52 protein-coding genes, 1 tRNA gene and 1 pseudogene (1 of these 54 running past the window's edge) are annotated in these 49,054 nt (G+C 64.4%); 29 read left to right on the forward strand and 25 right to left on the reverse strand.

Going from position 1 to position 49,054, the window contains the following annotated elements; translation table 11 throughout:
- Positions 1–326, reverse strand: partial view of a LemA family protein gene (locus tag YU3_RS0126930; RefSeq protein ID WP_027169122.1) — the 5' portion only. Its footprint begins 319 nt before the window's first position; the window shows 326 of its 645 coding nt (coding positions 1–326); its start codon is at positions 324–326; its stop codon lies beyond the left edge, outside the window.
- A 242-nt stretch (positions 327–568) separates the two neighbouring features.
- On the opposite strand from YU3_RS0126930, the gene YU3_RS0126935 reads away from it, so the two are divergent.
- The 6 genes from YU3_RS0126935 (at position 569) to YU3_RS0126960 (ending at position 5,915) form a co-directional block, all read left to right on the forward strand.
- Positions 569–814, forward strand: a complete 246-nt coding sequence (locus YU3_RS0126935) for a hypothetical protein (protein ID WP_027169123.1) — start codon at positions 569–571, stop codon at positions 812–814.
- 12 nt (positions 815–826) lie between these two features.
- Entirely contained in the window at positions 827–1,711 is an 885-nt protein-coding gene (gene pdxY, locus YU3_RS0126940) for a pyridoxal kinase PdxY (protein WP_027169124.1), read from the forward strand.
- Between the two features lie 87 nt (positions 1,712–1,798).
- On the forward strand, positions 1,799–2,575 hold the full coding sequence (locus YU3_RS0126945) for a DUF429 domain-containing protein (protein ID WP_027169125.1): 777 nt from the start codon (positions 1,799–1,801) through the stop codon (positions 2,573–2,575).
- 131 nt (positions 2,576–2,706) lie between these two features.
- Entirely contained in the window at positions 2,707–3,348 is a 642-nt protein-coding gene (locus tag YU3_RS0126950) for a carbonic anhydrase (protein WP_027169126.1), read from the forward strand.
- Positions 3,349–3,358: 10 nt separating this feature from the next.
- Positions 3,359–3,775 (forward strand): hypothetical protein, encoded by a 417-nt coding sequence (locus YU3_RS0126955; RefSeq protein WP_027169127.1) that lies wholly within the window; start codon positions 3,359–3,361, stop codon positions 3,773–3,775.
- A gap of 85 nt (positions 3,776–3,860) precedes the next feature.
- A complete protein-coding gene (locus YU3_RS0126960) occupies positions 3,861–5,915 on the forward strand; it encodes a M3 family metallopeptidase (RefSeq protein ID WP_027169128.1) in 2,055 nt (684 codons plus the stop codon).
- 117 nt (positions 5,916–6,032) lie between these two features.
- Here YU3_RS0126960 and YU3_RS0126965 read toward each other — a convergent pair whose 3' ends face one another.
- From YU3_RS0126965 to YU3_RS0126985, 4 genes are all read right to left on the reverse strand, one after another.
- A complete protein-coding gene (locus tag YU3_RS0126965; protein WP_027169129.1) occupies positions 6,033–7,577 on the reverse strand; it encodes a M81 family metallopeptidase in 1,545 nt (514 codons plus the stop codon).
- An 81-nt stretch (positions 7,578–7,658) separates the two neighbouring features.
- The gene (locus tag YU3_RS0126970; RefSeq protein ID WP_027169130.1) at positions 7,659–8,483 is read right to left on the reverse strand and encodes a carbohydrate ABC transporter permease; all 825 of its coding nucleotides are present in this window, start codon (positions 8,481–8,483) and stop codon (positions 7,659–7,661) included.
- On the reverse strand, positions 8,480–9,349 hold the full coding sequence (locus YU3_RS0126975; RefSeq protein WP_027169131.1) for a sugar ABC transporter permease: 870 nt from the start codon (positions 9,347–9,349) through the stop codon (positions 8,480–8,482). The genes YU3_RS0126970 and YU3_RS0126975 overlap by 4 nt, the downstream gene beginning before the upstream one ends.
- A 684-nt stretch (positions 9,350–10,033) precedes the next feature.
- Positions 10,034–11,266 (reverse strand): sugar ABC transporter substrate-binding protein, encoded by a 1,233-nt coding sequence (locus YU3_RS0126985; RefSeq protein WP_027169132.1) that lies wholly within the window; start codon positions 11,264–11,266, stop codon positions 10,034–10,036.
- A 171-nt stretch (positions 11,267–11,437) separates the two neighbouring features.
- On the opposite strand from YU3_RS0126985, the gene YU3_RS0126990 reads away from it, so the two are divergent.
- The 3 genes from YU3_RS0126990 to YU3_RS0127000 are packed head-to-tail and all read left to right on the forward strand — an operon-like array spanning position 11,438 to position 14,169.
- On the forward strand, positions 11,438–12,208 hold the full coding sequence (locus YU3_RS0126990) for an SDR family oxidoreductase (protein ID WP_027169133.1): 771 nt from the start codon (positions 11,438–11,440) through the stop codon (positions 12,206–12,208).
- 2 nt (positions 12,209–12,210) lie between these two features.
- Positions 12,211–13,278, forward strand: a complete 1,068-nt coding sequence (ugpC, locus tag YU3_RS0126995) for a sn-glycerol-3-phosphate ABC transporter ATP-binding protein UgpC (protein ID WP_027169134.1) — start codon at positions 12,211–12,213, stop codon at positions 13,276–13,278.
- Between the two features lie 9 nt (positions 13,279–13,287).
- A complete protein-coding gene (locus YU3_RS0127000) occupies positions 13,288–14,169 on the forward strand; it encodes a MurR/RpiR family transcriptional regulator (protein WP_027169135.1) in 882 nt (293 codons plus the stop codon).
- 269 nt (positions 14,170–14,438) lie between these two features.
- Here YU3_RS0127000 and YU3_RS0127005 read toward each other — a convergent pair whose 3' ends face one another.
- Positions 14,439–14,753 carry a DUF167 family protein gene (locus YU3_RS0127005; RefSeq protein WP_027169136.1) on the reverse strand — a complete coding sequence of 105 codons (315 nt, stop codon included), beginning with the start codon at positions 14,751–14,753 and terminating at the stop codon, positions 14,439–14,441.
- Complete coding sequence (locus YU3_RS0127010; protein ID WP_027169137.1) at positions 14,753–15,052, reverse strand: YggT family protein; 300 nt, start codon at positions 15,050–15,052, stop codon at positions 14,753–14,755. The genes YU3_RS0127005 and YU3_RS0127010 overlap by 1 nt, the downstream gene beginning before the upstream one ends.
- Positions 15,053–15,192: 140 nt before the next feature.
- Here YU3_RS0127010 and YU3_RS0127015 point away from each other — a divergent pair.
- Together YU3_RS0127015 and YU3_RS0127020 are read left to right on the forward strand one after the other, a co-directional pair.
- A tRNA-Ala gene (locus YU3_RS0127015) sits at positions 15,193–15,268 on the forward strand.
- A gap of 268 nt (positions 15,269–15,536) precedes the next feature.
- On the forward strand, positions 15,537–15,977 hold the full coding sequence (locus tag YU3_RS0127020; protein ID WP_027169138.1) for a hypothetical protein: 441 nt from the start codon (positions 15,537–15,539) through the stop codon (positions 15,975–15,977).
- A 10-nt stretch (positions 15,978–15,987) separates the two neighbouring features.
- Here the strand turns inward: YU3_RS0127020 and YU3_RS0127025 are convergent, their stop codons facing one another.
- Positions 15,988–16,857: an NmrA/HSCARG family protein gene (locus YU3_RS0127025; RefSeq protein ID WP_027169139.1), complete on the reverse strand. Its 870-nt coding sequence runs from the start codon at positions 16,855–16,857 to the stop codon at positions 15,988–15,990.
- A gap of 103 nt (positions 16,858–16,960) precedes the next feature.
- Between YU3_RS0127025 and YU3_RS0127030 the strand changes: the two genes are divergently transcribed.
- Positions 16,961–17,851 carry a LysR family transcriptional regulator gene (locus YU3_RS0127030; RefSeq protein ID WP_027169140.1) on the forward strand — a complete coding sequence of 297 codons (891 nt, stop codon included), beginning with the start codon at positions 16,961–16,963 and terminating at the stop codon, positions 17,849–17,851.
- A gap of 15 nt (positions 17,852–17,866) precedes the next feature.
- On the opposite strand, the gene YU3_RS0127035 is transcribed toward YU3_RS0127030, so the two are convergent.
- The 12 genes from YU3_RS0127035 to YU3_RS0127090 all read right to left on the reverse strand — a co-directional run bounded on the left by YU3_RS0127035 (position 17,867) and on the right by YU3_RS0127090 (position 30,745).
- Complete coding sequence (locus tag YU3_RS0127035) at positions 17,867–18,358, reverse strand: hypothetical protein (protein WP_027169141.1); 492 nt, start codon at positions 18,356–18,358, stop codon at positions 17,867–17,869.
- Positions 18,359–18,456: 98 nt separating this feature from the next.
- Positions 18,457–19,851 (reverse strand): multicopper oxidase family protein, encoded by a 1,395-nt coding sequence (locus tag YU3_RS0127040; protein WP_027169142.1) that lies wholly within the window; start codon positions 19,849–19,851, stop codon positions 18,457–18,459.
- An 88-nt stretch (positions 19,852–19,939) separates the two neighbouring features.
- Positions 19,940–21,724, reverse strand: coding sequence for an ABC transporter ATP-binding protein (locus YU3_RS0127045; RefSeq protein ID WP_027169143.1), 1,785 nt, complete (start codon positions 21,722–21,724; stop codon positions 19,940–19,942).
- Between the two features lie 211 nt (positions 21,725–21,935).
- On the reverse strand, positions 21,936–22,880 hold the full coding sequence (locus YU3_RS0127050) for an acetamidase/formamidase family protein (RefSeq protein WP_027169144.1): 945 nt from the start codon (positions 22,878–22,880) through the stop codon (positions 21,936–21,938).
- Positions 22,870–24,513 carry an ABC transporter substrate-binding protein gene (locus YU3_RS0127055; RefSeq protein WP_027169145.1) on the reverse strand — a complete coding sequence of 548 codons (1,644 nt, stop codon included), beginning with the start codon at positions 24,511–24,513 and terminating at the stop codon, positions 22,870–22,872. Before YU3_RS0127055 ends, YU3_RS0127050 begins: the two co-directional genes overlap by 11 nt.
- Before the next feature lie 49 nt (positions 24,514–24,562).
- Complete coding sequence (locus YU3_RS0127060) at positions 24,563–25,483, reverse strand: ABC transporter permease (RefSeq protein ID WP_027169146.1); 921 nt, start codon at positions 25,481–25,483, stop codon at positions 24,563–24,565.
- A 13-nt stretch (positions 25,484–25,496) separates the two neighbouring features.
- Complete coding sequence (locus tag YU3_RS0127065) at positions 25,497–26,363, reverse strand: ABC transporter permease (protein ID WP_198021725.1); 867 nt, start codon at positions 26,361–26,363, stop codon at positions 25,497–25,499.
- Positions 26,364–26,382: 19 nt separating this feature from the next.
- Positions 26,383–26,985, reverse strand: a complete 603-nt coding sequence (locus tag YU3_RS0127070) for an ANTAR domain-containing protein (protein WP_027169148.1) — start codon at positions 26,983–26,985, stop codon at positions 26,383–26,385.
- The gene (locus YU3_RS0127075) at positions 26,982–28,076 is read right to left on the reverse strand and encodes a transporter substrate-binding protein (protein ID WP_027169149.1); all 1,095 of its coding nucleotides are present in this window, start codon (positions 28,074–28,076) and stop codon (positions 26,982–26,984) included. Before YU3_RS0127075 ends, YU3_RS0127070 begins: the two co-directional genes overlap by 4 nt.
- Before the next feature lie 219 nt (positions 28,077–28,295).
- A complete protein-coding gene (zapE, locus tag YU3_RS0127080; protein ID WP_027169150.1) occupies positions 28,296–29,486 on the reverse strand; it encodes a cell division protein ZapE in 1,191 nt (396 codons plus the stop codon).
- Between the two features lie 73 nt (positions 29,487–29,559).
- Positions 29,560–30,117 carry a protease inhibitor Inh/omp19 family protein gene (locus YU3_RS0127085; RefSeq protein WP_245273674.1) on the reverse strand — a complete coding sequence of 186 codons (558 nt, stop codon included), beginning with the start codon at positions 30,115–30,117 and terminating at the stop codon, positions 29,560–29,562.
- A 196-nt stretch (positions 30,118–30,313) separates the two neighbouring features.
- Positions 30,314–30,745, reverse strand: a complete 432-nt coding sequence (locus YU3_RS0127090; protein ID WP_036259663.1) for a hypothetical protein — start codon at positions 30,743–30,745, stop codon at positions 30,314–30,316.
- A gap of 133 nt (positions 30,746–30,878) precedes the next feature.
- Here YU3_RS0127090 and YU3_RS0127095 point away from each other — a divergent pair, with 133 nt between their 5' ends.
- The 9 genes from YU3_RS0127095 to YU3_RS0127135 all read left to right on the forward strand — a co-directional run bounded on the left by YU3_RS0127095 (position 30,879) and on the right by YU3_RS0127135 (position 39,225).
- Positions 30,879–31,886: an MBL fold metallo-hydrolase gene (locus tag YU3_RS0127095; RefSeq protein WP_027169153.1), complete on the forward strand. Its 1,008-nt coding sequence runs from the start codon at positions 30,879–30,881 to the stop codon at positions 31,884–31,886.
- A 71-nt stretch (positions 31,887–31,957) separates the two neighbouring features.
- Positions 31,958–32,119, forward strand: coding sequence for a DUF1328 family protein (locus YU3_RS39770; RefSeq protein WP_027169154.1), 162 nt, complete (start codon positions 31,958–31,960; stop codon positions 32,117–32,119).
- 165 nt (positions 32,120–32,284) lie between these two features.
- Entirely contained in the window at positions 32,285–33,169 is an 885-nt protein-coding gene (gene dapF / locus YU3_RS0127105) for a diaminopimelate epimerase (RefSeq protein ID WP_027169155.1), read from the forward strand.
- Positions 33,169–34,497 carry a tRNA (N(6)-L-threonylcarbamoyladenosine(37)-C(2))-methylthiotransferase MtaB gene (gene mtaB, locus YU3_RS0127110; protein ID WP_051334102.1) on the forward strand — a complete coding sequence of 443 codons (1,329 nt, stop codon included), beginning with the start codon at positions 33,169–33,171 and terminating at the stop codon, positions 34,495–34,497. Before dapF ends, mtaB begins: the two co-directional genes overlap by 1 nt.
- 15 nt (positions 34,498–34,512) lie before the next feature.
- Positions 34,513–36,216, forward strand: coding sequence for a signal recognition particle-docking protein FtsY (gene ftsY / locus YU3_RS0127115; protein WP_027169157.1), 1,704 nt, complete (start codon positions 34,513–34,515; stop codon positions 36,214–36,216).
- Positions 36,217–36,279: 63 nt separating this feature from the next.
- Positions 36,280–36,936 (forward strand): septation protein A, encoded by a 657-nt coding sequence (locus YU3_RS0127120; RefSeq protein WP_027169158.1) that lies wholly within the window; start codon positions 36,280–36,282, stop codon positions 36,934–36,936.
- A gap of 90 nt (positions 36,937–37,026) precedes the next feature.
- Positions 37,027–37,647 carry a pyridoxamine 5'-phosphate oxidase family protein gene (locus tag YU3_RS0127125; protein ID WP_027169159.1) on the forward strand — a complete coding sequence of 207 codons (621 nt, stop codon included), beginning with the start codon at positions 37,027–37,029 and terminating at the stop codon, positions 37,645–37,647.
- Between the two features lie 41 nt (positions 37,648–37,688).
- Positions 37,689–38,216 carry an NADPH-dependent FMN reductase gene (locus YU3_RS0127130; RefSeq protein ID WP_036259664.1) on the forward strand — a complete coding sequence of 176 codons (528 nt, stop codon included), beginning with the start codon at positions 37,689–37,691 and terminating at the stop codon, positions 38,214–38,216.
- Positions 38,217–38,367: 151 nt separating this feature from the next.
- Positions 38,368–39,225 (forward strand): hypothetical protein, encoded by an 858-nt coding sequence (locus YU3_RS0127135; protein ID WP_156913613.1) that lies wholly within the window; start codon positions 38,368–38,370, stop codon positions 39,223–39,225.
- A 101-nt stretch (positions 39,226–39,326) separates the two neighbouring features.
- Here YU3_RS0127135 and YU3_RS0127140 read toward each other — a convergent pair whose 3' ends face one another.
- The 4 genes from YU3_RS0127140 to YU3_RS0127155 all read right to left on the reverse strand — a co-directional run bounded on the left by YU3_RS0127140 (position 39,327) and on the right by YU3_RS0127155 (position 41,142).
- Positions 39,327–39,818 carry an SRPBCC domain-containing protein gene (locus tag YU3_RS0127140; RefSeq protein ID WP_245273675.1) on the reverse strand — a complete coding sequence of 164 codons (492 nt, stop codon included), beginning with the start codon at positions 39,816–39,818 and terminating at the stop codon, positions 39,327–39,329.
- A 39-nt stretch (positions 39,819–39,857) separates the two neighbouring features.
- The gene (locus tag YU3_RS0127145; RefSeq protein WP_027169163.1) at positions 39,858–40,307 is read right to left on the reverse strand and encodes an SRPBCC family protein; all 450 of its coding nucleotides are present in this window, start codon (positions 40,305–40,307) and stop codon (positions 39,858–39,860) included.
- Entirely contained in the window at positions 40,304–40,618 is a 315-nt protein-coding gene (locus tag YU3_RS0127150) for a metalloregulator ArsR/SmtB family transcription factor (RefSeq protein ID WP_027169164.1), read from the reverse strand. Before YU3_RS0127150 ends, YU3_RS0127145 begins: the two co-directional genes overlap by 4 nt.
- A 98-nt stretch (positions 40,619–40,716) precedes the next feature.
- Positions 40,717–41,142 (reverse strand): GNAT family N-acetyltransferase, encoded by a 426-nt coding sequence (locus YU3_RS0127155; protein WP_027169165.1) that lies wholly within the window; start codon positions 41,140–41,142, stop codon positions 40,717–40,719.
- A gap of 162 nt (positions 41,143–41,304) precedes the next feature.
- Here YU3_RS0127155 and leuD point away from each other — a divergent pair, with 162 nt between their 5' ends.
- The 6 genes from leuD (at position 41,305) to YU3_RS0127185 (ending at position 45,874) form a co-directional block, all read left to right on the forward strand.
- Positions 41,305–41,910 carry a 3-isopropylmalate dehydratase small subunit gene (gene leuD, locus YU3_RS0127160; protein ID WP_027169166.1) on the forward strand — a complete coding sequence of 202 codons (606 nt, stop codon included), beginning with the start codon at positions 41,305–41,307 and terminating at the stop codon, positions 41,908–41,910.
- Between the two features lie 69 nt (positions 41,911–41,979).
- Entirely contained in the window at positions 41,980–42,915 is a 936-nt protein-coding gene (locus tag YU3_RS0127165) for a hypothetical protein (RefSeq protein ID WP_027169167.1), read from the forward strand.
- 278 nt (positions 42,916–43,193) lie between these two features.
- Complete coding sequence (locus tag YU3_RS0127170) at positions 43,194–43,577, forward strand: RidA family protein (protein WP_027169168.1); 384 nt, start codon at positions 43,194–43,196, stop codon at positions 43,575–43,577.
- Between the two features lie 67 nt (positions 43,578–43,644).
- Positions 43,645–43,995, forward strand: a complete 351-nt coding sequence (locus tag YU3_RS0127175; protein WP_027169169.1) for a VOC family protein — start codon at positions 43,645–43,647, stop codon at positions 43,993–43,995.
- A gap of 285 nt (positions 43,996–44,280) precedes the next feature.
- Positions 44,281–45,384: a 3-isopropylmalate dehydrogenase gene (gene leuB, locus YU3_RS0127180; RefSeq protein ID WP_027169170.1), complete on the forward strand. Its 1,104-nt coding sequence runs from the start codon at positions 44,281–44,283 to the stop codon at positions 45,382–45,384.
- Between the two features lie 4 nt (positions 45,385–45,388).
- Positions 45,389–45,874, forward strand: coding sequence for a GNAT family N-acetyltransferase (locus YU3_RS0127185; RefSeq protein WP_027169171.1), 486 nt, complete (start codon positions 45,389–45,391; stop codon positions 45,872–45,874).
- On the opposite strand, the gene YU3_RS0127190 is transcribed toward YU3_RS0127185, so the two are convergent.
- Positions 45,871–47,739: a DEAD/DEAH box helicase gene (locus YU3_RS0127190; protein WP_027169172.1), complete on the reverse strand. Its 1,869-nt coding sequence runs from the start codon at positions 47,737–47,739 to the stop codon at positions 45,871–45,873. The two genes, YU3_RS0127185 and YU3_RS0127190, sit on opposite strands and share 4 nt — an antisense overlap.
- A gap of 601 nt (positions 47,740–48,340) precedes the next feature.
- On the opposite strand from YU3_RS0127190, the gene YU3_RS0127195 reads away from it, so the two are divergent.
- Both YU3_RS0127195 and YU3_RS37630 read left to right on the forward strand, forming a co-directional pair.
- Positions 48,341–48,727: a DUF2794 domain-containing protein gene (locus tag YU3_RS0127195; protein WP_027169173.1), complete on the forward strand. Its 387-nt coding sequence runs from the start codon at positions 48,341–48,343 to the stop codon at positions 48,725–48,727.
- A gap of 135 nt (positions 48,728–48,862) precedes the next feature.
- Positions 48,863–49,054 (forward strand): annotated as a pseudogene (locus YU3_RS37630) (IS4 family transposase); the annotation flags it as partial.

Genomic DNA, 49,054 nt, shown 5'->3' on the forward strand with positions numbered 1-49,054 from the left:
TGGAACTTCTTCAGCGCCTCCGGGTCCTTCAGCGTATCGGGCGTCACCGTGATCTGCGTTGCCTTGGCGCGCGCCTGGACGACCGCGTCGAGCGTATCCTTCTCATGCGAGGCATAGCCCTTGACCGTCTCGACCAGGTTCGGAATCAGGTCGGCGCGGCGCTGATACTGGTTGAGCACCTCGCTCCAGGCCGCCCTGGCGTTCTCCTCCGCCGTCGGAATGGTGTTGTAGCCGCAACCGGCAAGCAGCGGCAGCACGAAAGCCATCATCAGGAAGGCGGGCAGGGTGCGGAAGGAGGAGCGTGGTGAGAGGCGCTCGGCAATCATGATTGGTCCCTCGACAGTAAGTTGCAGGCGAAGCATTACCACAATCCGCGTGTAAGAAAATGTCTGGCTCATGACGCTGGTTCTGGTTCAGCCGTGAGCCACTGTGAATAGCCGTCCAGACAGGATTCCATCTTTTTGTTTGACGCAATTCCGGTCGGAAGGTTACGGCGAAGACGCCGAACTTAACCGCTCACACTTTTCCTGGAATTGCTCTAAGGTTCGGGCCGGAAAGGGCAATTGCCATGGCGGAGCGCCGCGACGACGAGACCGAATCGCGCCGTATCCTCGAACGCGTGGAGCGCGAGACGGCGCCGGGCGGCGCGTCGTTCATCGCCCGCACGGCGAAGGACGCACACTACCATGCAACCGCCGCAGACCGCGCCGATCCTATCGAATATTGGGGAACCCGCATTGGCCGAACGCTCGGCTTCTTCATCGCCATTGGGCTATTGGTCTGGCTGGTGTATGCCGTCACGCGTGGCGGCTAGGATTCGAATCTCATGAGCGCAGAAAAACCCGACGCGCCGGGCGCGGTCATCGTCATCTCCAGCCATGTCGCCCGTGGCTCGGTCGGCAACCGCGCCGCCGTCTTCGCGCTGGAGACGCTGGGCTTCCCGGTATGGGCGGTGCCGACCGTCATCCTGCCTTGGCATCCGGGCCACAGCCGGGCCACGCGCATCGTGCCGCCGCTCGATCAGTTCAAGGCGCTGATGGCCGATCTCGAGCGCGCGCCGTGGCTGGGCGAGGTGCGGGCCGTGCTTTCAGGCTATCTCGGCGAGGCCGGCCAGGCCGAGGCGGTCGCCTCGCTGGTTGCCGCCGTCAAGGATAAGACGCCGAATGCGCTTTACGTCTGCGATCCGGTGATGGGCGATTCCGGCGGGCTCTACGTGCCGGAGCCGACAGCCGCCGCCATGCGCGACAAATTGATGCCGATCGCCGATATCGCGACGCCCAACCGCTATGAGCTGGAATGGATGGCGGGCGCGCCGTTGCCCGACATCAAGGCGGTGACGGCGGCGGCGCTTCATGCCGGCCCGTCCACCATGCTGGTAACTTCGGCGCCCGCGATGATGGCGGGCGGCACCGGCAATTTCCTGCTCGACGGCAGTCAGGCGCTGCTTGCCGAGCATCGTGTGATCGAGAAGCCGCCGAACGGGCTCGGCGACCTGACGGCCGCCGTCTATCTGGCGCGCGTGCTTGCCGGCCAGCCGCCGATCAAGGCGCTGCAATCGACCACGGCCGCCGTCTACGAGATCCTCGCCCGCACCGCCAAGCGCGGCGGCGACGAGCTGCAGCTCGAAACCGACGCCCAGAGCCTGTCGCATCCCATGGCCATGGTGCAGCTGCGCCATCTGCTGCATCCCGGGCGGGACAAGCGGGCGTGACGCCAGGCGGCGCGCCAGAGCATTTTGCAGCCAGGTGGAATCACTTGGCGTCGCAGAAAATGCGTCTAAACAAACAGACAGAGCGGGATGCCAACTTCTACTAATCTGCATCCCGCTCTGGCCGGCGTCGACGGCTGCAAGGCCGGCTGGATCGCCGTCCATCGCGCCTTGGACACGCCGCCATCGGTCTCGGTCTTCCCGAGCTTCCAAGCGCTGCTCGACGCCCTGCCGGATGCCACAATCGCGGTCGACATGCCGATCGGCCTGCCGGATTTTTCGCAAAGAGGCGGCCGCGGACCGGAAGCGCTGGTGCGGCCGCTGCTCGGGGCGCGGCAATCGAGCGTTTTCGCCATTCCTTCGCGAGCGGCGCTCTACGCCGACACCAGTGACTTCACCACCATCGAGGCCTGGTATGCGGCGCATCGGCTGGCAAGCGCGGTGGCGATCGAGACCTCCGACCCACCGCGCGGCGTTTCCATTCAGGCCTTCGGCATTTTTTCGAAGATCCGCGAGATCGATTCCCTGCTGATCGCGCGGCCGGAATTGCGTCGCCGCGTCTTCGAATCGCATCCGGAAGTGGCGTTCTGCCGGCTGAATGGCGGCACGGCGATGGCGCTGCCGAAGAAGATCAAGGGTTCGGCCAATCCGGCCGGCATGGAGGAGCGCAAGGCGCTGCTGTGCCGGCATGGTTACGAGAAAGCCTTCCTCGACCAGGCGCCGCCACGAGGCGCGGCGAGCGACGACTTCCTCGACGCGGCGGCAATGATGCTGATCGCCGGACGTATCGCCGGCGGCGAGGCGCGGCCTTCGCCCGATCCGCCGCTGACCGACCGCTTCGGCATTCCAATCGCTATCTGGGCATAGTCGAGCGCGCATCGCGATTGCGACCGGGCGGTCCGCGATTCGGCATTGCCCGCAACCGGCTTTTGCCGTTAGAGCCTTTCCGAACGCAACGAGCTGCCGCCTCCAACCCCCCGGAAAGGCTTTAGCCGCCCATGCCCCACCTCCCCGAACATCTGCTGAACGGCTATCGCAACTTCATGAACGGCCGCTATCTCTCCGAAAGCGGACGCTACCGGTCGTTGGCGCGGGAGGGCCAAGCGCCGGAAACGATGATCGTTGCCTGCTGCGACTCCCGTTCGGCCCCGGAGGCGATCTTCGATGCCGGACCGGGCGAGCTCTTCGTGCTGCGCAATGTCGGCAATCTGGTGCCGCCCTATGCGCCGGACGGCGAGTATCACTCAACTTCGGCCGCGCTCGAATTCGCCGTGCAGAGCCTGAAGGTCAAGAATATCGTGGTCATGGGCCATGGCCGCTGCGGCGGCATCCGCGCCGCGCTCGACACCAATTTTGCGCCGCTGTCGCCCGGCGATTTCATCGGCAAATGGATGAGCCTGATCGCGCCCGCCGCCGAGACCGTGTCGTCCAGCACCTTCATGACGGCGACCGAGCGCCAGACGGCGCTGGAGCGAATTTCCGTCCGCTACTCGATCGCCAATCTGAGGACCTTCCCTTGTGTCTCCATCCTCGAAGGCAAGGGGCGGCTCTCACTCCACGGCGCCTGGTTCGACATCTCGACCGGCGAGCTTTGGGTGATGAACAAGGAGACCGGCGATTTCGAGCGGCCCGAGCTGTAATGGAGGGGCGATGAACCGGAGCTGGTGGAGGTTCATTCTCGCGGCGACGCTGCTTTTGTCCTTGATCGTCCGCGCCAGTGCCGATGACGGCGCCGTCATCGACCGCTGGTATTCGGCACTGCTGGTCGCCGACCGCACCGAGCTTGCCGAACTGCTTTCCGACGACGTGCGCTTGAAGCTCGACGACATCGGCGTCGTCCAGACCAAGCAGGACTTCATGGCCTCGATCGACGAATGGCAGGGCGCGGTCGCCGGCGCCGCGATCCGGCATCGCATCGAAATGAGCGAGGGCGGCCAGACCACCGTGCTCGCCTGCTACGATTTCCCCAACAACGACACGCTGATGCGCGAGACGTTCACCGTCGCCGGCGGGCGCATCACGGCCAGCACCCAGACCGCCGTCGCGCAGGACTGCAGCGGCTACTAAGCACGCAAACAGTTTGTTGCGCGATGTGCGGCATCGCCCTACATCCGGGGCAGCCCGTCTCCAAATCAGCCCACCGGAAGAGCCCATGCCATCCTCGAAAACCGTCGACCTCGCCGCCCATCCGCTGACGTTCTGGCAAGGGCCGCTCGGCCTGCCGGATTTCTCGCGCATCGGCGACAATGATTTCGGCCCGGTCTTCGATGCGGCTCTCGAGGCGCACCAGGCCGAGATCGACGCGATCGCCGGCAACAGCGAGGCGCCGACCGTCGAGAACACACTGGCCGCGCTCGAGCTTGCGGGTGAAGCGCTCGACCATGTCTCGTCGATCTTCTGGTGCCGCGCCGGGGCCCACACCAACGACACGATCCAGGCCATGGAGCGCGAGGTTTCGCCAAAGATGTCGCGGCATTTCTCGGCGATCTCGATGAACGAGAAGCTGTTTGCCCGCCTCGACGACCTCTACCAGCGCCGCGACAGCCTGAAGCTCGATGCCGAAACGCTGCGCGTGCTGGAAAAGACCTGGAAAGGCTTTGTCCGGTCGGGCGCGAAACTGGACGCCGAAGGCAAGAAGCGGCTTGCGACAATCAATGAGGAGCTTTCCTCGCTCGGCACCAAATTCGGCCAGAACGTGCTGGCCGACGAGCGCGACTGGGCGCTGTTCCTCGACGCAGCCGACCTCGTCGGCCTGCCGGACTTCCTGAAGAGCGCCATGGCCGAGGCGGCCGAGATGCGCGGCCAGAAGGGCCGCTACGCGGTGACGCTGTCGCGCTCGATCTACGAGCCGTTCTCGACCTTCTCGGAACGCCGCGACCTGCGCGAGACCGCTTTTCGCGCCTTCACCATGCGCGGCCAGAATGGCGGCGCCACGGATAACACTGACGTTGTGCGCGACATGCTGAAGCTGCGCGCCGAAAAGGCCAAGCTGCTCGGCTACGGCTCCTTCGCGGCGCTGAAGCTCGACGACACGATGGCGAAGACGCCGAAGGCGGTGCACGGCCTGCTCGATCCGGTCTGGGAAAAGGCACTGGAAAAGGCCGCAGCCGACCAGAAGCAGCTGGAGCGGCTGGCCGCGGAAGCTGGCAGCAACGAGAAATTCGCGGCCTGGGACTGGCGCTTCTACCAGGAGAAGCTGCGCGCCGAGAAATTCGCCTTCGACGAGGCCGAGCTGAAGCCATACCTGCAGCTCGAACGTGTCATCGAGGCCTGCTTCGATGTCGCCACGCGCCTGTTCGGCATCGGTTTCGAGGAGAAGAAGGGCATCGCCGCCTGGCATCCTGATGCCCGCGCATTCGTGGTCAAGAATGCCGATGGCAGCGAGCGCGGCCTGTTCCTGGCCGATTATTTCGCGCGGCCTTCAAAACGCTCCGGCGCCTGGATGAGCGCGCTGCGGTCCGGCTACAAGTTGGGCAACGGCGCCAAGCCGGTCATCTACAACATCATGAACTTCGCCAAGCCGCCGGCCGGCGAGGCAGCGCTTCTGTCGGTCGACGAGGCGAAGACGCTGTTCCACGAGTTCGGCCACGCACTGCACGGCATGCTGACCGACGTCACCTGGCCGTCGGTCTCGGGCACCTCGGTCAGTCGCGATTTCGTCGAACTGCCGTCACAGCTCTACGAGCACTGGCTGACGGTGCCGGCGGTGCTGGAAAAGCACGCGCTGCACGTCAAGACCGGCAAGCCGATGCCGAAAGCGCTGCTCGACAAGATGCTCGCCGCCCGCACCTTCGGCGCCGGCTTCGCCACGGTCGAGTTCACCGCCTCGGCGCTGATCGACATGGCCTATCACGCAAGGCCGGATGCACCGGCGGAGCCGCTTCGTTTCGAAGCCGAAACGCTCGAAAAGCTGCATATGCCCGACACCATCGCGATGCGTCACCGCACTCCGCATTTCGGCCATGTCTTCGCCGGCGACGGTTATTCAGCCGGCTATTATTCCTACATGTGGTCGGAAGTGCTCGACGCCGACGCCTTCGCCGCTTTCGAAGAAACGGGCGATGCCTTCAATCCTGAACTCGCTGAACGGCTGCGAAAGAACATCTACGCCGCCGGCGGCTCGAAGGACCCGGAAGAGCTTTACACGGCGTTCCGCGGCAAGATGCCGTCGCCCGAAGCGATGATGGTGAAGCGAGGGCTGGTGTGATTGGCTAATCTCCCCCCTTGTGGGGGAGATGGCCGGCAGGCCAGAGGGGGGCGCTGTCCCGCTGACGTCTCAGTCCATCATAGTCCCGCCGACACCGTTGGCTGGCCTTTTCCCAAGCTAAGCGAGGTCGCGATCCTTCGCGCCCCCCTCTGCCCTGCCGGGCATCTCCCCCACGAGGGGGGAGATTGGCAGTTTCCACGGATCCTTCACCCTCGGCCACACCGGCCGCGTCAGCTTCTTGTAATCGGTCACCGCCGGATTGCTCGGATAGGAACTCGGCGCCGCGACATAGATGATCTCGGCGGCGATCGGCGCGAAGCCGGCGTAGAAATGGTTGGTCGACTTGATCAGCAGGATCTCTTTCGACATCGGATCGATGCCGATGTTGGAAAAAATATCCGGCTCGAAGGTCTGGGTGCGGTTGGTGTTCAAGATGACGTCGACCTCCGTGCCCTCGATGCGCACCACCGCCGATGGCCCCAGCGTCACCCGGCTCGGCCCGAAGCTCTGCCAGCCTTCGCTGACCGCCTTCAGCACCGTGACGCGCGCGTCGATGGGCTCGCCGGCCTGCGGCCCGGCCTTGCCGCCGAAGCGCAGGTCGATGACAGCGCCTTCGCCAGCCGCATGGCAGAACGTCACGGCGATCGGATCCCAGATCGTCGCCACGCCGACCTTGTTCACGCCACGCTTAAGCAGCTCGCGCAGCACGGTGGTGCCGTCGCCCGGCACGCCGCCGCCTGGGTTGTCCCAGATGTCGGCGATCACCGCCGGCTTGTCCTTGCGCTCGGCGCGCACGGCAAGCGCCTGCTCTATGCCTGCCGAGGTGGACAGCATCGTCATCGCCGTCTTTTCGCGCAGCGCGTAGAGCTCGCGTCCCAGCTCCTGCGCAAGCTTGTCGCCTTTCGCCTTGTCGTTGTCGGTGACGACCAGGATGCGCGTGCCCATCTCCGGCACGTCGGCAGCCATGAAGCCATGGATGACCGAGACCGACAGCACGCCGTCCTTGCCATGCAGCGCCTTGATCTTGTCGACGAAGGAACGCATCGGCTCGCGGCTCGTCGGCAGCACCTGGATCATGCGGCAATCGAAGGTGGAAATCACCGGCTTGATCTCGCCGCGCGCCGCGGCGAGGCCGAGCTCGACGACGTGTTCGCCGCGCTCGTAGAAATCGGTGTGCGGGAATTCGAGGAAATAGGCCATGATATCGCAAGCTGCCACGCGCTTCGGCGTCAGGTGGCTGTGCGGATCGAATTCCGAGGCGATCACCACTTTCGGACCGACGATGGCGCGCACATGCTCCAACAGATCGCCTTCGCAATCGTCATAGCCCTGCGCCACCATGGCGCCGTGCAGGCCTAGGATGACGGCATCGACCGGCAGCGCTTCCCTCAGTTGGCCAAGAATCTCGTCGCGCAGCGCCTCATAGGTCTGCCGCTGCACGAGCCCGCCAGGCTCCGCCCAGGTGGCGGTGCCCTCGATGACTGTGAGCCCCTCCTTGGCCGCGCGCTTGCGCAGCGCCACGATCGGCGAGGAGCAGAGCGTCGGCGTCTCCGGATGTTTTCCCGGACCGGCATAGAAGGCCATCTCGAACGAGGCCCGGTCGGTCGGCACCGGCGAGAAGGTGTTGGTTTCCGTCGCCAGCGAGGCGGTGAAGATGCGCATGAACGCTCCGTAGTGGACTTTTGTTTTCGCAATTCCGGACGGCAACCCGCTGCACACTTTGCCTGGAATTGCTGGGGATTGCTATTTGACGGCCCCGAGCGCAAGGCCCCTGACAAGGTAGCGCTGCAGCCAGATGAACAGGATCGCCACGGGCAGGGTCGCCAGCAGCGTGGCCGCCATGACATGGTGCCATTCGATCGTATAGCGGCCGGCGACCAGCGAGAAAACCTGGATCGGCAGCGTATAGCTTTCCTGGCTGCGCAGCATGGTGAGCGCCACGACGAACTCGTTCCAGGCGTTGATGAAGGTGAAGATCGCCGTCACCGAAATCGCCGGCAGGCAGAGCGGCAGGAACACTTTGCGCAAAGTCAGCCAGCGGCCGGCGCCTTCCATCCAGGCGGCCTCCTCGAGGTCGCGCGGGATGGTGTCGAAATAGCTCTGCAGCATCCAGACCGTGAAGGCGACGTTGAAGGCCATGTAGATGAAGCCAAGCGCGGTCGTGCTCTCGACCAGCCCCCAGGCGGCCATCAGCCGAAATAATCCGAGCACCAGCACGATCGGCGAGATCATCTGCGAGATCAAAAGGAACTGGCGGAAGGCGCCATAGCCGGCAAAACGGAAGCGCGACATGGCGTAGGCCGCCGGCACCGAGATCAGGATCGCGCCGATGGTCGCCAGCGCCGAGACATAGAGCGAGTTGAGCAGCGCCTGGCCGAAGCCGGTCGCCACCCACATGTCGGCGAAATTCGACCAGCGGAATTCGCTCGGCCACCAGGTCGGGGTCAGCACTTCGGTGCGCGGCTTGACGGCGGTGAGGAGCATCACCGCAAAGGGGAAGATCGTCACCAAGATCAGCGGGGCAAGCAGCAGCCAGGCGATAATGGTGCGTTTCAGCTTGCCGTTCATGCCCGTTGCTCCCGCATGGCGAGGCGTACATAGATCATGGTGAAGACGAGCAGGATCGCGAACATCACCAGCGACACGGCGGACGCCTCGCCCAGCTTGCCGATGCGGAAGGCGAGCTTGTACAGATGCGTAACCAGTATGTCGGTCGAGTTCGCCGGCCCCCCTTGCGTCATCACCCAGATGATCGGGAAGGAGTTGAAGACATAGATGGTGTTGAGCACGATCGCGATGTTGATGAAGGGTTTCAGGAGCGGAAAGGTGATCTCGCGGAACTGCTGTAACGGCGTGGCGCCTTCGAGTGCTGCCGCCTCGTAAAGATCGTCGGGGATCGAGGACAGGCCGCCGAGGAAGATCGTGGTGGTGAAAGGCACCGTCACCAGGATGCCGATCAGCACCTGCATCGGGAAAGCGGTCTCGGCGCTCGCCAGCCACTGGATGTTCTGGCTGATCAGGCCGAGCTTCATCAGCGCCGAATTCAGCATGCCGCTCTCGCCGTTGAGCGCCCAGCGCCAGACCACCGCCGTCATGGTGAGCGACACCGCCCAGGGCAGCATGATGATGACGCGCGCAATTCCGCGGCCGTAGAAGTCGGTATTGAGGATGATTGCCACCGGGATCGACAAGAGCAGCGCGCCGCCGACCACCAGCACGGTCCATAGGCCGGTGCGCCAGAGGGCGGCCATGAAGTCCGGATCGGCGGCGAGCGCCGCGAAATTGGCCAGGCCGCTAAACTCGCGCAACTGGCCGAAGCGATTGACGTCATGCGTCGAAATCTGGATCAGGTCCCAGACCGGCCAGAAGATGACGATCGCCGCCAGGAACAGGCTGGGCAAGGTCAGCAGATAGGGCAGGATACGGCTTTGCATCGGCTGGTTTGTACCGCGTTGCGGGTGGAGATTGGATTGCGCTTAACAGATTGACTTGATCCCGGCTCGTTCTTCTCAGGACATTGCTTCAGGATTCCCTGCAATCGTCGGCGCCCCCCTCACCTGCCTGCCCGTCCTCCGCAGCAGTTGCGGAAGGGCCCTTCCTCTCCTCCGTCGATCGGGGGAGAGGTGTCGAGCGAAGCTCGACGGAGTGGGGGTCGACCCTTGGGCGCAAGGCGCAGCGTGCGTACGCCTAGTGCCCTTCATTTGTCCGTCACGGCGGTTGCCGGGTGGTTCCCCCACTCCGTCTCGGCTTCGCCGAGCCACCTCTCCCCCCTCTGGAGCAGGGCAATCGCATATATAAGTTTTTACGAAGAGGACCCCCACCCCTAACCCCTCCCCACAAGGGGGAGGGGGACTTGGTAGGCGCTGATCTCCGCAAACCGCCAACCTTTCGACACCAAAAGGATGGCATGCGGCAGCGTTCCCTCCCCCTTGTGGGGAGGGTTAGGGTGGGGGTCCTCTTCGTAAAAACTCATATGCGATCGCCCCCTCCGGAGGGAGAGGAAGGAGGCTGGCTGGGGCGGCGCTGACATCGGCGATTTTGTCTTTCTGCTGAAGGCCAGGAAAGATGCGGCGCGCTCCGACGGGTGGAGCGCGCCACGGGCGCAGGGAGATACGCCCTTATTTCTTCTTCAGCACGGCGTCAGCCTTGGCCGCCGCATCCTTCAGGGCGGCCTCCGGAGTGGCGCTGCCAAGATAAATCTTCTGCATCGCATCCGAAGTGATCTGGGCGATCTCTTCCCAGCCCGGGATGACCGGCGCGAAGCGGGCGTCGGGCAAGAGTGCCGTGAAGGCTGCGAGGTCGGCGTTGTTGACGTAATAGTCCATCTTCGCCTCTTCCTTGTTCACCGGCAGGAAGCCCTCGCCTTGCGTGAACTTGGCGCGCTGCTCCTTGGTGAACAGGAAGTCGAGCAGCTTCCAGGCCTCGTCCTTGTTCTTGGAGTTCTTGAACATGATGATGGAATCGGTCACGCCATAGGTGCCGTGCGCGCCGGTCGGGCCGGCCGGGATGGCCGCAACGCCGTATTTCAGGCTCGGCGCCTCTTCCTTGATCTGGTTGGACAGGAAGGGCGCGGTGATCATCATGCCGACCTTGCCCTGCTTGAACAGGTTCTGCACGTCCTCGCGGCTGTTGGAGGTGACGCCCGGTTCGGTCAGGCCCTCGTCGATCATCGACTTATAGAGTTTGGCGGCCTCGAGCGCGCCTGGTGTGCTCAAGCCGGACGTGCCGTCCTTGTTGAGGATCTCGGTGCCCTGCGACCACATCGCATAATAGTAGTAGACATCGGTCTCGATCTCCTTGCCCTGCAGGCCGAAGCCGAAGGCGCCGACCGCCTTGATCTTGCGGGCGTCTTCCTGCAGTTCGGTCCAGGTCGCCGGCGGCTTGGCGATGCCGGCTTTCTCGAACAATTCCTTGTTGTAGTACATGGCGCGCGCGGAAGCCGCGATCGGCAGGCCGTAGGTGTGGCCGTCCATGATCGAGGGCTGCAGGAAGGTGTCGATGAAACGGTCCTTGAACTCGGGCGTGACATAGCTGTCGAGCGGCTCGGCGACATCCTGCTGGACGAAGTCGATCAGCCAGCGCGTGCCGATGATCGAGAGGTCGGCATTGGTGCCGGCGGTGATGTCGGTGGTGAGCTTCTGCAGCAGCACGTCCCATGGCACGACTTCATACTTGATGGTGATGCCGGGATTGGCCGCCTCGAACTCCTTCTTGACCTCTGCGAAATAGGGGCCGGTCTTGGCGCTGTATTCGGCGACGGTGACCCGTACCTCGCCGGCGTCGGCAGGTGCCGCAAAAGCCAGCATGCTCATTCCGGCCAACAGGCCGACAGTCCATTTGGCAAGGCTCATTTGATTCTCCCATTGATGCACGTTGGCACCTGGGCCCTTAGGGCTCAGGATTATGTTACTTTCCTACATTATCCATCATTCTGTGCCATGCAAGCGGATTATCATGTTGCTTAATTACATTTGCTTGGCTAGCCTATTGGCTCGAAAATGAGCGGCGGAGGAGCAGGCAGCATGGGTTCGAAAGCCGAATTCGAAGGCAAGACCGTTGTCGTCACGGGCGCCGGCGGCGGCCTCGGCTCGGCGATCGTGGCGCTCATGGCCGAACGCGGCGCCCGTATCGTCGGCTGCGACCAATCGGAGGAAGCGCTGGCCAATCCGCAGATCGCCTCCCGTCACGTGTTCAACCTGCTCGATCGGGCCTCGATTGAAGCGGCAATCCCCGCGCTGCTCGCCAGAGACGGCGTCCCCGACATCCTGATCAACAATGCCGGCTGGACGCGCGCCGAGACGCTCGATGCGCTGACCGCGGACACAATAGAGCAGGAGCTCGATCTCAACCTGACCGGCGTGATGACTTTCGCCGATCCGCTGATCAAGGCGATGTCCAAGCGCGGTTCGGGCAGCATCGTCTTCATCTCCTCGGTCAACGCCATCGCGCATTTCGGCAATCCCGCCTATGCCGCGGCCAAGGCCGGCATCAACGCCTACGCCAAGGCCATCGCCGTCGAGCTTGGCCGCAGCGGGTTGCGCGCCAATGTCGTCTGCCCGGGGTCGATCCGCACTGCGGCCTGGGACCATCGCCTGGCCAAGGATCCGGAGATCCTCGGCAGATTGAAGCGGCTCTATCCGCTTGGCCGCATCGTCGATGCATCGGAAGTGGCGGAAGCCGTGGCTTTCCTTGCCTCCGGGCGCGCTTCCGGCATAACTGGCGCGGTGGTGCCGGCGGACGCCGGTCTGACGGCCGGCTATCTGCCTTTCATCGACGACATATTGGGAGCGTGACCATGACCGACGTCCAGTTCCGCAACCTGTCGAAATCCTTCGGCCAGCATAAAATCCTCGAGGACATCAACCTCGACATCAAAACCGGCGAGTTCGTCGTGCTGGTCGGGCCGTCCGGCTGCGGCAAGTCCACCCTGCTGCGCATGCTGGCCGGGCTGGAGACGATCACCTCCGGTGACCTCCTGATCGGCGGCACGCGCGCCAACGACCTGCCGCCGCAGAAGCGCAACATCGCCATGGTCTTCCAGTCCTATGCGCTGTTCCCGCATCTGAAAGCTTCCGAGAATATCGGCTTCGGCCCAAAAATCCGCGGCGAGAACCGCGCCGCGATCGACGACAAGGTGAAGAAGGCGTCCAGCGTGCTGAACCTCTTCTCCTATCTCGACCGCTATCCGCGGCAATTGTCCGGCGGCCAGCGCCAGCGCGTGGCCATGGGCCGCGCCATCGTGCGCGAACCTTCTGTGTTCCTGTTCGACGAGCCGCTCTCCAACCTCGACGCGCAGCTGCGCGTGCAGATGCGCGTCGAGATCAAGGCGCTGCACCAGCGGCTGAAATCGACCATCGTCTATGTCACCCACGATCAGATCGAGGCGATGACCATGGCCGATCGCATCGTGGTGATGGACCGCGGCCGCATCCAGCAGGTCGGCCAGCCGCTGGAGCTCTATGACCGGCCGGCCAACAAATTCGTCGCCAGCTTCATCGGCTCGCCGTCGATGAGCTTTGTCTCCGGCGCCTTGAAAACCGCCGATGCCAAGTCCTGGTTCGAAACCACGAGTGGCGGCCGTCTGGCGCTGCCGGGCCAAGCCGCTTCCGGTAGCGACACGGTCGAGGCCGGCATCAGGCCCGAGCATTTCGTCATCGGCGCCGCCGAGGATGCTATCGCCATCAAGGTCGACGTCGTCGAGCCGACCGGCTCGGAAACCCATGTCTACGGCTCTGTCGGCGACGACGCGGTGCGCGCGGTGTTCCGCGACCGGCTGCAGGTGAAGCCGGGAGAGCGGCTGCCGGTCACCGTCGACCCACGCAACATCCACCTGTTCGACAAGGCGACGGGCCTGCCCCTGTGAGGCAATAAGATGAAAAGCCCGGCAGACATCATCACCCGCCTGCAATTGATATCGCAGGACGGCACCAAGTCGGATCGCCGGCTGGCCGGGCTGGTGCTTTCCGACCTCGATTTCGCGTCCAAGGCCGCCATCTCGGAGATCGCCGCGCGCGTCGGCGTCAGCGAGCCGACCGTCACCCGCTTCTGCCGCAATCTCGGCTGCGAGGGTCTGCGCGACTTCAAATTCTATCTGGCGCAGGCGATCGCCATCGGCGGCCAGTATCTGTCGCCGGAGCCGCTCAGCCGCGACGCGCGCGAGCAGCGCATCGCCTCCGCCATCACCGAGGCGGCGATCGCCGCGATCCACCGCGCCAGCGAAAACCTCGACATGACGACGCTGATGGCTGTGGCCGCCCGCATCGCCGCTTCCGGCAACGTGCTTTGCATCGGTTCCGGCGGCATCTCCTCGATGATGGCGACCGAGATGCAGAACCGGCTGTTCCGGCTCGGCCTGTCGGCGCTCGCCCAGATCGACGGCCAGCTGCAGCGCATGTATGCCGCCGTAGCTACGCCCGAGACGACGCTGGTCGCCTTCTCGGTGTCGGGCTATGCCCGTTCGGTGATCGAGGCGGTCGAGGTCGCGCAGCAATATGGCGCTGCCACAGTCGCCATCACCGCGCCGGACTCGGCTTTGGCCAAGGTCGCCGACACGGTCATCCTCCTGCAGTCCGTCGAGGACGGCAACATCTACAAGCCGACCTCGTCACGCTACGCCCTGCTCGCCATCCTCGACATGATCGCCACCACAGTGGCTGAATCGCGCGGGCCGAAAGTGCTGGAGAATTTGCGCCGCATCAAGCAGAGCGTGAACACGCTGAAGGTGGACGATCCAAGGCTGCCGCTGGGGGATTGAGGGGTCCTGCCTCGTCAGCGGCAAACCGAATGGCTTGGCCACGAGCTGCTTAATTTCGAACCGTTGCGCTGCCCCTCATCCGCCTGCCGGCACCTTCTCCCCGTAAACGGGGAGAAGAGGGCTGGCCGCAACCTTGGCGCTATTTCTGCGACGTTGATGATTGGCGAAATCATTCGCGGCAGCTTCTTTCTCCCCGTCAATATACGGGGAGAAATGCCCGGCAGGGCAATGAGGGGCAGCACCGACCTGAGCATCTGGTCGCTGCGGTTTCAACCGCCCGAAAGCGCCTCGACACGCCCCACCAGTTCAGCCGCATCCCCCACCACCCGCAGCGTCTTCAGCCGAGCCGTACCGCCGGCAACCACCGAAACCGCCGACGCCGGGACACCCAGCGCCTTGGCCATCATTCGTTCCAGCGCCGCATTGGCGGCGCCGTTCTCCGGCACGGCGCGCACGCGCGCCTTGAGATGGCTGCGTCCGTCGGCCGCCGTCTCGACGCCATCGATTCGATCGAGCGCCGCCTTCGGCGTCAGCCGCACGTAAAGGTCGATGCCGTTCTCGCGCAGCCGAAACGACGTGCTCATCAGCCGCCGGTCACGACCCAGGACCAGACCGTGGTGACGATAAACTGCCGGATGAAGAAAATGATCAAAAGCAGGATGATCGGCGAAATGTCGATGCCGCCGAGATCGGGCATGAAGCGGCGGATCGGCCGCAGCGCCGGATCGGTCAGCCGAAAGAGCATGTTGCCGACGGTGCCGACGAACTGGTTGCGCGAATTGACGACATTGAAGGCGTAAAGCCAGGAAAAGATCGCCGAGGCGATGATGATCCACCAGTAGATATCAAGCGCCATGACGATGGTCTGAATAAGGGCGATCATGCCGGTCTCCAAATTGTCGCCGACATGTAGCCATTGCTTGGCGAACCGGCAAGCCCGGTAGTTTCGGCGCCTCGACGCCAGGCAGCCGTTTCGCCTTGACATCAAACCGCCGCGACCGATACAAGCCGATCCGCTGGAACGGGGCTGTAGCTCAGCTGGGAGAGCGCATCGTTCGCAATGATGAGGTCAGGGGTTCGATCCCCCTCAGCTCCACCAGCCAGCATAGGCATTTGCTTTTCGCGGTGGCTTTGCCCTCCCCCATCCGGGCATTTCTTGCTTGTCCATATTGGCTTTGACCAAGCCATGCTGGCGCCGAAGCCATTCTCTCCAATCGGCATCGTTTCGTAGCCGTCTCCTCGCGGCCGGATTCCGGCCGTGTGCCTGGAACCAAAGGCGCGGCGAGACTGTTCAACTATACTTTCACACACGAAGCTGACGTGCCCGGCCGGCTGGGCAAGCGGCGATGCTTGAGGAGTTCCCGATCATGAAGATTTCCAGGTTCCGTTCAGTCGCGGTTGCAGCCATCGCCGCAGCGGGCATGAGCATTGCCAGCGCCGCGCATGCCGACAGCGGCACAATCCGCTTCTCCGTCTACAAGGCGGCCTTTTTCATCGGCGGCTCCGGCGGCGAGGGCACGTTGACCTTCCATGGCAAACGCTATCCGATCTCCGTTGGCGGCGTCTCGGGCGGCCTCGCCTTCGGGGCTTCCAAGACTTATTTCCGGGGCACTGTTCGCCACATCCGCCGCGCCAGCGATGTGACCGGTGTCTACGGCGCGGCCGGCGGCGGCGGCGCGGTCGGCAAGGGCGCCCAGGTGATCGTCATGACCAATGACAAGGGCGCCCAACTCGAGCTCACAGGCAGGCAGGTAGGCCTGCAGGTCAATGCCGATCTCAGCGGCATCAGCATCGGGCTGAAGAGGTAGGGGCGCGGCTTCACGCGGAAGCAGCGATTGCTGAGGCGAAATCGCGATATGGGCGCAGTGGGCGTCCGAGCAGGGCAGTCAGGCGCTCAACGTCGCCGGCCTCAGGCAGCATTCCGTCAGTGAAGAAGCGCTCGCCCATCAGGCGCATGTCGTAGGCCATCCAGGCGGGCAGGAACTGCTTGAGGTTTTGCTCAAAGCCCTCTGTATTGTCGCCCTCGTAATTGATCGGGCGAGCGAGCACGTCTGACCAGATGGCGGCGATATCCGCCCCGGTCAGTGTCTGCGGGCCGACGAGGTTGATCCGCTCGAGGGCAAGCGGCTCTGCGGACCGTTCGCGGCGCAGCAGCTCAAGGGCGGCGATCTCGGCGATATCGCGGACGTCGATCATGGCGAGACCCTTGCCGCCGATCGGCATTGAGTAGGTGCCGTAGCCGGTGATGATGTCTTCGATCATCAGATCGTTCTGGATGAAGTAGGCCGGGCGCAAGATCGTAGCCTTGAAGTCCATCTGCTCGATCATTCGCTCGACGCCGAACTTGCCCGCGAAATGCGGCACGTTCACATAGACGTCGGCGTGGATCACCGAAAGATAGACGAGCCGCTCGATGCCGACCGACCGGGCGACGTTCAGCGCGACCAAGGCCTGGGTGAATTCGTCCGGCACCACGGCGTTTAAGAGGAACAGGGTGGAGACGCCGGACATGGCTTTGCGCAACGAATCGACATCGAGAAAGTCGCCTTGCGCGACAGACACGCTTGCCGGGAAGCTGGCTTTTGAGGGATCGCGGACGAGAGCACGGACATCGGCGCCGCGCTTGACGAGGTGTTCGACAACTTGGCGGCCAACATTGCCTGTGGCGCCGGTAACGAGAATGGTCATGGAAATTCTCCTGCTGGGTTGCTTGACACCTCCAATATGTGCGGCTCACAAAGAGCCCAATAGACGGGAATTTTAGACGCTCCGTCTCGCTGGTGGAACAGTCATGGATCTTCTTGCCCTCGCCGACTTTAACCTCGTTGCGCGCCATGGCGGCTTCGGCAAAGCGGCAAGGGCCACCGGCCGGCCTAAGGCGACCCTGTCCCGGCGCGTTGGAGAGTTGGAAAGCAGCCTCGATCTTCGCCTGTTTGAACGGGGTGCGCGTAACTTGAAGCTCACCGAAGAAGGACGGGCGCTCTTCGAGCGGACGGGGACCTTGCTCGCCGAACTGGACGAGACGGCTTCGGCCATCGCCTCGGGCGGTCAGAGGCCCAAGGGCAGATTGCGGATCAGCGCACCTTTACATTTTTCTCAGACCGCGATGGGGAGGATTGCTGCAGGGTTTGCCGTTAAGTATCCCGAGGTGAGGCTGGAGGTCACGACCGAGGACCGGTATGTGGACATGATCGAGGAAGGCTACGATCTGGCCATTCGAGTCAATCCGGATCCCGACGAAAGCCTTGTCGGACGGGCGTTTCTCCGCGACCGCCTGGTCGTGGTGGCGAGTCCCGACCTTCCTCGCCCGACCGGTGGACTCGCTGCTCCCGGCGTTGCGCGCGGCGCAGGCGAACGGCAAACATGGCACGTGAAGACACAAGGTGGCCGCTCGACAATTACAATCGAGCCTGTCCTCGCTTTGTCGACGCTCATCATGGTCCGCGATGCGGTGCGGGCCGGCGTCGGTGCAGCACGTCTTCCCATTTCGTTGGTGGCCCACGATTTGGCTGACGGCACACTGGCAAATTGGGGGGATATTGACGGCCCCGAGATCGTTCTATGGACCCTCTACCCTTCCCGGCGGCTGCTCAGCGCGCGCGTGTCGGCGTTCATGGACTTTCTAAAACAAGCCTTCCCAAATGGGACACCGGACGAACTGGCCGCTTATATTGGCAAGTGACAGCCAAAGCCGCATTCACCTGGAGATCGCCGGCGCCTTGTGACGGCGCTGGCGCGAATAAGCCACGCAGGCGTCGACCGTACTGACACAGAGCGCATTGCGGCTGTTCGGCAGGTTGTTGTCACCGGCATAGGCGATCTCGGCGACACGGCCGTTGAGCATGCGAATCTGCGTGTTGCAATAGCCGCCCGGAGCGACATTGACCGAGCCGCCGACTGCGGGAATCGCGCCCAAGCCCAAGGTCGGCACCACGATGTTGAGATTGCCGCGCTGCACGGTGCGCTGATAGGTCCAGATCTGCCCGGATGATCCGACATCGGCCGTCGCGGTCGGAAAGCCTGCGCACATGCGGATATCGGCCTCGCTGAGGCCGACCATTTCCCTGCGGGCGGCGGCAGTGGTGACGTCCTCTTTCGCGACCCGCGACGTATCGTCGGGGATGACGCAGGAAGACAGGGTGGGAATACTCGCCGCAAGGGCAAGTGTTCGAATGCACAAAGATGTCATGTCGTCGGTCGGAGTTGCGTGGCGCCCCGTCTGCCCAGTTGGCTACCTAGGCAATCAGCCGGCGGGGTCAACCTGCCGTTGCGGAAACGAGACGCGCCTCACGCCACCCGAAGATAGCTCGTCATGCCTGTCTTCTGGTGCTCGATGATGTGGCAATGCAGCAGCCAATCGCCGGGATTGTCGGCGACGAAGCCCAGCTGCACCTTCTCATTGGGCTGGATCAGGTAGGTGTCGGAGACAAGCGGCTGGACGGCCCGCGTCGAGGACGACAGCACCTTGAAACTCATGCCGTGCAGGTGGATCGGGTGCGCGTGCGGGGTGAGGTTTTCCATGTCGATGACATAGCTTTGGCCGAGCTTCAGTTCGGCCAGCGGCGCCGTCGGGTCCGGCGTGTCGCCGGGCCACGGCACCTTGTTGATCGCCCAGAAACTGTAGCCGAGCGAACCGCAAATGCCGTCGCTCGGCACGTTTTCGGCCGTGGCGCTGAGCGCCAGCGGAATGCGCTTGGCGCTGGCTAGGTCGACTTCTGCGACAGGGTTGGCTTCAAGCGGACCGAGGTCGCGAAGATCGCGCTTGAGCGATTTGCCGACCGACCGCAGAGTCGCCAGGATTTTCGGCTTGGTGCCCCGGACATCGCGCAGGCTGACGATGGCGCCTTCCTCGCCGGGCATGCGGATGGCAAGCTCAAGCCGTTGGCCGGGGCCGAGCTGCAAGGCATCCGGCGTAAAACGCCGCGGCACCCCATTGCCGTCGAGCGCGATCACCGTCGCCTCGGCGCCGTCGACCCGGAAGGCGTAGATGCGGGTGACGTCGGTGATGGCGGTCCGAAGCCGCACCAGTCCGCCGGCCGGCGCATCGAATTGCGGCTGGTCGAGCCAATTGGCGGTGCGCACGGTGCCGAAGGTGCCGGACTTGGCCGCGTCGCGCGGCCTGAACTGCTCAATGAACTGGCCGTCGTCGCCGAGCCGCCAGTCGCGCAAATTGACGACCATCTCGGCATCGAAGGCCGGATCGTTCGGGTTCTCGACCACAATCACGCCGGTCAGGCCGTGACCCATCTGTTCAAGCGTGTTGCAATGCGGGTGGTACCAGAACGTGCCGGCATCGGGCGGCGTGAAGGCGTAGTCGAAATGGTCGCCCTGATAGACATAGGGCTGCACCAGGAACGGCACGCCGTCCATCTTGTTGGGAACGCGTATGCCATGCCAGTGGATGGTGGTCGGGTCGTCGATGCCGTTGATCAGCCGTGCGGCGAACGGCTCACCCTTCCTCATCCTGACGACCTGCGGCGGGCCTGCCTCGCCATAGGTCAGAACGTTCTTGGTCGGCGCGCCGTCCATCAGCTGCGTCTGAATGCTGGCGGTCTTCAGGATCAGCGGCTCGGGCTTCGCCGCCGCCCAGCCGGCAAACTTGCCGGCGGCAGAGAGACCGATACCGGCCGCGCCGGCGGCCGCGGCGCCCTGCAGGAGTTTGCGGCGAGTAAGGACCGACATTGCGATTCCGAAATAGATGAGTGGTTGCGTCAGGCTTTATCATCATTCGGGCACAACCCGAAACGGGCAGATCGCCGCTCCGCCCGTATCAGTCCCCGACGGCGGCGAAATGCCCGCCGCCGAAATCCTTGAGCACCAGTTTCGGCATGCTTTCGCCGATCCGCCGCGTGGCGCTCGGAATTTCACGGTCGAGACGGGCAAAGCGTGTCCGGCGTCGTGACGGATCGGGAACTGGCACCGCCTCGATGAGCCGTCGCGTGTAGGGATGGCGCGGGTTGGAGAAAACCTGGTCGCGGCTGCCGATCTCGACGATCTGGCCGAGATACATGACGGCGACGCGATCGGAGATGTTCTCGACCACCGCCATGTCATGCGAGATGAACAGATAGGCGACGCCGAATTCGCGCTGCAGCTCCTTCAACAGATCGAGCACGCGCGCCTGCACCGAGACATCCAGCGCCGACACGCTCTCGTCGGCGATGATCAGTTTCGGCCTGAGCGCCAGCGCCCGGGCGATGCAGATGCGCTGGCGCTGGCCGCCCGAGAATTCATGCGGGTAGAGTTCCATCTGCGCCGCCGACAGGCCGACCCGCTCGAACAAGGCGGCCACGCGTTCGCGGCGCTCCTGCCTTGAGCCGATGCCGTGGATGAGCAGCGGCTCGGCCACCAGGTCGCCGACGCGCATGCGCGGATCGAGCGAGGCATAAGGATCCTGGAAAACCATCTGCACGTCGCGCCGCACCGCCTTGCGTGCGTCGCCGCCAAGCGTGGCGAGCTCCCGGCCGCCGATCGTCACACCGCCGCTATAGGGCACCAGGCCGGCAAGCGCCTTGGCGGTGGTGGACTTGCCGCAGCCGGACTCGCCGACCAGCGCCAGCGTCTCGTTCGGCGCGATCGAGAAGCTGACGCCTTCGACGGCGTGGACCCGCCGGTTGACGCGGCCGAAGAAGCCGCCGCGCAGGTCGAAGCGGACATGAAGGTCGTTCACGACCGCCACCTTGTCCTGCGTTGCCACCTTGTCCGGCTCGCCGGAAGCGTGGCGCCCGGCACCCGAGCCGATGCGCGGGACGGCAGCAAGTAGCTCGCGCGTGTAGGCGGCTTGCGGCCTGGCGAAAATATCGGCGGCGGCGCCTTCCTCGACCATGCGGCCATTGCGCATGACGATGACGCGATCGGCCATTTCGGCGACGACGCCCATGTCGTGGGTGATCAGGATGACGCTGGTGCCATGCTGGCGCTGCAGGTCGCGCAGCAGTTCCAGCACCTCGCCCTGAACGGTGACGTCCAGCGCCGTCGTCGGCTCGTCGGCGATCAGCACGTCGGGTTCGAGCGCCAGCGCCATGGCGATCATCACCCGCTGGCGCATGCCGCCCGACAATTCGTGCGGAAACTGTTTCAGCCGGTTTTCAGCCTCTGAGATGCGCACTGCCTGCAGCGCCTCGACGGCGCGCCGTTGCGCCTCGACGTGGGAAAGACCGGTATGCGCCTCGATCGATTCGGTGAGCTGCCGGCCGATCGACAGCACCGGATTGAGCGACGTCATCGGCTCCTGGAAGATCATCGCGATGCGGTCGCCGCGAATGTCGCGCATGCGGCGCTCGTCGAGCGCCGTCAGCTCGACGGCGCCCAGATTATTCCCATCACGAAGGCGGATTTTGCCTGATGATATGCGCGCGGCAGGTTGCGGCAGCAATTGCATGATCGCCAGCGCGGTCATCGATTTGCCGGAACCGGATTCGCCGGCAATGCACAGCGTCTCGCCGCGCTTGAGCGACAGCGACAGGCCGGACACAACCTCGCGCTCGCCATCTTCGCCGCGTACGCTGACGGAGAGGTTGGCGATGTCGAGGACGGGCTCGGGGGTCGAGGTCATCGCGAGAGCGGAGTTCTGAGGCGTCTATTGCGGCACGCCCCCCTCTGGCCTGCCGGCCATCTCCCCCTCAAGGGGGGAGATTGGCGGTTCTGCCGCCGCGCCCATTCTTCACCCTTGATAAATGGCGAAAGCAGAAGCGACATCCGATCTCCCCCCTTGAGGGGGAGATGCCCGGCAGGGCAGAGGGGGGTGCCTTGGCGCCAACCTATGCTCATTCAAACACGCAGCGCGGGAAGTAGAACGACACCACCCAGTTCGGCATGTCGACGATCTCCGAGATGCGAAGATCGCCGCAGACCGAGACCAGCATGTAGGCATCGACCGGGTCGAGCTTGTAGCGGGCGGACAGCAGGTCGACCATCTGGCTGACGGCCTCCCTAGCGCCGGTCATCAGGTCGGGTCCGATGCCAGTGGTGACCTCATAGCCCTTGGCGTCGAGATGCCGCGTCACCGGGCCCGGCGTGGTGAAGCGCGGCGTTTTCAGCCGCGCGTCCTTGACCAGGTCGAGCTTGAGCACGACGTCCATCGGGCTCTCGATCGCCGTGCCGCACACTTCGCCGTCGCCCTGCGCGGCATGGGTGTCGCCGATGGAGAACAGCGCGCCGGTCACTTCCACCGGTAGATAAAGCGTGGTGCCGGCGGCGAGATCGCGGATGTCGAGATTGCCGCCGACGCGCCGCGGCGGCACCACCGAGTGGAGACCGTTTTCGGCCAGCGCATTGCCGATGGTGCCGGCGAACGGCTTCAGCGGCACACGCGCATTTTTGCCGAACAGCGCCGGCTCGAGCGAGGCAGCGTCGTATTTCCAGATGTTCAGCGCCGGCTCCTTGAAGTCGTCGGCGAGCAGGCCGAAGCCCGGGATGTTGGCCGTCCAGCCGAAGCCGGATGGCTTGAACATCTCGATCGTCACCTTCAGCGCGTCACCCGGCTCGGCGCCGTCGACGAAGATCGGCCCGGTCACCGGGTTGACCTTGGCGAAGTCGAGCTTGGCGGCGTCGGCGACCGTGCTGTCGGGTTTGAGTTGCCCGCCGGACGAATCCAGGCACTGGAACTCGATGGTGGAGCCGGGTGCCACCCGCTCGGCCGGGGCAAAGGAATTGTCCCAGCCGAAATGGTGATGGCGTCCGTGGATGGTGTAGTCGCAGTTACTGCACATCTTTTACATACACATTGTCGTAGTTGATCGGGATATGGACCGGGTCGACATAGAGGTTGTCGGCGCCGCCCATGCGGGCCGATTTCATGGTGAAGCGCTGCTCGTTGAAGACCGGCGCCCAGGGCGCGTCCTCCATCACCTTGTCGTAGATGGCGCTCCACATCTTGCCACGGTCGGCGGACTTTGCCGGATCGACCACCGAGTCGGCTTCCGCCGCCTTGGCGTCGAGATCCTTGTTGCAATACCATGACCAGTTCCAGCCGCCCGGCACGGCGCCGGCGCAGCCGAGGATCGGGCCGTAGAAGTTGGACGGATCCGGGAAGTCGGCGATCCAGGCCATGCCGCCCGACCAGATCATCGGCGCGCCGGCCTTGTCGCCGCCGGCGGCAATGACATTGGCCTGGGCGAGCGACTGGATGCTGGCCTTGATGCCGATCGCCGCCAGGTCCTGCTGGATCGCCTGGGCGATGCGCGGGTTGGGATCGGTGTTCATGGCGAACAATTGCGTCTCGAAGCCATCGGGATGGCCGGCCTCGGCGAGCAGCGCCTTGGCCTTGGCGACGTCATAGGGATAGCCCTTGTATTCCTTGTCGTAGCCCGGCATCGACGGCGGCAGCGGCTGGTTGGCCGGCACGGCGCGGCCGTTGATGATCTGGATGATGCGCGCCTTGTTGATCGCCATGTTGACGGCCTGGCGCACCTTCACATTGTCGAAGGGCGCCATGGTGGTGTTCATGGTGACGTAGCCGGTGTGCAACTGACCGCCTTCGACGACGCGGGCCTTCTGCTCGGGATCGGCCATCACCTCCTGGAACTTGGCCGGCGGTATGCCGTCGCCGGGCACATCGATCTCGCCCTTCTGCAGGCGCAGCAGCGCCACGATCGGCTCCTGGCCGATCTCGAAGGTGATCTTGTCGAGATGCGGCAGGCCCTTGTGCCAGTAATCCGGATTGCGCTCGAAGACGATGCGCTGTCCGAGCGTCCATTCGGCGAGCTTGAAGGCGCCGGTGCCGACCGGATGCTTGCCGAAATCGGCGCCGTATTTCTCGACCTCTTCCTTCGGCACGACATGCGAGAAGTTGATGGCCATGACATGCAGGAAGGTGGCGTCCGGCCGGGTCAGCTCGAACTTGATCGTGTAGGGATCGACCGCGGTCACGCCGGAAAGGCTCTGGGCCTTGCCGGCGGCGACATCGTCATAGCCCTTGATCGAGCCGAAGAAGCCGGCGCCCGGGCTCTGCGTCTTCGGGTTGGTGACGCGGTCGAGCGAATATTTCACGTCGTCCGCGGTCATCTCGCGGCCGTTGTGGAACTTGACGCCGTGGCGCAGCTTGAAGGTGAAGGTCTTGCCGTCGGGCGAGATCTCGTAGCCCTCTGCAAGGTCGGGCTTGAGATTGGTGGTGCCCGGCTCGTAATCCATCAGCCCGTCGAACAGGCTCTTGATCATCGACCAGTTCTGCCAGTCATAGCCGATCGCCGGATCGAGCGTGGCGACGTCATCCTTGTAGGTGATGGTGATGGCGCCGCCCTGCTTGGCATTCGGGTCGATGGTGTCCTCGGCGCGGGCGCTTGCCATGCCGAGCATCAGCGCCAGCGCCGACGCGGCCACGGTGGATGCAAGAAAACGTCTCATGTCAGTGTTCCCTTTCTTTGGTTGTTTTCATTTCATCTGAGCTTGACGCTCACCTCAGTTTGATACGCGGATCGATGAAGGGCGCGATGATGTCGGCGAGCAGGTTGCCGAGCACGATGGCGAAGGCCGACACCAGCGTGACGCCCATGATGATCGGGATGTCGACGCGCTGGATGGCCTGCCAGGCGAGCTGGCCGATGCCGGGCCAGCCGAAGACGCTTTCGACCACCACGATGCCGCCCATGAAGACGCCGATGTCGATGCCGATCATGGCAACGACCGGCAGGATGGCGTTGGGCAGCGCATGGCGAAACAGGATGGTGCCGCGCGCCAGGCCCTTGGCACGCGCGGTGCGCATATAGTCCTGGCGCAGCACGTCGATCATCGACGAGCGCATCATGCGCGCGTACCAGCCGGCGCCGAGTATGCCCATGGTCAGCGAGGGCAGCACGAGGTGGCGCCAGCTGCCGTAGCCGCCGATCGGGAACCAGCCGAGCCTGACGGCGAAGACGTAGAGCAAGAGCAGGCCGACGACGAATTGCGGCGCCGAGACGCCGACGAAGGAGGCGACCATCAAGGTCTGGTCGGTGGCGGTGCCGCGCTTGACGGCGGCGATCAGCCCCATGCTGAGGCCGATCGCCAGCTCGCACAGGATAGCGCCGACCATCAAAAGCAGGCTTGCCGGCAGCCGCGAGACGATGAGCTCGGTGACCTCCGAGCGCTGGATGTAGGAGCGGCCGAGATCGCCGCTGATGAGCCTGGTGAGATAATGCCAGTACTGGACGATGAAGGGCTGGTCGAGGCCGAGCTGCCGGCGGATGTTCTCCACCGTTTCGGGCGTGGCGCTGCGGCCGGCGATCTGGCGCACCGGATCGGCCGGCAAGAGATAGAGCAGCGCGAAGGTGATCAGCGAAACGCCGAGCAGGATGAGCAGCGACTGGATGAGCCGGCGGCCGAGATAGGCGATCATGCGCGGCCTCCCATTATTCCCGCCCTCTTTGCGTCGGGTCGAGGATGTCGCGCAGCGCGTCGCCGATCAGGTTGAAGGCCAGCGCCAGCGCCAGGATCGCGGCGCCCGGGAAGAACACCAGCCACGGCGCCGCCTGGAAATAGGTCTGGTTCTCGAAGATGATGTTGCCCCACGACGCCGTCGGCGGCTGCACGCCGATGCCGAGATAGCTGAGCGTGGCTTCGAGCAGCACGGTGGTCGAGATGCCGAGCGTGCCCCAGACGATGATGGTCGGCAGAAGATGCGGCAGGATGTGGCGAATAAGAATCCGCGGAGCGCTCGCCCCTATCGTGCGCTCGGCATCGATGAACTCGCGCTCGGACAGCGACGAGGTTTCGGTGTAGATGACGCGCGCGGTCTGCACCCAGTTGACCAGGGCGATGACCATGGCGACGATCCACAGGCTCGGCTCGAACACCGCGGCCAGGCAGATGGCGAGCAGAAGCGCAGGAAAGGCCATCATCAGGTCGGTGAAGCGCATCAGCGCGCTGCCGATCCAGCCGCGGAAATAGCCCGCCGTGACGCCTACCAGCGTGCCGATCAGAAGCGCCACGCCATTGGCGACGATGCCGATGATCAGCGAGGTGCGGGCGCCGAACAGGATGCGGGTCATAAGATCCCGGCCGAGCAGGTCGGTGCCCAGCCAGAACTTGGCGTCGGGCGGCAAGGGCGAGCCTTCGAGCGTCAGGCCGTCGAACATCTGCTCGTTGGGATCGTAGCCGGTCAGCCATGGCGCGAGGATGGCGCCGGCGAGCACGATGGCGACGATGAGCAAGCCGAGCAGCGCCAGCGGCCGCCTGACCAGCCGGCGCCAGACGCCGGCGCGCGGCTTCACCGGCATCCGGCCCGCCGCCGGGAGGTCAGGCGCGATGGGATTGGTCATCGCCGCCTTCGTCTTCCGTCATCGCCACGATGCGCCGCGCCGCTTCCTCGACGCTGATCTGCCAGCTCATCGCCAGCGATCTGAGCTGCGCGTAGGCGCGGTCGTCGTCGCTGCCTTTCGCCAGGGCCGCGACCGCGCGCACGATGGTCTGGCGCTCACCGACCCGCTGGCGCAGCGCCGCGATCTCGCCGGCAAGCTGTTTTCGCGCCTCGAAGCTTTGCCGGGCGATCAGCAGCGCGCTGTAGACACCGGCGGTGCCGACCGGTTTCAGCAATTGCGCATCCGCCTTGTGCGACAGCGACCATTCGATGCGGCCCGGCGCTTCCGAGCCGATCAGCGCCACCAGGGGCATCGGCGCGTCGCCGGGCTTCCACGGGAACTGGTCGTCGAAGCCGAGGTCGGCGTCGAAGAAGACGAAATCCGCCGCGAGCGCCTCCGCCGGCAGATGCGGCCAGCACTCGACCGCCTCGAGGCCGATCGCCGACAACTGCCTGGTGATCGCCTGCACCGTCGTGTGCGGACGATGCAGCACGAAGGCCTTGGCGCCGCCGAGATTGGGGATGCGCGTGGCGCGGCTCACGACACCACCCTGAGCCGCGGACGGCCGAAAACTTTTGCCGGATCGTAGCGCGAAAGATAGGGATCGGGCGCCACCTCTTCCTCGCGGCTCACCACCTCGAAGAACCCGTCGGCAATGCGCCCGATGATCACCGGCAGGGTCGCATGCTGGGTGTGCGGATCGATGGCGATCGGCCCCAGCCGCGTCGCGAAGCGGCGTTCGGCGAAGGCTTTTGAGAACGCCGCCGGGCCTGCATCGGGATCGCCGGAAAGCACATCCGCCATCACTTGCACCGAGGCATAGGCGGACGCCTCGAAGGACGAGGCGAAGGCGGCCGGACGCGGCGCGAAATAGGGCCCGGCCGACAGATGGCCCTTGCCCGTTTCGCCGATCGCCGGCAGCTCGCCCTCGGTGAGATTGCACGAGATCACCGGGCAGGCGTCGGGCTTGAAGGCCGCGTCCTCGCGTCCCAGGTCGCGATAGGCGGCCAGGAAGGCGTAGGACGAGGTGCCGATCAGGTTGTTGAGGATGAAATTCGGCCGCGTCACGCGGATTTCGTCGATCAGGCGCGAAACGTCAGTCTCGCCGATGCGCAGGTAGCGTTCGCCGAGCACCTTGCCGCCGGCGTCGGCGATCAGGTCGCGGGCGACGCGGTTCATCTCCCAGCCCCATATGTAATTCGAGCCGAGCAGGAAGCCGTTGGCGCCGAAACGCGGCGCGACATAGGCCATCAACGGCACCAGATGCTGGTTCGGGCAGGCATGCATGTAGACGACATGCTCGTTGGCCTCGAAGCCTTCATACGGGCAGGCATACCAGAGCATGCCCCCCGCCTTCTCCAGCACGGGAATAGTCTCCTTGCGGCTCCAGGAAGTGATGCAGCCGATGACATGGCGGGCGCTGCTGGTCCGGAAGATATCCTCGCAGAGCGTCGCGTAACGGTCGGGATTGCTTTGCGGGTCGCGCTCGACCGGGACAAGCTCGATGCTTTGCGCGCGATCGGCGTTGATGTCGGCGATCGCCCGCATCGCACCGGTGCGGCAGGCGTCCGAGACGAGCTGGTAGCTCCCGGACCGGGAATAGAGGACGCCGATCTCGATGCGTCGTTTCAAGCGAGGCCCCAAAATGAAAAAGCCCCGCAGCCAGCGCCGGATGGGCGAGGCATACGAGGCATTTTTGCCGCCCGGCGACCAAAGCCGGTATTTTCGTTGGCCACCCTATTCCGTACCGCCCGCCAGTCAAGCCTGAAAGTGTAACGGCATGCCGGGCAGCTAGAGCAGTTCAGGGTTAGATCGCCGTTTTCCTTCGCAGGAGGGTGGCGAAACATATCCCTACGCCTGCCTTGCCTCCGCAGGCTGCGCCTCATCGCGCCTTTCCGCCCAGCCGTCCAGCCAATCGCGGCTCTGCATCTCGGCCAGGCGCGAGGCGGTGCGCTCGAATTCGAACACTTCCGTGCCGCGCTTGGCGGTGTAGAGCCCTTGAGGTGGCGCCGCCGCGCTCATCACCAGCCGCATGCGGTGGTCGTAGAGCGTGTCGATCAAAAGAATGAAGCGCTTGGCCTCGTTGCGCTTGCCTTCGCCCAGCACCGGCACATGATCGATGAAGACGGTCGAGAAACGGCCGGCGATCGCCAGATAGTCGCGCGCGCCGAGCGGCTTTTCGCAGAGATCGGCAAAGGAAAAGCGCGCCGCATCGCCGGCGGCGCGCGGCACGACGAGCTGGCGGCCTTTGAGCGTCAATATGACCTCGCCGGTCGGCCGGCCATGCGTCATGGCCTCCCAGGCGTTGTCCAGCGCGCGGTCGGCCGCGGTATTGTCCGGCGTGACATAGACCGGCAGGCGATCGAGCTTTTCCTGCCGATAGTCTTTCTCGGCATCCAGCGTCATCACCGCGGCATTGCGCTCGATCAGCGAAATGAACGGCAGGAAGAGCTGCCGGTTCAGTCCGTCGCGATAGAGGTCCTCCGGCGCCACGTTCGAGGTGGCGACCAGCACCACGCCGCCGGCAAACAACGCTGAAAACAGGCGCGACAGGATCATCGCGTCGGCAATATCGGTGACGGAGAACTCGTCGAAGCACAGCACCCAGGCTTCCTCGGCCAGCGCCCGGGCCACCGGCGGGATCGGGTCGTCTTCCTTGACATCGCCGTTCTTGCGCGCCTGTCGGTGCTTCTGGATGCGGTCCTGCACATCGGCCATGAAGTCGTTGAAATGGACGCGGCGCTTGCGCCGGACCGGCAACAGCTCGAAGAACATGTCCATCAGCATGGACTTGCCACGCCCGACGCCGCCATGGATGTAAAGGCCTCTGACCTGCTCGCGCGGCTTGCTGCGCGCGAACAGCCAGCCCAGCGCGCTGGATTTCTGTGCCAGCCTCTTTGCCGAAATCTCGTCGGTCAGCCGGTCGAGCGCGGTGACGATGCGCTCCTGCGCCGGGTCGCGTTCGACGGCGCCGCTCTGGACGAGATGGTCGTAGCGCTGCCTGACGGTCGCATGGGTCTGGAGGCCGTCACGCAGATGCATAGGTCACGTCATTCCGAGCAATCCCGGGGAAACGACTTCCATCCGGAATTGCGTAACAGGGGGGCGGTTTCGCTTACCTTGTAAGCGAGATGGGCTGCCCGTTGGAAGTCTGGCCGTCGAACTTTTCGCCGCCCGAGGAATAGAGCCTGGCCAGCGCGCCACCGTTTTCGTCGTAGAGCGTCAGTTGCTTGCCGGCGACGTTCCACGACTTGATGCCGTCCATCGGCGCCGGGCAGTGCAGCGGACCGGCGCGGTAGCCGGCGCCGAACTTGGTCTGCGGCGTCGCCACCTTGCAGCTCTGCCCGGCGACACTGGCGCTCCACACACCGGCAACGCTGGCCGCGGTGAGATCGGTAGCGCCGGCGGGCGCGGTACCGTCCGGCGGCAGCGAGGCGACCTGCGCATTTTTCGGCGCGGTCGGGAATTGCGACGGGTCGGTGGTGCCGGGCGAAGCCGGCGGCGGCAGCTGATTCTGCGTCACCGTGCCGGAGGGTGCCGGCGTCAGCGGCGCCGGCTGCTGCTCGTCCATCGACGAGAAGCGCGAGGTCGAGCAGCCGCTCGCAACCAGCGCGGCCAGCGACACGGCCACGAGGCCGCTTATTGAAAAGGGGCGGGTCATAGAAAAATTCATCCAAACCTCCGTCGGATCTGGCCGGGGGAAGCCATCCGCGTAATCTCCGCTCCACCAAGATGGCGAAGGTGGCAGAATTTCAACCCGATATGGTTAAAATAGGGTTTTCGCAGCGGCTGTTGTAAATTTATCGCAACAAACGGTCAGCACCGGGACGATGCCGGAAGCAGTCATCTAAACCATTGAAATACCGATATTATATCCTTGCGCTCGGCACGAATACATAGCCATCCGGGCCGATAACGTAGCATTCGCGCAGGCCGTGCGGCTTGTCGATCGACCCGGCCAGCACGGTGTGGCCGAGTGCTGCCGCCTTTTTCTCGACCGCATCCGGATCGGCGCCGTAAAGGCGCAGTTCGATACCGGCCCCGCGCGTTTCAGCACCTGCGGTGACCCCGGTCATCGGATTGTCGAGATAGGAATGGTCGGCATGCAGCATGAATACCGAGCCTAAAAGTTCGATCGCCGCGAAATCCTCGTCGGCATAAATAACGAGCGCGCCAAGCACGTCCCGGCAGAAGGCTTCCATCGCCGCCATGTCGGTGACCAGGAGGTTGACGCCCACCCCGCGCGGCAGCGAGCGGCCGAAATCCTCGGCCTTCATCCACGGTGTTTTGGTTCGCTTCATCGCCACGGCGCAGTCCTCCGCGCCCGCGATCCTAGACGAAGCCGTCTTCCAGCCCTTGGCATTCGCCGGCAAAATGCTTGCGCCAGGCAGGCGCATCCTTATCTCAGGAAAGACCAAGCCGGCGGGAGAGAGAATGGCTGCGAGCACCGGAACCGCCAACCGCTACTATAGCGGCCCGCCCAGCGATCATTTCGACGGCACCTTGTTCTTCAATCCCGGCGGCAAGCCGCCCGGGCGCTTCACCGATCTGCTCAAATGGCAATTCAGCGGCGGGCGGGCGAAATGGCCGGCCGCCTTTCCGACCCCTTTTCCGCAAGCAAGACCCGACAAGAGGATCGAGGGTAGCGCGCTCAGGCTCACCATGGTCGGCCACGCCTCGCTTCTCATCCAGACGGCGGGCCTGAATATCCTCACCGATCCGGTCTGGTCGGAACGCGCCTCGCCTTTTGCCTTCGCCGGTCCAAGAAGGGTCAATGCGCCGGGGATTGCCTTTGCCGACCTGCCGCCGATCGACCTCGTGCTGGTCAGCCACAATCACTACGACCATCTCGACCTCGCGACGTTGCGACGGCTGAAGCAAGGCCATGACCCGCGTATCATCACGCCGCTCGGCAACGATGCCGTCATCAACCGCGCGGTGCCCGGCATGCGGCTCAGCGCGCATGATTGGGGCGACAGGATCGACGCCGGCGCGGCCGCCATCCACATCGAGCCGGCGCATCACTGGTCGGCGCGCGGCGGGCGTGACCGCCGCATGGCGCTGTGGGCGGGCTTCGTCATCGAAACAGCGGGCGGCAACATCTATTTCGCCGGCGACACCGGCTTCCATGACGGTATCAACTACCGGCTGACGGCTGAAAAACATGGCGGCTTTCGCCTCGCCATCCTGCCGATCGGCGCCTATGAGCCGCGCTGGTTCATGGCGCCCCAGCACCAGAACCCGCAGGAAGCCGTGCAAGGTATGAGGCTGTGCAACGCCGCCTTTGCCGCCGGTTGCCATTGGGGCACATTCCATCTCACCGACGAGCCGGTCGACGAGCCGGCGCAAAAGCTGGCCGAGGCGCTGGAGGCCGAGGGCCTGCCGCCGGAGCGATTCCGCGCGATGCGCCCGGGCGAAGTGTGGGATTTGCCATCGGCCTAGCTCGCCAGGCAGCGGAACCCAAGGCGCATAGAAGCGTTGCTTCCTGACACAATTCGGCAGGGAGCCCCTCCATGATCAGATGGATCATTATTCTTTTGATTATCGCTGCCGCCGCGAGCCTGCTTGGCATGCCGGCGCTGGCAGGCGCCGCCGCCATGGGCGCGCGCATTCTCATCGGCATCGTGCTGATCATCTTCCTGCTGATCGTGCTCGGGGTCTTCGCGGTAACTTAAGCGCGACCTCTTGGTCGTCGCAGGCGCGGCATCTTCGCCGTCGCGGCGCGGCATCTTTGCCATCGCAGGCGCGGCATCTTTGCCGTCGCCCAAAACCGCGCCGGACTGGTAATTCCCGCCCGTTTCCGCCATATAGCGGCCAAACGGAATTGGAATACCGGTTAGATGGCAGGCACCGCCCCCTTCGCCAAGATGAACGGCATCGGCAACGAGATCATCGTCGCCGATATGCGTGGCCGCGCCGACAAGGTGACGGCCGCGGCGGCGATCGCCCTCAATGCCGACGCCGCGACCAGGTTCGACCAGATCATGGCCATCCACGATGCGCGGACGCAAGGCACCGCCTATTATGTCGACATCCTGAATTCCGATGGCACCAGCGCGCAGGCCTGCGGCAACGGCATGCGCTGCGTCGTGCAGGCTTTGGCCGCCGAGACCGGGCTGAAGACCTTCACCTTCGAGACCCGGGCCGGCATTCTGAGCGCCGAGGAGCACGCCGACGGCTCGATCTCGGTCGACATGGGCAAGCCCCGCTTCGGCTGGCAGGAGATCCCGCTCGCCGAGGAATTCCGCGATACCCGCATGATCGAGCTGCAGATCGGCCCGATCGACGCGCCGGTGCTGCACTCGCCGTCTGCGGTCTCGATGGGCAACCCGCACGCCATCTTCTGGGTCGACAACGACGTCTGGTCCTATGAGCTCGACCGCTTCGGCCCGCTGCTCGAGAACCATCCGATCTTCCCCGAGCGTGCCAATATCACCATTGCCCAGGTCACGTCGCCGCAGACCATGGTCATCCGCACATGGGAACGCGGTGCCGGCCTGACCAAGGCTTGCGGGTCGGCGTCTTGCGCCGCGGTGGTGGCGGCAGCCCGCACCAGGCGGACTGGGCGCAGCGTCAGCCTGTTGGCTCCCAGCGGCGGCACGCTGCATATCGAATGGCGCGACGACGATCACGTCATCCTGACCGGTGCAGCCGAATGGGAATTCTCCGGCAGCTTCGATCCCTCGACCGGCGCCTGGGGCCGCGACACCGAAAGCGCCGCCTGATGTCCACCTTTGTAAAAGGCGCGGCGCCCCAAGCCTCCACGGGGACAGCTATCGACGTCGTTACCTTCGGCTGCCGCCTCAACACCTATGAATCGGAAGTGATGCGCCGCGAGGCCGAAAGCGCCGGGCTCGGCGCGCTTCAAGGCGGCGCCGTCATCTTCAACACCTGCGCCGTCACCGCCGAAGCGGTGCGCCAGGCCAAGCAGGCGATCCGCAAGGCCCGCCGCGAGAACCCGCAAGCACGCATCATCGTCACCGGCTGCGCGGCGCAGACCGAGCCGCAGAATTTCGCCGTCATGGACGAGGTCGACCTCGTGCTCGGCAATGAGGAGAAACTCAAGGCGAACTCCTACCGCGCGTTGTCCGATTTCGGCGTCAACGACACCGAGAAGGCGCGCGTCAACGACATCTTCTCGGTGCGCGAGACGGCGAGCCATATGGTCGATGCCATCGAAGGCCGGGCGCGCGCCTTCGTGCAGGTGCAGAATGGCTGCGACCATCGCTGCACCTTCTGCATCATCCCCTATGGGCGCGGCAATTCGCGCTCGGTGCCGATGGGCGCGGTGGTCGAGCAGGTCAAACGGCTGGCTGGCAACGGCTATGCCGAGATCGTTTTGACCGGCGTCGACATGACCAGCTTCGGCGCCGACCTGCCCGGCAGCCCGAAACTTGGAAAGCTGGTGAAGACGATCCTGCGCCAGGTGTCGGACGTGAAGCGGCTGAGACTGTCCTCGATCGATTCCATTGAGGCCGACGACGACCTGCTCGACGCCATCGCCACCGAGCCGAGGCTGATGCCGCATCTGCATCTGTCGCTGCAGTCCGGCGACGACATGATCCTGAAGCGCATGAAGCGTCGCCACAGCAGAGACCAGTCGATCCGCTTCTGCGAGGACGTGCGCAAGCTGCGCCCCGGTATCGTCTTCGGCGCCGACATCATCGCCGGTTTCCCGACCGAGACCGAGGCGATGTTCGAGAATTCGGAAAAGATAGTCGAGGAATGCGGCCTGACGCACCTTCATGTGTTTCCGTTCTCGCCGCGCGAAGGCACGCCCGCCGCGCGCATGCCGCAGGTTCGCCGCGAGGTGGTGAAGGCGCGCGCCGCAAGGCTGCGCGCCGCCGGCGAGGCTGCCTATCGCCGCCATTTGTCATCGCTCTCCGGTACAAGGCAGTCGATCCTGGTCGAGCGCGACGGGCTCGGCCGCACCGAAGGTTTTACGCTTGCCGCCATCGCCGCCGGGCAACCTGGCGACATTGTTGACGCCGTGGTCGCCGGCCATGACGGCGCCCGACTGATCGCGGCGCCCTCTGCCGCACAAGCCGCCTGAGAAACTGCGAGACGCATGGCTGGTTTTTTCAAGAAGATATTTTCGTTCGGCAAGAAAGAGGTCGTCGAGGAGCGCGTCGACGAGGCGGCCCCGCTGCCGCCGATCAAATGGGATGCGCTCGACGCGCTGAAGCCGGAAGCCGAGCAGGCCGCGCCAGAGGCTTTGGCGCGCGAGCAGAAGCCAGCGCCTCAACCGACGCCGGAACAGCCGAAGCCGGAGCCGGCGCCGACCATCCCGCCCGCGCCGGAACCGACAATTCCGGTCGAACCGGAACCGCTGCCGCGGCCCGAGCCGGAAGAAGAGCCGCAGCCGGCGCCCCTGACGCCGGAGCCGCCGGCGCCGGAGGAAGTGCCGCCGGCCGAGCCGCAACCTGCGCCGGAACCAAAACCGGAGCCCGCGCCGCAGGAGGTGCCTGCACCCGCGCCGGTGCAACCGGACATCGAGCCTTCGCGTCCGGAGCCCCGGCCAGAGCCGGCCCCGGTCGAGGTGCCGACGCCGCCGAGCGAAGTTCCGGTCGAAACACCCGCGCCGATCGAGGTCCCTCCGGCGGTGCCGCCTTCCATCGAGCCGTCCTCGGAAGCCGGCGCGGACCTGGCGCCCTCTGCTGAAATTATCGCCGAAATCTCGCCGCCAATTCGCCAGCCTGCGCCCATCGAGCCGCAGCCTGTGCGTGCGGAGATAGCACCGGAACCTGAAGCAGTTCCCGCGCCACCGAAGCCCACTCCCGCCGCCGCCAAGGTGACGGTCGCCAAAAAAGTCGAGCAGAAGGCCGAGCCGGTAAAGGCGCCGGAGCCGGAGCCGCGGCGTTCCTGGTTCCAGCGCATGCGCGAAGGCCTGGCCCGCTCATCGCGCGAGCTCACCGGTAACATCGCCGGCGTCTTCACCAAGCGCAGATTGGACGACGACACGCTGCAGGACTTGGAGGATGTGCTGATCCGCGCCGATCTTGGCGTGGAGACAGCACTTCGCGTCACCGATTCGCTTGCCGCAAGCCGCTACGGCAAGGATGTCTCCGACGCGGAAGTCCGCGCAGTGATGGCGGCGGAGGTCGAGAAGGTGCTGACGCCGGTCGCCAGGCCGCTCGAGCTCGACCTCAGCCACAAGCCGCATGTCATCCTGGTCGTCGGCGTCAACGGCACCGGCAAGACCACCACTATCGGTAAATTAGCCGCCAAGCTTACCGACGGCGGCCTCAAGGTGATGCTGGCCGCCGGCGACACGTTTCGCGCCGCGGCGATCGAGCAACTGAAAATCTGGGGCGAGCGCACGAAATCGCCCGTCATCGCGTCCAAGCTCGGCGCCGATGCGGCCGGCCTCGCCTATGATGCCTTCGAGAAGGCCAGGGAAGCCGGTTCCGACGTGCTGATCATCGACACCGCCGGGCGGCTGCAGAACAAGACCGAGCTGATGGCGGAGCTGGAGAAGATCGTGCGCGTGCTGGGCAAGCTCGATCCGGAAGCGCCGCATACGGTGCTGCAGACGGTCGACGCCACCACCGGCCAGAATGCGCTGAACCAGGTCGAGATCTTCCGCAACGTCGCCGGTGTCAACGGCCTGGTGATGACCAAGCTGGACGGCACGGCCCGCGGCGGTATTCTGGTGGCGATCGCCGCCAAGCACCGGCTGCCGGTCTATTTCATCGGCGTCGGCGAGCAGGTCGACGACCTCGAACCGTTTTCAGCCAGCGAATTCGCGCGAGCGATCGCCGGCGTGGCTTGAACAAAGGCGTGATCTTGAACGGCCGCCTGCTTTTTGGCCAGATCATGCGCAAGAAGGACTTTTATGAATATCATCGAACGTGACCCGTCCGATCCACGCCGCAAGCCGGTCAATCCCGGCCTGAAGTTCCTGCTCGAGCTGGGACCGGGCCTGGTGTTCTTCTTCACCACCATCCGCGGCGAGTGGCTGGCCGAGAAATTCCCGGTGCTCACCCATCTCGGCGAGCCGATCCTGATCGCCACCGCCTTCTTCATGGTCGCGACGGCGCTTTCGCTGAGCGCCTCCTGGCTGCTGACGCGCAGCCTGCCGCTGATGCCGCTGGTCTCGGCGATCGTCGTCTTCGTCTTCGGCGCGCTGGCGCTTTACCTGCAGGACAAGACCTTCGCCTTCATGAAGCCGACGATCATCAACTCGCTGTTCGGCGTCACACTGCTCGGCGGATTGCTGTTCGGGCGGTCGCTGCTCGGCTACGTCTTCGATTCCGCCTTCCAGCTCGATGCCGAAGGCTGGCGCAAGCTGACCTTCCGCTGGGGGTTGTTCTTCCTTTTCCTGGCCGTGCTCAACGAGGTTGTGTGGCGCAACTTCTCCGAGGCGACCTGGCTATATTTCAAGGTCTGGGGCACGATCCCGATCACCTTGCTGTTCACCTTCAGCCAGATGCCGCTGATCATGCGCCACTCGGTTGAGGAAAAGCCCAAGGAAGAGAAAGCTGGCAATTAAAGCAATTCCAGGAAAAGTGGCTGCCGGTTGGGTTCGGCGACTTCGCCGTAACCTCCGTCCGGAATTGCGTCAGACTAAGAGGGGGGCGGCATGAAATTCCTGACCACGCGCGAGGCGCTGCGGACGGTCTACAAGACGCCGAAGCCGACCGACGGCTCGATCCGCAAGGAATTGAAAAACCTCGACGGCCATTGCCGTTCCTTCATCGGCAAGAGCCCCTTCGTGCTGATCGGTTCGTCAGACGGCGCCGGCAATGCCGATGTGACGCCGAAGGGCGACAAGCCCGGTTTCACCGCCATCCTCGATAACAGCACCATCGCCATCCCCGACCGCCCCGGTAACAACCGGCTGGACACGCTGGAAAACATCATCCGCAACCCGTCGATCGGGCTGCTCTTCCTCATCCCCGGTATGAACGAGACGCTGCGTGTCAACGGCGAGGCGCGCATCACCGTCGACCCCACCTTGCGCGAACGGCTGGCCGTCGACGGCAAGGAGCCGCAGAGCGTGATCGTGGTGACGGTCAAGGCGGCCTACATGCACTGCGCCAAGGCCTTCATGCGCTCCGACCTCTGGAAGCCGGAGACCTGGTACGATCGCGCCACCTTGCCGACGCTCGGCCAGATCATCCGCGACCAGCTGGCGCTGGCCGAAAGCGCGGGCGAGATCGACCGCGAGCTGGACGACGATTACCGGCAGACCATGTGGTAGGTTTTGCCGACGCGATTCGTCCGAACCGACCCCGCCGATCCATGCTGAACATACTCGCCATATCGGGCAGCCTGCGCGCTGCCTCGACCAATTCGGCCCTTGTCGAGGCGCTGGCCGGGAACGCGCCGTCCGATTGCCGCGTCGAGGTTTATGACGGTCTTGGCGGGCTGCCGATTTTCAATCCGGATGACGAGGGCGAGCGCACGCCGCCGGAAGCCGTAAAGCTGATCGACGCTGTCACCCAGGCCGACGGCGTCATCGTTTCCTGCCCGGAATATGCGCATGGCGTGCCTGGCGGCATGAAGAATGCGCTGGACTGGCTGGTCTCGCGCGACGCGGCCGTCGGCAAGCCGGCGATGCTGGTCCATGCCTCGCCGCGCTCACTCTATGCGCGCGCGGCGCTTGCCGAGATCATGCGCACGATGTCGTTCGCGCTGTACGAGGGGGCGGCGCTGGAGATCGCGCTGCTGGGGAAGAAGCCGGCCGAGACGGAGATGATCCTCGGCGCGAACCGGCAGGCGATGCGCGATGCCGTGCAGGCTTTTGCGGGTTTTATTCGTTCGCGGTGAGCGCTGCCGGCAAATATCAGGTCCTGTCGACAAATGCCGTTGCATCCTACTGGCTGTGTCATGTTACCCTGAGCCTGCAGGGCACTTGGGGAATACGAAAGCATTGTCTGGAAAGGCTGTCGAAACTTTTCGGCGCGCAAGGGGAGTCCAATTGCTTTTGGGACTCCGCCACGAGATTCTGTATCGCCAGTTTCTCGGAGCCGCCGCGCAAAAAGGCCATGCATTTGCCAGGGCTCTGAGCAGTAGGCCCGAGCGGAGTTATTGCTTCACCATCGCATTCAACACCCCTTGGATCATAGACGTGCTCACCAAGGCCTGGCAGGTATTCCCGACCGGGACCAGGCTGGTGGTGATCGACAATTCGTCGAAGCAGGATGCGCGAGTTTCGATCGAAGCAATCTGCGCGCGGCGCGGAGTCGCGTATTTCCGGCTGCCTAGAAATTTCGAGACGAACCCTTCCAGGTCACACGGTATTTCTCAGACCTGGGTCTTCCACAACATTGTCAAGCACCTCAAACCCGACATGTTCGGCTTCATCGATCACGATTGCTTTCCGGTCAAGCCGATCGATATCGCGCAACGCGTTGGACGCAAGATCGGGTATGGGGTGCAGTTGGGTGCCAGGTCCAGCTACCTCTACAAGGCAGCCGAAGACGAACCCGGCTGGTATTACTGGGCCGGCCTCTGCTTCTACAATTTCGATACCGTCGAGCATACGAAGCTCGATTTCAGAAATCGGCTCGACATTGGAATGGATACCGGCGGCGGCAACTGGCCGGTCCTGTATTCGAAGCACTCTGCCGGAGAGTTCGAGATGGCCCGGTCAAATTCCGTCGCCGTGAGCGTCGAGGGGAAAATCGCCAACTATCGGGTATATGACGAGGCCCTTTTCCACGTCGGCGGCGCGTCCTACCGCTCACTCGCGACAAATCCGGACTATCGTCGCCAATTGGCGGACCATATCTGGAAAACCTACCTCGGCGGGACCCAGGATCGCCTGGTTTCCTAATGCATGTCGCCCAGAAGCGCGCAACGGCTCTGGGGACAGCGACATGCATCAAAACAAAGACTTGAAGCGCATCGCCTGAATCCGTTTCGATGCGACGCGCTTTAAGCCCTAATCGAGCCCGCGTCGAAATACCGTTGCAACCAACCGAGCACGCGTGCCCAGCCGTCGGCATGCTCGGCCGCGGCCTCGGCAAAGCCGGCGAAACCGCCATGGCAGACGGTAAATCTCGTGCCGCCGGCAATTGGCTCCAGGAGATAGGCGACGGTCGTCTCGCGCCGGCCGAGCGCCGGGTGGTCCCAGTCGTATCTTCGCGTCTGCACGATCCGGCGCGGCGCCTCTATTTCGAGGAAGATCCCGCCGGCGGGCAGGCTCCGCCCATCCGCTGTTCTCACGAGGACATTCCAGCGGCCGCCGGCGCGAAGGTCGGCCGTCCAATCGGTCATCCGGTATGTATCGGGCGAACCCCACCAGCGCTCGACTTCATCGGTGACAAGCGCGGCGAAGACCTGCTCCACAGGGGCAGTGAGATCGGCAAAGGCCATGGCAGTTTCGCCATTCGCCATGGCCTGCGGCCAGGAATGCCAGAGCATCATCACGTTTCTCCCTGATTGTTTCGTTGTCGAAACGATACTTCAGCTCTTTGATGGCGGGCGCTCGAAACCCTTGCCGGTCTCGAGCAGGCTTTTCAGGCTCGACAGCACCAGCGGCCAACCCTTGGCGACGTTTGCGATCAGCTTGTGCGGGCCATCTGCCTCATGGGTGACGGCGAGTTTCATCATGTCGCCATCCTGTTCGATGGTGAAGGTGCAGCGCGTATAGCCGTCCTCCTTCACCTCGGGCATCCACTCGTTGCGCCATTTGATGACCAGGCGCCGCGGCGGATCGACCTCCAGGATCTCGCCCGAATCGGCGACGCGGCCGTCCGGGAAGATCAGCTTCCAGCTCGAGCCGACTTTCCAGTCGCTCTCCTGATAGGAGCAGAGGAAGAACTGCCGGTTGAATTCCGGATCGGTCAGCGCCTCCCAGAGTTTTTCGGGCGTGGTGCGGATATAGGTGACATAGACGAAGCTGTTGTCGCTCACGGCTCTTCCCTTTCAAGTCGTTGCTTCAGGTCGCTCAATGCACTGAGCCGATGGCGCTCGAACTTGCCAATCCAGCGCTCGGCGATCTCGTTGATCGGAACGGGGTTGAGGTAGTGCTCCTTCTCCCGGCCGCGGCGGACGGTGGTGACGAGGTTCGCCTCCTCGATGATCGCCAGGTGCTTGGTCACCGCCTGGCGCGTCATATCCATCCGCTCGCACAGCGCGTTCAGCGTCTGCCCGTTCCTGGCATGGAGGCTGTCCAGTAGCCGCCGGCGGGTCGGGTCGGCCAAAGCGCGAAAGACGGCATCCATGCTCATGGCTTTAATATGCAACCATTTGGTTGCATGTCAAGCGATGAGCTGAAAGAAATTGGCGCCGTGGCTTCACGGCGGACGGCTTGCGGAGATAGTCAGCGCTTGCGGGAGAACCAGAAGGCGTCGGTCATGCGCTGCATGCCGATGCGTTCGTAGAAGCCGATGGCTTTGGGCAGCGAGATCAGGCTGATGCCGACGGACGCGCCGAGCTGCCGGCGCGCCTCGTCCATCAGGCCCTTGCCGATGCCGAGCCCCTGCGCCGAAGCGGATACGGCGAGCTCGGAGATGTAGCAGACCCAGGAGAAGTCGGTGACGCCGCGCGCGACGCCGATCAGCGGCCTGCCCTCGATATCGAGGCGGGCCGTCAGGACAAGATTGGCGTTGGCCAGCATCGTCTTCAGACGGGCCTCGTCATCGACCGGCCGTGTTTCGCCAAGCCCGGACTCCACCAACACGCGGCGGAATTCGGCGACGTCGAGCGTGGGCTCGCTTGCGTAGAGGACTTTGGAAGGCGCTGTCATGCCGGCCAAGGTGCCCCACCCATCGACATTTTGGAAGCGTCCAGCACCGGTCTTGTATCGGATGGCCCAAACTCAACTGCCAACAGCCGCCTTTCATTTGCCCGGCGCTTTGTGTAAACCGGGCGCCGGCAATCCCCAGCAAGAAGAAGACGGGCAAGGACCATGGACAAATTCACCAAGCTCACCGGCGTCGCCGCGCCCATGCCGATCGTCAATGTCGACACCGACATGATCATCCCGAAGGATTATCTGAAGACGATCAAGCGCACCGGGCTTGGCACCGGCCTGTTCGCCGAGATGCGCTACAATGACGACGGTTCGGAAAACCCGGATTTCGTGCTCAACAAGCCGGCCTATCGCAAGGCGCAGATCCTGGTCGCCGGCGACAATTTCGGCTGCGGCTCGAGCCGCGAGCATGCGCCGTGGGCGCTGCTCGATTTCGGCATCCGCTGCGTGATCTCGACCTCGTTCGCCGATATCTTCTACAACAACTGCTTCAAGAACGGCATCCTGCCGATCACCGTCAGCCCGGAAGACCTGGACAAGCTGATGGACGACGCTTCGCGCGGCTCCAACGCGACGCTGTCGATCGACCTCGAGGCCAAGGAAATCCGCGGGCCGGACGGCGGCGTGGTCACGTTCGACCTCGACGACTTCAAGCGCCACTGCCTGCTCAACGGCCTCGACGATATCGGGCTGACCATGGAGAAGGCCGGCGAGATCGCGTCCTTCGAGAAGAAGAACGCCGAGCTGCGCCCCTGGGCCTGAGCGTCTTCCGCGATAGGTAAGCCCGGCTGCCAGCAGCCGGGTTCGTGGCGGCTGAATGGAGGGACAGTCATGACGCGTTCGCTTTTGGCCGCCGCCTGCGCGTCGGCGGCAATCCTTCTCGCCGCGATCGGCGCCAATGCGCAGACCACCGCGCCGGCCGTGTCCGGCCAGCCGGCGGCCGCCGATCAGGGCGCGACCGACCAGGGATCGGGCAGCGACCAGGCCGGTGCGGACGAGGAAAAGCAGGCGCCCATCCCCTTCGAAGGCGGCCAGTTCACCATCGCCCAGCAGGAGCAGTATGGCGAGAAGGTGCTGGCCTATGACGGCAAGCAGCTCGACAGCAATTACGACGTCTTCTTCGAAAAGATCGTCAAGGTCGGCGACGTCAACGTGGCGCTGTTCGATGTCGGCGACGGCGGCAATCAATGCGGGCCGGCCAGCCTGATCGCCTGGAAGCCGCAAGGCGGCGAAATCCAGACCACCACCGTCGAGCAGGACGAGTGCGGCGCGCCGCCAGTCGCCATTTCCGAGAGCGCCATCTATTACGTGCCCTACCTTCTGCCGGGCGATTCCAAGCCGGCGCTGCAATGGTCGCCGACCACCGGGCTGACCACGTCGGGCGAGCTCACCTACACGCCGGAACCCGGCACCGGCTGGAAGGATGTCGATCCGTCGAAATACGACAACATCATCGACGCCTTCCACAACGAGGCCGTCTACAAGGCCGGCCAGGCGCTGCTGGGCAACGACATGCCCGACATGGCGACCAGCCTGCTGGTCGGCGGCGGCACCGAAAAGACGGCGTCCGGCGCCTTCTACGCCACCGGCTGCGTGCCGCATGATTGCGGCGGCAATGACGGCTTCATGGCCGTCGACCCGGCCAAGCAGAAGGTCTATTTCGCCCGCCGCGGCGACAATGGCGAGCCACAGGCCTGGCCGCCGGTTAAGGACTGGCCGGCCGACATCAAGAAGGCATATGACGACGCGCAGGGGTCGGGCAATTAGCGCGAGCGTCTTGCCTTGGCAGGCCGCGATCCTTCGCGCCCCCCTCTGTCCTGCCGGACATCTCCCCCACAAGGGGGGAGATTGGCTGTTTCGCCGCTCCGCTCATTCTGCAACGCTGGTGATTGGCGAAAGCCGGCGCGACTTCTGATCTCCCCCCGAGTGGGGGAGATGGCCGGCAGGCCAGAGGGGGGCGCTGTCCCGCCTGCATCGCGTTGTCTGGCTCACGACTGGATCGTGGATGCATTTCAGGATGGCCTAAACAACTCAGGAGGCACCCCATGCGCAAGCTCATCTCCACCGGTTCGCCCTTCGAGAAGACCGCCGGCTATTCACGCGCGGTGGTGCAGGGCGACTGGTGCTTCGTCTCCGGCACGACCGGCTACGACTATTCCACCATGACGTTGCCCGACACGGTCGAGGCGCAGACTCGCAATTGCCTGGCCACCATCGCCAAGGCTTTGGCCGACGGCGGCTTCGATATGGCCGATGTGGTGCGGGCGCATTACTATATCACCGACCAGGCCTATGTTGACGTCGTCTTTCCGATCCTCGGCGAGGTTTTCGGCGATATCCGTCCGGCGGCGACGATGATCGTCTGCCAGCTCAACAAGCCGGAGATGAAGATCGAGATCGAGGTGACCGCGCTCAAGCGCACGGCCTGATGCCCGTCGCCCAAAGTGCGAAGCGGTTGCGACAACGACACCGGTTAGAGCGAGGATCGACCCCATGGTGAAGGTCAGACGCATCGTTGCAAACATAGACACGCAGGATATCGCAGCGGCAAAGCGCTTCTATCAGGATGTCCTCGGCCTCGATCTGCTCATGGATATGGGCTGGATCGCCACTTACGGCTCGCAGGACAAGATGACCGTCCAGGTCAGCTTCATGGCGCAAGGCGGCTCAGGCACACCGGTGCCTGACATCTCGATAGAGGTCGACGATGTCGACGCGGCGCTCGACGCCATGAAGGCCGCCGGCTTCGCCATCGAATACGGTCCTGCCGACGAGCCCTGGAGCGTGCGGCGCTTCTATGTGCGCGATCCGTTCGGCCGGCTGGTGAATATTCTGTCGCATCGGTGAGGCGCCCACGAGTTCTTGCGAGACGCCGGCGGGACAGCACCCCCCTCTGTCCTACCGGACATCTCCCCCGCAAGGGGGAGATTGGCAGCATCAGCGCCCCGCTCCTTCCTGCGGCCTTAGGAGGTTGGCGAAAGTCGCCGCGACATCGATCTCCCCCCTTGCGGGGGAGATGTCCGGCAGGACAGAGGGGGGTGTGAAGGATCTCGGTGCTCGTCCCCTTGCGCACAGCCCGCTTGGCGTTTAGCAAGGCCGCGGTTTCTCCAGATACTATCGGGACGGTTCTCCATGGCTTCGAAAAATCTCTTCCTGCTCGCCGGCGACGGCATCGGCCCCGAGGCCATGGCCGAGGTGAAGAAGCTGATCAAGGCCATGAACGACAAGCTCGGCAGCGGTTTCGCCACTGAAGAGGGGCTGGTCGGCGGCTGCGCTTATGACGCGCATGGCGCGGCGATCTCCGATGCCGACATGTCAAGGGCGATGGCGGCGGATGCCGTGCTGTTTGGCGCCGTCGGCGGGCCGAAATGGGACAAGGTGCCTTACGAGGTGCGTCCCGAGGCCGGCCTGCTGCGCCTGCGCAAGGACATGGAGCTGTTCGCCAATCTCAGGCCCGCGATCTGCTACCCGGCGCTCGCGGCGTCCTCCTCGCTCAAGCAGGACGTGGTCGAAGGCCTCGACATCCTGATTGTGCGCGAGCTCACCGGCGGCGTCTATTTCGGCGAGCCCAAGCAGATCATCGATCTCGGCAACGGCCAGAAGCGCGGCATCGACACCCAGGTCTACGACACGTTCGAGATCGAGCGCATCTCGGGCGTCGCCTTCGAGCTCGCGCGGACCCGCCGCAACCACGTGACGTCAATGGAAAAGCGCAACGTCATGAAGTCGGGCGTGCTGTGGAACGAGGTGGTCTCGCAGACGCACGAGGCGCGCTATTCCGACGTCAAGCTCGACCACATGCTGGCCGATGCCGGCGGCATGCAGCTGGTGCGCTGGCCAAAACAGTTCGACGTCATCGTCACCGACAATCTGTTCGGCGACATGCTCTCCGACATCGCCGCCATGCTGACCGGCTCGATCGGCATGCTGCCGTCGGCCTCGCTCGGCGCGCCGGATGTCAAGACCAAGAAGCGCAAGGCGCTCTACGAGCCGGTGCACGGCTCGGCGCCGGACATCGCCGGCAAGGGCATCGCCAACCCGATCGCGATGATCGCGTCCTTCGCCATGTGCCTGCGCTACTCTTTCGGCATGGTCGCCGAGTCCGACAAGCTCGAAGCGGCAATCGCCGCCGTGCTCGACGACGGCCTGCGCACCAAGGACATCTTCTCGGCCGGTATGAAGGAAATCGGCACCACCGAGATGGGCGACGCCATCATCGCCAAGTTCTTGGGGTGAGCCTATGACCGTCGACATTCGCTGGGCGGAAGTCGACGATGCCGAAGCGCTCGCCGCCGTGCTTTGCGCAATGGCGGCGCACTACCGCCAGGCGCCGCTCGATTACAGTCGGGCGGCGGCCACCGCGCTGCAATGGCTCAGCGACGAGAGCCCGGCCTATCCGCATTTCGCCTTGGCGTTCGTGGGTGGCGAGGCGGCTGGCCTCGCCTCGGTGGCCATCGCCCACCCAGGCATCGATCTCGGGAGGCTGATGTTCCTGAAGGACCTGTACGTGCGCGACGGCGCCCGTGACAAGGGCGTCGGCCGCGCGCTGGTCGGCTTTCTCGTCAGCTATTGCGTCGGCAAGGGAATCGGCCGCATCGATCTGACCACGGAAGACTGGAACGAGGGCGCGCTGCGCTTCTACGATCGGCTCGGCGCCGAGCGCCATGGCCAGAAGGTTTTTCTGCGGCTGACCGGGCCGACGCTCAGGGCCATAGCCGACGATTAAGCCGGCCGCTTCTTCGATTTCTTGTGCTTGGCAGGTCCGGCGGCTTTGTCGAATTTCGCCTTGCCCGTTTTGCCGGCCCACGGCTTTGCCTCGGTGGCCGGGCGTTCGCTGGCCGACGCCGGCGCATGCTTCTCGAATTTCGGCTTGCGGGGGCTATGAGCCTGGTCATGGTCGAACGATCGCTTGCCGCGATGCGGCTTCTTGTCGGGTTTCGGCTGCTGGTAGCCGGCGCGCGACAGGTCCGGCGTGCCGTCGATCCGCTTGACCACGATGTTGCCCTGCAGCTTGCGCTCGGGGCCGATCGCTTCGAGGAACCGGTCGGCCCAGTCGGCGGCGATCTGCACGAAGGTTTCTTCCGGCTGCATCTTGATGGCGCCGATCTCGCGCTTGGACATGCCGCCGGTGCGGCACAGCATCGGGATCAGCCAGCGCGGCTCGGCATTCTGCCGGCGGCCGACCGACAGCGAGAACCAGACGCTGTCGCCGAAATCGTCGCGGCGGCTTGCTGTCTCTTCGCGCCGGGCCGGCCTGTCGGGCGACGGCGCGAACGCCGCGACTTCGAGCAGATCCTCGGGCGCCGAGCGGCTGGCCCGGCAAAGCCGCACGAAGGCCGCCGCCACCTGTTCGGCGCCACGCTGCTTGAGCAGCGTATCGATGAAGCCGCGCTCCTCCTCGCCGACCGGCTCGCCGAGCGCCGGGTCAGCCAGGATGCGCTCGTCGTCGCGGCGCAGCACTTCGTCGGCCGAGGGCGGGCTCGCCCATGTCGCCTTGATGCCGGCATTCTGCAGCAATCGCTCGGTGCGCCTGCGGGTATTGCCTGGCACGATAAGGGCGCTGACGCCCTTGCGTCCGGCGCGGCCCGTGCGCCCGCTGCGGTGGAGCAGCGTCTCCGGGTTGCTCGGCAGGTCGGCATGCACCACCAGTTCGAGATTGGGCAGGTCGATGCCCCGGGCGGCGACATCGGTGGCGATGCAGACTTTGGCGCGGCCGTCACGCATGGCCTGCAACGCATGGCTGCGCTCGCTCTGGCTGAGTTCGCCGGAAAGCGCCACCACGGAAAAATTGCGGTTGTTGAAGCGCGCCGTCAGATGATTGACCGCGGCGCGCGTGTTGCAGAACACCAGCGCATTGCGGGCTTCATAGTAGCGCAGCACGTTGATGATGGCGTTTTCGCGGTCGGCCTGCGCGACATTCAACGCCCGGTATTCGATATCGAGATGCTGCTTTTCCTCGCCACCGGCCGAGATGCGCACGGCGTTGCGCTGATATCCCTGGGCCAGCGTGGCGATGGAGCGCGGCACGGTGGCGGAAAACATCAGCGTGCGGCGCCCGGCGGGGGCCGCGTCGAGGATGAATTCGAGGTCCTCGCGGAAGCCGAGATCGAGCATCTCGTCGGCCTCGTCCAGCACCACCGCCTTCAGCGCCGACATGTCGAGCGCGCCGCGCGTGATGTGGTCACGCAGCCGGCCCGGCGTGCCGACGACGATGTGGGCGCCGCGTTCCAGCGCGCGTCGCTCCGTGCGCATATCCATCCCGCCGACGCAGGAGGCGATCTGCGCGCCGGTCAGCTCGTAGAGCCATTCCAGCTCGCGCCGCACCTGCAGCGCCAGTTCCCGCGTCGGCGCCACGACCAATCCCAGCGGCGCGCCGGCATCGGCGAAACGCGTGGCGCCGCCAAGCAGGGTCGGCGCCACGGCAAGGCCGAAGGCGACGGTCTTGCCGGACCCGGTCTGCGCCGAAACCAGCGCGTCGGCATCGCCCAGTTCCGGCCCCAGCACAGCCTTCTGCACCGGCGTCAGCGCTGCATAGCCGCGCTTTTCCAGCGCCTCTGCCAGCGCAGGAACGATCGTTTCGAAACTGGACATCGTCTTCTTTCGGAATTTGGAGTTCTGGCTCGTCATCGAGCACCGGCCGGCACTGTGCCAGCCAAACGGAATTTGGCCGTTCGTACTTCTTGCGGCCGGCATTGTACAGAGCGGGCGCCGACCCCCTCCTGCCTCGCAGCATCCCGGCGCTCGCCGGCCTTTCATCGTGCCGCACGATGGATTCGCCTCGCGAACCGGCCTCTCACCCCGCAAAGGGGAAAGGAAAATAAAAAACCGGCGTCAGCTTGCTTCTGACGCCGGTTATTCAGGTTTTGGGATCGTCGCACCTGATTTTTCCAAGGAAAAACCGAGGTTGGTTCGATCCGACGCTGACCCGTGGGCGGGGGGCTTGGGGTTTACGAGCCGGTGCCGGACCGAACCGTCTCAGGCAACGCCGGTAAATTCGTCGGACATTGGGGCATGAGCGCGGATTATTTGTGTCGAGATTGTGGCGAAGCATCACCAATTCCAACATGCGGTTTGGAAACGTGACTGGACGTTTGAGAAAACCGCGGAACCGCGGCGGCTTGGCCGGCCCTTGCAATTCCGTTGCGAAAGCGCGAACCTTTGACGGCGCATGATTCAATCGAAGGATCGAGGCATGACCGATCACAGCAGCGGGGCGGAGGATGGGGAAGCATCCGGAATATTGATCCCGTTGCACGAGGCGCGCAACGCCCGCCTCGACCAGCCGGTACGATTCGACCGGCGCGAACTCGACCAGATCCTGAGGCTTTACGGACGCATGGTGGCCGCCAATGAATGGCGCGACTATGCGATCGACCATCTTACTGATCGCGCTGTCTTTTCCGTCTTCCGCCGGGCCAGCGAAGTGCCGCTGTTCCAAATCGTCAAGGACCCGAAGTTGGCGCGCCGGCAAGGCGCGTTCGCCGTCATCGCCGCCGGTGGCCGCATCCTTAAACGCAGCCAGGAACTTGGCCGCGTGCTTGGCGTGTTCGATTCCAAGCTGAAGGTCGTCGAAGCCTGAGCTGGGGAAGGAGGACTGAGGAAAAAGGCGCTTAAAGCGTGTCGCGTCGAAACGGATTCCACGGTACACGACAGTCAGGGTGAGAACGGGATGATGTGTTTGGATTGAAGATTCCTCAGCAAAGGATCTTCGCCCATGACACTGATTCATTCCGCTCTCATCGAGACGTTAGGTCGGCACTTTTCGCTAAGCAAGAGCCGGCTTGTGACGCTTGCGGTGCTGATCGCCGGACTTGCCCAGTCGCGTAGCGTCAACCTTTCGCATCTGGCCGTGCATCTGTGCGGTCCGGCGCGCCATGCCTCGAAGTATCGGCGGCTACAGCGGTTC

Origin of the sequence: Mesorhizobium sp. WSM3224 (assembly GCF_000427725.1) — a bacterium.
Lineage (GTDB): Bacteria > Pseudomonadota > Alphaproteobacteria > Rhizobiales > Rhizobiaceae > Mesorhizobium.

Bases quoted from the DNA above. Each gene is read 5' to 3' on its own strand.
- YU3_RS0126935 (WP_027169123.1), top strand. From the start codon at position 569: ATGGCGGAGCGCCGCGACGACGAGACCGAATCGCGCCGTATCCTCGAA.
- pdxY (WP_027169124.1), top strand. From the start codon at position 827: ATGAGCGCAGAAAAACCCGACGCGCCGGGCGCGGTCATCGTCATCTCC.
- YU3_RS0126945 (WP_027169125.1), top strand. From the start codon at position 1,799: ATGCCAACTTCTACTAATCTGCATCCCGCTCTGGCCGGCGTCGACGGC.
- YU3_RS0126950 (WP_027169126.1), top strand. From the start codon at position 2,707: ATGCCCCACCTCCCCGAACATCTGCTGAACGGCTATCGCAACTTCATG.
- YU3_RS0126955 (WP_027169127.1), top strand. From the start codon at position 3,359: ATGAACCGGAGCTGGTGGAGGTTCATTCTCGCGGCGACGCTGCTTTTG.
- YU3_RS0126960 (WP_027169128.1), top strand. From the start codon at position 3,861: ATGCCATCCTCGAAAACCGTCGACCTCGCCGCCCATCCGCTGACGTTC.
- YU3_RS0126965 (WP_027169129.1), bottom strand. From the start codon at position 7,577: ATGCGCATCTTCACCGCCTCGCTGGCGACGGAAACCAACACCTTCTCG.
- YU3_RS0126970 (WP_027169130.1), bottom strand. From the start codon at position 8,483: ATGAACGGCAAGCTGAAACGCACCATTATCGCCTGGCTGCTGCTTGCC.
- YU3_RS0126975 (WP_027169131.1), bottom strand. From the start codon at position 9,349: ATGCAAAGCCGTATCCTGCCCTATCTGCTGACCTTGCCCAGCCTGTTC.
- YU3_RS0126985 (WP_027169132.1), bottom strand. From the start codon at position 11,266: ATGAGCCTTGCCAAATGGACTGTCGGCCTGTTGGCCGGAATGAGCATG.
- YU3_RS0126990 (WP_027169133.1), top strand. From the start codon at position 11,438: ATGGGTTCGAAAGCCGAATTCGAAGGCAAGACCGTTGTCGTCACGGGC.
- ugpC (WP_027169134.1), top strand. From the start codon at position 12,211: ATGACCGACGTCCAGTTCCGCAACCTGTCGAAATCCTTCGGCCAGCAT.
- YU3_RS0127000 (WP_027169135.1), top strand. From the start codon at position 13,288: ATGAAAAGCCCGGCAGACATCATCACCCGCCTGCAATTGATATCGCAG.
- YU3_RS0127005 (WP_027169136.1), bottom strand. From the start codon at position 14,753: ATGAGCACGTCGTTTCGGCTGCGCGAGAACGGCATCGACCTTTACGTG.
- YU3_RS0127010 (WP_027169137.1), bottom strand. From the start codon at position 15,052: ATGATCGCCCTTATTCAGACCATCGTCATGGCGCTTGATATCTACTGG.
- YU3_RS0127020 (WP_027169138.1), top strand. From the start codon at position 15,537: ATGAAGATTTCCAGGTTCCGTTCAGTCGCGGTTGCAGCCATCGCCGCA.
- YU3_RS0127025 (WP_027169139.1), bottom strand. From the start codon at position 16,857: ATGACCATTCTCGTTACCGGCGCCACAGGCAATGTTGGCCGCCAAGTT.
- YU3_RS0127030 (WP_027169140.1), top strand. From the start codon at position 16,961: ATGGATCTTCTTGCCCTCGCCGACTTTAACCTCGTTGCGCGCCATGGC.
- YU3_RS0127035 (WP_027169141.1), bottom strand. From the start codon at position 18,358: ATGACATCTTTGTGCATTCGAACACTTGCCCTTGCGGCGAGTATTCCC.
- YU3_RS0127040 (WP_027169142.1), bottom strand. From the start codon at position 19,851: ATGTCGGTCCTTACTCGCCGCAAACTCCTGCAGGGCGCCGCGGCCGCC.
- YU3_RS0127045 (WP_027169143.1), bottom strand. From the start codon at position 21,724: ATGACCTCGACCCCCGAGCCCGTCCTCGACATCGCCAACCTCTCCGTC.
- YU3_RS0127050 (WP_027169144.1), bottom strand. From the start codon at position 22,880: ATGTGCAGTAACTGCGACTACACCATCCACGGACGCCATCACCATTTC.
- YU3_RS0127055 (WP_027169145.1), bottom strand. From the start codon at position 24,513: ATGAGACGTTTTCTTGCATCCACCGTGGCCGCGTCGGCGCTGGCGCTG.
- YU3_RS0127060 (WP_027169146.1), bottom strand. From the start codon at position 25,483: ATGATCGCCTATCTCGGCCGCCGGCTCATCCAGTCGCTGCTCATCCTG.
- YU3_RS0127065 (WP_198021725.1), bottom strand. From the start codon at position 26,363: ATGCCGGTGAAGCCGCGCGCCGGCGTCTGGCGCCGGCTGGTCAGGCGG.
- zapE (WP_027169150.1), bottom strand. From the start codon at position 29,486: ATGCATCTGCGTGACGGCCTCCAGACCCATGCGACCGTCAGGCAGCGC.
- YU3_RS0127085 (WP_245273674.1), bottom strand. From the start codon at position 30,117: ATGAATTTTTCTATGACCCGCCCCTTTTCAATAAGCGGCCTCGTGGCC.
- YU3_RS0127090 (WP_036259663.1), bottom strand. From the start codon at position 30,745: ATGAAGCGAACCAAAACACCGTGGATGAAGGCCGAGGATTTCGGCCGC.
- YU3_RS0127095 (WP_027169153.1), top strand. From the start codon at position 30,879: ATGGCTGCGAGCACCGGAACCGCCAACCGCTACTATAGCGGCCCGCCC.
- YU3_RS39770 (WP_027169154.1), top strand. From the start codon at position 31,958: ATGATCAGATGGATCATTATTCTTTTGATTATCGCTGCCGCCGCGAGC.
- dapF (WP_027169155.1), top strand. From the start codon at position 32,285: ATGGCAGGCACCGCCCCCTTCGCCAAGATGAACGGCATCGGCAACGAG.
- mtaB (WP_051334102.1), top strand. From the start codon at position 33,169: ATGTCCACCTTTGTAAAAGGCGCGGCGCCCCAAGCCTCCACGGGGACA.
- ftsY (WP_027169157.1), top strand. From the start codon at position 34,513: ATGGCTGGTTTTTTCAAGAAGATATTTTCGTTCGGCAAGAAAGAGGTC.
- YU3_RS0127120 (WP_027169158.1), top strand. From the start codon at position 36,280: ATGAATATCATCGAACGTGACCCGTCCGATCCACGCCGCAAGCCGGTC.
- YU3_RS0127125 (WP_027169159.1), top strand. From the start codon at position 37,027: ATGAAATTCCTGACCACGCGCGAGGCGCTGCGGACGGTCTACAAGACG.
- YU3_RS0127130 (WP_036259664.1), top strand. From the start codon at position 37,689: ATGCTGAACATACTCGCCATATCGGGCAGCCTGCGCGCTGCCTCGACC.
- YU3_RS0127140 (WP_245273675.1), bottom strand. From the start codon at position 39,818: ATGATGCTCTGGCATTCCTGGCCGCAGGCCATGGCGAATGGCGAAACT.
- YU3_RS0127150 (WP_027169164.1), bottom strand. From the start codon at position 40,618: ATGGATGCCGTCTTTCGCGCTTTGGCCGACCCGACCCGCCGGCGGCTA.
- YU3_RS0127155 (WP_027169165.1), bottom strand. From the start codon at position 41,142: ATGACAGCGCCTTCCAAAGTCCTCTACGCAAGCGAGCCCACGCTCGAC.
- leuD (WP_027169166.1), top strand. From the start codon at position 41,305: ATGGACAAATTCACCAAGCTCACCGGCGTCGCCGCGCCCATGCCGATC.
- YU3_RS0127165 (WP_027169167.1), top strand. From the start codon at position 41,980: ATGACGCGTTCGCTTTTGGCCGCCGCCTGCGCGTCGGCGGCAATCCTT.
- YU3_RS0127170 (WP_027169168.1), top strand. From the start codon at position 43,194: ATGCGCAAGCTCATCTCCACCGGTTCGCCCTTCGAGAAGACCGCCGGC.
- leuB (WP_027169170.1), top strand. From the start codon at position 44,281: ATGGCTTCGAAAAATCTCTTCCTGCTCGCCGGCGACGGCATCGGCCCC.
- YU3_RS0127185 (WP_027169171.1), top strand. From the start codon at position 45,389: ATGACCGTCGACATTCGCTGGGCGGAAGTCGACGATGCCGAAGCGCTC.
- YU3_RS0127190 (WP_027169172.1), bottom strand. From the start codon at position 47,739: ATGTCCAGTTTCGAAACGATCGTTCCTGCGCTGGCAGAGGCGCTGGAA.
- YU3_RS0127195 (WP_027169173.1), top strand. From the start codon at position 48,341: ATGACCGATCACAGCAGCGGGGCGGAGGATGGGGAAGCATCCGGAATA.